This is a genomic window from Streptomyces sp. NPDC048639, from assembly GCF_043199075.1.
Lineage (GTDB): Bacteria > Actinomycetota > Actinomycetes > Streptomycetales > Streptomycetaceae > Streptomyces.
In genome coordinates, this window is record NZ_JBICVP010000019.1 from 1 (window position 1) to 44,321 (window position 44,321).

Below are 44,321 nucleotides of genomic sequence, written 5' to 3' on the forward strand. Positions count from 1 at the left end.
AGCGGTGGCGTGATCCGTACGCGGGTCAACGAGGTCAGGGAGACCGGCCGTGACACCATGGGTGTCCAACTGATCAACCTGGGCAAGCGCGATGCCGTGATCGGGATCGCCAGGAACGCCGAAGCCGGGCGCGAAGCCGAGGAAGTCGACGCAGCGCCGGACGTAACGGAAGCCGACTGAGCCGTCGAACGATGCCGGGGCTGACAGGCGGAGTGCCGGTGATCCCGTGGCAAGGCCACCGCTCTGAGACACAATCTCAAGAGCGGTGGCCCACATTGCGTGATGTACGAGGACGTTCTTCTACAGCAGGCTGAAGAAGGTCTCCATCGCCGCGTTGTCGCCGGCCGCCCCGACTCTCCCTATCGAGCTGGCCATCCGGTGGCTGTCGAGCGCCCGGACGAACTTCCGAGACCGGAACTGCGATCCGCGACCGCTGTGCAGGATCATCCGTCGACCTGCCCCCGCCGGGCGACGGCGTCTCCAGGGCGATCACGCCCAGGCGGACTTCATCCGAGCATCGTGTAGTAGCTCAGGAATCTGTACAGCACACGGCAGTACGGCGATGTATCGGTGACCCGCCACGCACGCAAACGAGGGTCCAGATGAAGGGGTGATCTTCAAAGTCGCCCTGCTCAACCGGAGCTTCGATGTGCCGTCATTCTGCACGTGTCTGTCTGATCAAGTCGCCTTCGCGTCAGGACCGCGTATTCGTCGGCTTGCCGACACGGCTTGGGACGCGGGTGGATCCGCGGTTGCCGACGCGGGAAGCGTCAACCGTTCGTGAGCGTGCTGCTAGTTGGCCGGATCAGCTCCCACGCCGCATCAACAGATCCCGCGGGTACGGCTGCCGCCGGTCGTGTCCCGCGACGTGGTGTAGGGGATCAAGTGTTTCGCATTCCGGTACGAGGCCCCTGACGATCTCCGCAGAGGCGGTTCGCCCACGAGGCGCCCTGCTGAGGCCAGTTGAGCCCCCGGTCCGGCGAGAGCGATGCCCTCGACCTGCGGACTCCGGCGCCTTGATCGACTCCCCATTACCTTCTTGGTGGCCCCGCAATGGGGCGCCCGGCCTCTGGAGTTGGCATGACTTTCTCCCCCTGTCGAACGCATGGCCTGGGGGGTGGTGTCACCGGCTGCGGAGGCATCGACTGACCGCTGATTAGGGGCATGACCACCGGCTTCTTCGCAGGTCGGGAGGCTCTTTGTAATGTGGATGTGGCGATCGGTGCCGTGGGACGGCCGGGCGGGGACGACCGAAGTACGCACGTGATCGACGTCAGTGAGATCGGCGTCTTCCTCGGCCTGGACGTCGGCAAGGGCGAACACCACGCCACTGCCGTCACCCCGGCCGGGAAGAAGGCGTTCGACAAACGGCTGCCCAACAGCGAACCCAAGCTCCGCGAGGTCTTCGGCAAGCTACAGGCCAAGCACGGGACCGTGCTGGTTGCCGTGGACCAGCCCGCCTCCATCGGCGCTCTGCCACTGGCGGTGGCGAGGGACATGGGCTGTCCCGTCGCCTACCTGCCCGGGCTGACGATGCGGCGGATCGCCGACCTCTATCCCGGCGAGGCCAAGACCGACGCCCGCGACGCGTTCGTCATCGCCGACGCGGCTCGCCTCATGCCCCACACACTCCGCTCGGTCGACCTCGAAGACGAGACCATCGCCGAGCTGGAGATGATCGTCGACTTCGACGACGACCTGGCAGGTGAGGCCACACGCGTCAGTAACCGTCTTCGCGGCCTGCTCACCCAGATCCACCCGCACCTGGAGCGCGTCCTGGGCCCGCGCGTCCAGCACCCGGCCGTGCTCACGCTGCTGGAGCGGTTCGGGTCCCCAGCCCAGATCCGCAGGCCGGACGCCGCCGGCTGGTGACCTTGCTGCGGCCGAAGGCACCGCGGATGGCCGAGCGACTGGTCGAGGAGATCTTCACCGCGCTGGACGAGCAGACCGTGGTCGTCCCGGGAACGGACGCGGCCGCGCTGATCGTCCCGAGCCTGGCCGGCTCCCTGACCGCCGTCCTTGACCAGCGGAAACTGTTGGCCGGACGGATCGAGGAACTGCTGGAGGCCCACCCTCTTTTCAAGGTCCTGACCTCGATGCCGGGGATCGGCGTCAGGACCGGAGCCAGGATCTTGATCGACGTGGGCGACGGCAGCAGCTTTCCATCCGCCGCCCACCTCGCCGCCTATGCCGGCCTCGCCCCGGTGACCCGCAGCTCGGGCTCGTCGATCCGTGGCGAGCAACCGTCTCGGAGAGGAAACAAACAGCTCAAACGGGCCTTCTTCCTCTCCGCGTTCGCAGCCCTGGCCGACCCGGCCTCCCGAACCTACTACGCCAAGAAAATCAGCCAGGGCAAGCACCACACCCAAGCCCTCCTCTGCCTCGCACGACGCAGAACCGACGTGCTCTTCGCGATGCTCCGTGACGGCACGTTCTACAAACCCCAACCAGTCCCAACAGCTTGACCAAACCCATAGGGGCACCCCCCGGCGGGACACGACCCTGCCGGCTGCCCACGTTTACCAGCGGACCGCAGGCACGCCCGACCGCAAGCCCTGAAAATCGGACACCCACCGGCGACTCACACAACGCCCCACTGAGGACACTCCGAGCACCGGGTGGGCAGACTCAGGGTTATGTCAGCGATCTCGTGAAAGATCAGGTTGAACCGCCGCTCAGTCGGGGCCCCTGACCATTGGGGCTGCGTGCATATCGCCCGTTGAGGCAGAGAGCGGAACTCGGCGTCATAGATGCGTTTCCTGGAAGCCATAGCCCCAACTATCCCTTCGATCACGGTCTTCACAGTAGGAGGGGAACCGCACACGGCATCGTCATCCACAACAAGATCGAAACCAAGTGTTAGAGATCTGTAAGCCCTTAGCCTCGATGACATGACGAACTCCGCTCAACCCTCCCGCACCGTGACCGTCGCCGTGGTCCAGGCGGCCGCTCCGCTGTTCGACACACCAGTCGCGCTGGTCCGCGCCAAGAAACTGATCCGCGAGGCCGCCGTCCGCCACGGAGCGAAAGTTGTCGTACTTCCCGAGGCGTTCTTTGGCGGCTATCCCAAGGGACTGGACTTCGACATGACGGTCGGCAGCCGCACCCCGGCCGGCCGCGACCTGTTCCGCCGTTACCACGCCTCCGCCATCGAGATCCCCGGCCCGGAGGTCGCGGCCCTCGCCACCGTCACTCGGGAGCTCGGATGCCACGCCGTAGTGGGCGCGGTCGAACGCCAGGGCGGCACGCTGTACTGCGCCGCGCTCTTCTTCGGCCCCGACGGTTACCTGGGTCTGCACCGCAAACTGATGCCCACCGCCGCCGAGCGATACCTGTGGGGCCAGGGCGACGGCTCCACCCTCCAAGTCATCGACACAGGCAGCGCCCGCATAGGCGCAGCCATCTGCTGGGAAAACTACATGCCGCTCTTCCGCACGGCGATGTACGCCAAAGGCGTCGACCTGTGGTGTGCGCCGACGGTGGACGACCGCGATGCTTGGCAGGCCACCATGCGGCACATCGCGCTGGAGGGCCGCTGCTTCGTTCTCAGCGCCAACCAGTACCTGCGTCGCGACGCCCTGCCGGACGACCTTCACCCCGTCCAGGGCAATGAGCCCGATACGGTTCTGATCGGCGGCGGCTCCGTCATCGTCTCCCCGCTCGGAGAGGTCCTGGCCGGGCCGCTGCGCGACGGCGAGGGCATCTTGACCGCCGACCTCGACCTTGACGACCTCGCTCGCGCCCGTTTCGATCTCGACAGCACCGGCCACTACGCTCGCCCCGATGTCTTCACCCTCCACGTAGACGAGTCGCCCAACATCACCGTCACGAGCAGCTGACTGGCAACGGCAGGGCCACGAAGTGGCCGCCCGCCGTGCCTGGCCGCCGGGCGGTCCACACCACAGTTCGGGCCGAGGCCTGAGGGGTGGTGTCAGCGACGTCTGCAGATCGGTGGGGCATCAGGGTGAGCAGGTCTGGGACGCCTCCGTGCACAGGGTGGGGTGATTCAGGGTTCTGTCAGTGATCTCGTGAAAGCCGAGTTCAAGCCGCTCCGGACTCGGGAATGACCTGGTCGTGGGTGACGTGCGCTTGTCGCCCGAGGGTGTGTCTTTCCCGGGGCTGCGAGGGTGAGGGTGGAGCCACTGGATGCGTTCGTGGACGGGCTATTGGCCCAGGTGTCCTGCGCAGACTCATCGAGATCATGCCCGGCCTGCGCTACTTCGTCGCACCGGATGCACAGTCGCTACGACCGGCGGTTGAACGACCGGCCCGTCGCCCCGTGCTGGTCCGGCTGACCGTACGCCAATTCTTCTGCGATACCCCAACCTACCTCTGGCGGACGCTCGTTGAGCAAGGCCCCGCTCGGAACAACGGGCCTTGCAGCGGTCCACCGTCAGCGGCGCCACACCAAACTCGGCGATGCCCTTGCGCTGTTCCCCCTCGCCCGACCACAACACGATCCGTTCACGAAGCGCCACATCAGCCGGAACATCCCGCGAGCCGGCTAACTTCCGTGGTTCTGCCATCTGTTCAGAGGAGAGATCCATGTTGAACTCAACGAGCCAACCAGCCTCAGGTTCCACGAACAGGATCACGAGGCACTAGAGATCAGCTGTGCCATACGCCAATCGACTCGACGGCGAACCCGTGCTTGAACTGCAGGCCGTCCTCCTCAGTCAGGTGCCTCGGCGCACCGGTCTTTACTCATATTGATGTTGGTATAGCTGAGGTGAGTTCCGGATCGTCCTGCAGAGTCCGAACGCTGGGAACAGCCAGCGTGACAAGGGCGGTCAGAACAATCAGGCAGGCCGCGCCAGCGAAGGCGGTGCCGATGCCGATGTGGTCTGCTATCGGTGCTGCCACTGCCAGGCCGATCGGGTTGAAGACGAAGGAGCCGAACGCATCGTAGGACATCACACGGGATATCGATTCCTCCGGCAGATGCTTCTGCAGGGCCGTGAGGAAGGTGACGTCATTGAGGCTGACACACATACCGGTGACGAACATCGCGGCAGCGGTGATTGCGACCGGCGCGACGCAGGCCAGACTTACCAGGGTCGGAACAATGCCCAAGGTAAAGAGCACCGCCGCCCGCAAAGGTCGCTTGGGTCGGGTTCGTATGGCTAGCAGGCTGCCCGCCACGAACCCGGCAGCTTGGGCGGTAAGGATGGCGCTCCACCCGGATGCGCCGCTGAGATGCTCCTCGGCCACGACCGGCCCAAGAATCATGAAGCAGCCACCGATGCACAGATTTACCAGTGCAAGTTGGGCGACGCCGGTCCACACCCAGGTCCGTGCAGTGAACTCCCGCCAGCCATCCCTGAGCTGGTGAAAGATGCCTTCCTGTGTGGACGAGTGTCCATCCGTCGTACCCGTAGGTCGAAGGCCGGCCAACAGCGCCGCGGATACCAGGAAGGTCACCGCATCCACCGCTAGCGCCCATCCGGCGCCGAGCAGCGCAATCAGCACGCCCGCGAGCGCTGCGCCACCGATGCCGCCGGCATTCATCGACAATTGGACCAATGCGTTGGCCGACTGGATCTTCTCAACAGGCACTAGCTGCACCATCACGGACCGGGACGCCGGGGTGAACAGCGCGCTGGCGGCGCCGCTCACCAGTGACAGGACAACTAGGTTCGCCGTGGAGGCTGTCCCGGTCAGCACAAGGGCTGCGATTACGCCTTGGGCCAGGCCTGCGGCCAGATCTGCCCAAATCATGACCTGGTGCCGCGGGAGTCGGTCTGCCAGCACGCCACCGTACAACAGGAACACAACCTGCGAGGTTAGGCGGGCGGCGATGACAATCCCGAGGGTTGAGCCTGAGCCACCCGGCATACCGAGGATGGCAAAGGCCAGACCGACAGTGGCGATGGTGTTGCCGAGTAGAGAGACGGAGCGGGCGGAGAACAGCAGTAGAAACGAGCTTTCTCGGAGGAGGGATAGATCGGTACGCAAAGTGATGCCTCCACGAGGACGCTCGGTCAATCTGATGGCTAGTCATGCTTAGTGCGAATGCTGTTGTTTTCCTCGAACCAGCGTGAGGCGGTCGCGGGTCGTTGCGAGCTGCTCCAGCGGCATCGGATCGGCCTTCCAGGGGCGTTGGAGATGGTCGCCAGCCGTACGAGGTACCAAGTGGACGTGCAGATGAAACACGTCCTGCCATCCCGCGCCCTTGTTCGCCTGAAACAGTGTCAGCCCGTCTGGCACCAGTACATCGTGGATTCGAGCCGCCATACGGTGGACGGTGGCCATCACCGCGGCGGCGTCCTCCGCCGTGATCTGCCAGATGTCGGCGGCATGGCGTTTGGGAATGACCAGGGTGTGACCGTCCATGACTGCGGTGATATCGAGGAACGCGACTGTCAGGTCATCCTCGTAGACGATGGCGGCGGGCTGAACTCTCTGGACAATGGCGCAGAATACGCAGTCGCCTTGTGGCAGGCTGTCACTCATAGTCGGCTCCAACAGATGTCATCTCAGGACGTGGTGGGACAAGTTGACAAGCTCACGGGCTGTCCGAGATAGCGGGAAGCGCCTGCTATTGACCAGGCCTGCAGCGGCTAGGTCGTCGAGCTGACCCAGTGAACCGGCGAGTTCTTTGAGGCGGACGGCGAGTGTTCCGAGATCCCTGAAGTCGATCGGGAGGGCCGAGTCGCCGAGCACTTCCGTTAGGCCCGGCACGGGTTGGTAGGCGACCGGCAGGCCGCAAGCCTGCGCCTCAATAGTCACCAGCCCGAACGCCTCCAGCTTGAGCGAGGGGACGATTAGCAGGTCGTGCTGGCTGAACTCGCCCCAGAGCTCCGCCCGGGAAAGCCAACCGCGGTATCGCGTTTTCGACAGGTCGGACCGCGCAGCCAGCGCGGCAAACTCCGCGCGGGGTGCCGCCACCGAGAGCTCGACCCCGTCGAGTCCGGCCACTGCTGAGATGAGATGGGAGGTGGCCTTCTCGGCCGTCAACCGACCAGCGTAGAGCACCCGCAGCTCGCCCGGTTGGCGGTCGGCATGCAGGTGTGGCTGACCGAGCTGTCCATTGAGCAGCTGATCGGGCACGCCCCAGGGGATGTGCACGATTCGATCCGAGGAGTCTAGGGTGAGTTGCTGCAGCCGGTCCGCCATTGCCCTGGTAGGCACAACTATCGCGTCAGCCGACGCTGCGGTCTCTCGGAGCACGTCGGTCTGAGTCGGGTGGTCTGCAGCGAAGAGCAAGTCAGTGCCATGAACCAGCGCGATCCTCGGCTGGTCCGGACAGACTCGCTGCAAGGCAGCCGTTGCCCCAAAGGTCAGGTGCTGAAGGTGCAATACGTCGTAGTCGGTGGTGGCGAATCGGTCCCGAACGGCAGCGCCGAGCCGGTCAACGTAGGCCCAGAATTCGGTCCCTGATACCGCCTTGCCTTTCACTGGGAGCAGCGCCGGCGAGCTCCTTGCGTAACTTGGCTCCACGTTCTCGCGGGCGAGCATGAACACATCTGCTCGGACAAGCGGGTCTGGCGCGCCGTAAAGATCGTGCAATAGCTCCACGCTGCCACCGGGGCTGCCCGGCGGAAGGTCAATTCCAGTGAGGATCTTCACATGAGCTCCTCGTGTAGACGCGATGTGTCGATGCCGCTCGTTCGGGTATATTTCTGGCCCATGTCCTGGTAACTGGCCGCTGCGCCCCGCGTCTTCAGAAATATAATCTTCCCAAAGGTCATTCCTGGGTAGATCCGCACCGGGCGGGCGACTTGAATTTCAAGGGTCCACCTGATGGCGTGGCCGACATGTCCGAGCGGTGCCGAAACATGCACCCAAACACCGAGCGCGCCCACGGTGCGGTCGCCATTTATCATCTGCGCGAATCGTTCGGAGTGGGTGCGCTCATACGTGACTCCAAGATAGAGCTTTCCCGGTACGATTACCATGCCCTCCGGAGGGAGGGTGTGCTCGATGAATTCAGAGGAACCCGCCGCGTCAAGATCGGAGTCGCAGACACGAATGGTCTCGCCGAGCCGCCAGTCGTAGGCATTCGGCGAAAGTCGGCGAGGGTCAAACGGCTCGATCGCAATGTCCCCGCTCTCAACCGCCTTGGCGATTTCCGCCCGTGTGAGGATCACAGCTGCCCCAACTTGTCCTGCCAGTAACGCGATTCCTGAGGTCCGACCGCACCCTGGTACTTTCCGGAATAAGGTTGAATCTCGCCCAATGTATCGAAAAACATGATCTGGCCAATCCTCATACCTGGGTACACGCGCAACGGCCGGATAGGCGACAGCATCAGTGTCCACTGACCGTGGAAGCCTATGTCGCCGATTGGCGCGGTGATTTCCACGAAAAGCCCGAGCCGGCCGACCGAGGAGCGGCCGAAGAGCAGGGGCACGAAGACATCGGAGCCGACTTCCTCCACCGTATGCCCCAGATACAGTTCCCCAGGCTGCAGCACAAAGCCATCGGAGTCCATTTTAATGGCCTCCGTCGGGTTCGGCTGATATGCATCAATGATGGGACTCGTATAGGTGACGAGCGTCTCCCCGAGGCAAACGTTGTAACTGTTCGGATTTACTTGATCTCGATTGAACGGCGCTACAGAGATCCTTCCATCGCGGGCTGAATCGATAATTTCAGGTCCTGTCAGAATCACAAGAGACTCCCCCTCTTTTGGTGCGAATATATGGACAGAGGCGTCAAACGAGCCCTACCAGCCCAGTGCAACTGTGCATTTGCCAGCCGGTCAACAATATGTCACGCTGACTCGCGTGAAACATGTCATAGCCCTCGATGTGGGCGGCACCAGACTAAAGGCCGCACTGGTCGGAATTAACGGCGAGTTGCTGTGCGAGGACCAGCGAGACACCATTCGTGAACTCGGCCCCAAAGTCGTCATGGAATCGATCCTCGAATTCGCCGCCGAATTGCGTGCCCATGGCGAACGCCGTTTCGGCGAGGCCGCTTCAGCAGCTGGCGTAGCCGTACCCGGCATCATTGACGTCGGTACCGGTACCGCGGTGTACGCGGCTAACCTTGGCTGGCGTGACGTCCCTCTAAGGTCGCTGCTCGTCGAGCGCCTAGGCGGCATACCGGTCGCCCTCGGACACGACGTCCGCACGGGTGGGCTCGCCGAGCGCCGGATTGGTGCGGGTCAAGGCATCGACCGGTTCCTGTTCCTGGCTCTCGGCACCGGCATTTCCGGCGCAATCGGCCTTGGTGACCACATTGAGGCCGGAGCAGGCGGTCTCGCTGGCGAGATCGGCCATATCGTGATAAGGGAGGGGGGACTCCAGTGCGCCTGCGGTCAGCAAGGGTGCCTGGAGCAGTACGCATCGGCCTCGGCCGTAGGGCGAGCCTGGGCCGCCGTTTCGGGCGGGCCAGACGCGAGGGACTGCGTAAGGGCGCTCGAAGCGCGTGACGACCGTGCCAGTGCAGTCTGGGAGGACGCCGTTACCGCGCTCGCTGACGGATTGGTCACTGCCATCACCCTGCTCAACCCGCGCACCGTGATCATAGGGGGCGGGCTGGCCGAGGCAGGGGAGACACTGTTTACACCGCTGCGCACCGCCGTCCAGAGCCGTCTCACGTTCCAGCAACTCCCGGACATCGTGCCAGCGCTGCTCGGGGGAAAGGCGGGCTGCCTGGGCGCCGGGCTGATGGCCTGGGACCTCCTCAACACCCTCGCTGGGTAACAGCCTTCGCCCTCTCGCTGTTGGCCTGCCGGTGCGTCGGCAGGCCAACGGGACACCGCTGACATGAAATTGACGCTCCATCAGGCATCCGTTACGGCGGAGAGCTCCGACTGAACCGACAGATGCTCCCAAGCTTCCCTGTCACGGAGGTAGACCGGCCTATCTGCCTCGAAGGAGCGACTTTCAGCGCCTCCCGGAGTGAGCCTCCAGCGGATGATCCCGGTCACCGGGCCGGCACAGAAGTCCATGAACGACTGGGTGGCCAAACGCAGTTCGCCGAACCAGCGGCCCTCCAGCGCTTCCCGCACCCAAAGCTGTTCCAGGTGCATCTTCTCACGAATAGTCTCGGCTGAGAGCACCGCCGACTCCAAGTGCCGGTAGCTGCGGAGAAGGAGCCAGGCGGCTGGCATCTCACGGATCTCCAGGACTTTCTGGCCGCCACTGAGGTGCTCCAGACCACTGTACCGGCCAAGGCCGAAGGCGCCGGCCCGCTGGTTCAGCTCTTCGATCAGCCGCACCATCGGCAACCGGACACCGTCGATGGCCACAGGGATGCCGCTCTCGAACCGCAGATCGACGCTGTCTTGGGCAGCTTCTGGCCGTCGGGCGCTCCAGCGGAACAAATGCTCTGGCACCGCGTGCTCCTCGGGGTCATCGAGGATGCCGGATTCGAACTCGCGGCACCAGAGATTCGAGTCACCGCTGACTACCCGTTCGCTCATCTGAGCCAGCCCGAACTCCTTCAGCTCCTGTATTTTGACCTGGCGGTCCACCGGTTCGAGGTCATATGGGCTGCCGTAAGCGCCGTCAAAGTTGAGAAGTTCCAGCGCGCCGTTGAGCCGACGCAGGGTGTTCTGCGACCGGTTCGCGGTATGTAGGACGGCTACCGCGTTGAGTCGCTGTGCCAGCTCGAGCGCGAACTGTGCGATCAGCGGACGGCTCAGGGTGGAACTCACCGGGTGGGTACCCAGGTACACCGCCTGACTGACGATGGCGGCCCGCACGAAGTCGTTGGCGAAGATTTCCCGGCCGTCCACGATGTGCAGCTGGACGCCGAGCTCGTCTGCGATCTCCTGCTTCTGTTCGCTGGTCTCGTCCTCGCCGAGGTCCACACTCAGAGCGTGGATGTCCCGGAGCCCGGCTTTCACCAGCCGCAGCAGGAGGTAGCTGCTGTCGAGCCCACCGCTAAAGAGCGTGACGACAGGCGCCTGCGCTGGTAAGGCATCGGTCGTGAGCTGGTGGAAAGAGCGGATTCGGCTGTTGCGGCGTTGCATGGTGGTCCTTCGAAACGAGGTAGGGAAATTGAGTCGAAGAGGCACGTCCGGTTCACAGGTGAGCACGGCGCTCGTGGAGCCCGAGGTAGGTTCACCTCAGCCGCAGAAGACCCCACGCGGACTGGGACGTGCTGCAGACCGAGAGTTCACAGCGTTCCGGCGGCCGAGCTTGCGGACGGCTGCGCCAGCGCTCCACTCGTCACCCAGCGAGAACACTTCCCGAATGACTATTCGGTAGGGCAGGACGGAACGCCGGTACGCAGCGATCCATCCCTCGCGGCAGGACGCTTCCGAGCGTCACCACTGCAGCCCGCATGTATTCGTCGACGGCGTAGATGCCATTCAGACTCCGTTCGGTGGTAGCAACCCGATGCAGACCGTAGAGCACGCTCTCCATACTCGTGGTGTCCGTGACGAACAGCATCTGCCTCATCCGCTATCCCGATGATTAGGTCCGCGGGCTGACTCTGCGCGATAGCACTTCTTTTACACTTCCTTTACGTTGAGATGCCCCAGACCGTGAAGCTCACGCACTCAGCAATTGCAAGCTGCAGCGAGACGCAGCACGCGAGCCATAATTCATGATCGGGGTCACTTATGCAATGACGTATTTGACGCCGCAACTGCGCTGAGACGGTATGCACCGGTTCCACCCGGTTCGCAACCGCAGATCCCAAATTCAGCCTATGGGTCGGCCGACCAGGCTCTTGACTGCAGCAAGTTGAGCGTTGTATTTGACATAGAACGGTAATTATATCCGGAATGTGCAGACGCTTCCAACTTTTGGACATAACGGTAATCAGGGGCAGGTCACCCAAAGAGCATCATTGCAAGCGTCCATCGGAGACTGTTGCGAAATGCTGCTTGATTGTTTAGTTTTCTGGAGGTTCTGGCGCCGGGTGTCCGGCTGCGGGGACGTGAAAATTCCGCCGATGCCTACTTGCACTCACAGATTCGATAGTTTCGGGTGGCATCGGACGGTCCCGAGCGCCATGTCCGAAACCTTGTTGGGGGAATATCGGACCGGCCTTCGGCAATCAGCCAAGACTCATCGGCACAGATTCTGTGGTGCCCTGTCGACCGATCCGGTCGCTGCGCGAGAGGACGGATCAGCCAGTGATTCAGCAAAACGACGGGCCTGCCGGGGCCGGGCCGGCAACCACCCTGCACGCCCTATACGAGTCCTGCGCGGAGCTGTATCCGGACAAGACGGCTGTGGTTACAGCCGACGAGACGCTGACATACGGTGCATTGAACGCTCAAGCGAACCGGCTGGCCTGGCGCCTTCAAGAGCTGGGCGTCGGGCCCAATACGCTGGTGGGGATCTGTGTCGAGCGATCAGCCAGGATGATCGTCGGACTGCTAGGCATTCTGAAGGCTGGCGGCGCATACGTCCCATTTGATCCCGGATATCCTGCGGAGCGACTGGAGTTCATGCTGCGGGACAGCGCTGTCCCCGTGATGGTCACTCAGAGTCGGCTGGTCGCCTCGCTCCCGGATCACGAGGCGGCCATTGTTCTGCTCGATGAAGACTCGACATACCCCACTGAAAATCCACCCACCATCGGCGTGTCAGATCTCGCCTATGTCATTTACACGTCCGGGTCCACGGGGACGCCCAAGGGCGTGCTTGTCCCGCACGAAGGCGTAGTGAACCTGGTTACCGAACAGACCTACGTGTCGATTACGCCAGAGGACCGAGTCGCTGCGCTGGCCACGCTGTCCTTCGACGCCTCCACCTTCGAAATCTGGGGGCCGCTGGTCAACGGAGCGGCCTGCGTCGTCTACACGTTCGATGGCATCGATCTATCCAACTTGTGCGACCAAGTTCGGCAGGATGCCGTTTCCATCCTGCATCTGACCAGCCCAGTGTTCCGGCTACTGGATCACAAGCACTTCGAGTCACTTGCTGGCGTCCACACGCTGCTGTTCGGCGGGGACTCCATCCGCGCGCAGCTGGTTGAAACTGCCAAAGAGTCCTTCGCGGGGCGGCTGATACACCTATACGGGCCAACCGAGACGACTGGCTTCGCCACCTTCCAGGACGTTCGAGCGGACGCTCAGGGAGAGTCGACGACCCCAATTGGCGGGCCAATCGCCCGCGTCCACGTCCGGGTGCTGGGGCCGGACGGAGAGCAGGTAGCTGAGGGCCAACCGGGTGAACTGTTCATCGGTGGAAGGGGCATGACGCGCGGATACCTGAACCGCCCCGAGCTCACTGCCGAGCGCTTCGTCCCAGACACCCATGGCACCCCTGGCACCCTGCTCTACCGGAGCGGTGACCTCGTCCTGTGCCGTCCCGACGGGGCCATTCGGTTCCTAGGTCGCTCCGACCGCCAGGTCAAAGTCCGCGGCTACCGGATCGAACCGGGCGAGATCGAGGCCGCACTCATCAAGCACCCCATGGTGAACGATGCGGTGGTGGTAGCCCGGGAGGACGGGTCAGGTGACAAGCGCCTGGACGCCTATGTCGTCGCATCGCATGTTTCGGTCGACTCTGCCGGTGACTCCGCCCGGGAAGGCTCCAATCACGTGGAGGCCCGGAGGCTGGTGACTGAGCTGCGCCAGCTGATCGTTGAGGCGCTTCCGCGGCATCATCACCCCGCCTCCATCACAGTAATCTCAGCCATCCCCCTCACCGCCAACCTTAAGCTGGACCTGTCGAAGCTGCCGGCACCCGCCGAGGAGCGTGGCCTCACACAAGAGGCCGTGGTGAACCCCCGCAGCGAGCTGGAGGCAGCGCTCGCCCTCATGTGGGGGACGACGCTTGGGCTGGCTGAGGTCGGGATCGATGACAGCTTCTTTGAGATCGGCGGCGACTCCATCTCGGCCGTACAGATGGCCGCTGCGACGACGCAGAGGGCGGCTGTTCCGGTCACGGTGCGGGACATCCTCAAATTCCCGACGATCCGTCAACTGTCCGCCCTGGTCAGCGAGCGAGTGAATTGCCCGGAAGGCAATCCACTCACAGATCCGATCAAGGCGAGGAGTGCCAGGTGAGCGTTAGCGTAGCAGTGACCGGATCTATGACCAGGGCGCAGAAGTTCCAGTGGTACCTCGAAAAGGGACTAGCCGAAGGGCTCCGGCCGCTCCCGCTGGCGACTGACGAGTCCGCTGCCCAACGGCTGGTGCACGCGCTGGAGGAGCGCTTCGAGATTCTACGCACCTCTCTCGCTGTCGTAGACGGCGAACTGCAGCAGCAGGTGCACAGCTCGGGCCAACCGGTACAGAAAGTCGACGTCGAGCCTGACACCACTCCTCAGCAGTGCGTGGCCTGCCTGGTAAAGAAGTTCAGGGGTCAGGAGCACGGGCGAATAGGCAGCTTCCTGGTGCAGTTCCATCTGCTGCAGGAGGAGGATCAGCGCTGGCTTGCCGTGGTCGCCGACAACGTGGCCATGGATGCCGGATTCCACAGCGTGGTGGACCAGGCGATTGATGACATCCTGGCTGGTCGGCAGCGTGATCCGGCGGCCGACGTCCTGAACGGGCAGCGGGGGATCCAGCCAACCGAGATGGCTCAGCGCGAGTCCGGACCACACGGGGACGCCGAGCGCCACCAAGCACTCGAGTACCTGCGAGAACACTTCTCAGCGGCGCCGGCACGGATGCACCGCCACAGCCCGTCCAGCGGTACAAACGAGGGCCGCTACTACCGGAGTACGCTCACACTGCGTGGCGCGGACAGCGTCTTCGCACGCGTGATGTCCGGCACCGGACTGCTGCCCTCGGCAGTGATCCTGGCGGCGTTTACCCAACTACTCTGCTGGCGCGCCGCGTCCGACGCCTGCTCAATCAACGTGTCCCTGGACAACCGGCATAACGCCGAGCTCCGCCGCGTGCTGTGTTCCACCGCGCAACGTGCCCCGCTAACTCTTCCGCGCCAGGACCAGGGCCTGCTTGCAGCCTCCGCCGACGTCCAGCAGGCGCTCGCCATGGGGCATCCTACCTACGGACGGTACGACCCCTTCGACCTGATTAGTGAAAGGGTCCTAGCCCAGCATCGTCGGGGTGTCTGTCTATCCACCGATCTGGCCTTCAACTTTATTCCACCACCGCAAGGTTGGGCGGTACTGCTCGAGTCCGAGCAAGGCCCCTCAAGCGGGACTGACGCTGAGATCACCTGGTCAGTTACGGACGAGCTCTCTTACGAGTACGGAGCCAGCCTGTCGGTACGCTGGTCCGACCCGCGAACCGCCCGGCTGTCAATCCATGGCGACTCTCAGGTGCTGGCGCCCGAGCAGTGCGCGGCGCTGCTGCACGGCATCGAGCTCGTCCTGGCACGGGTCGCAGGGGGCCAGAACTGCACTGCCGACAACATTGCGGCGGAGGTGGGGCTGATCCGGCTGCCACGCGCACCTCACGAGCAGCGGGTCAACGGACAGTGGGTCGACCTTCGGGCCATCGAAGACCGGCTGCTCACCCTGAACGGTGTAGAGAAGGCCGAGCTGACCATTAGCCCTGATGCCCAGTCAGGTATTGCCAGGCTGACCGCCCGGGTCGCAGGGGCTGACGGGATCACGCTGGTTCCACTCGCCCTCCGGGATGAATTGCTCAGGGCCGTAGAGACCGGTGAGCTCCTAGCTATCCCGGACCGATTCGAGATCATCGGCGCCGCGCCCACCGAGTACCACACAACTATTCGTCGGCCCGCGGTCACCGCTGAGGAGGTTACTGTCGAAAGCGTCCTAGCAGAGTCAGGGCTCATACCGGAGCCAAACCTCGACCTCTGCTACGTGCGTGCGGGCGGGCAGCTAGCGAACTACCCGGAGTTTGCTGACCTACTGCGGCGGCGTGAGTACCTCCCACCCAGCTTCTCCCTCGTCAGCGGTATGACCACCTTGCGGACCCTGGCCCAGGAACTGCGCCGGTCCGTCCCCTAGTGGCGCCACCCCACAGCACCGCCTCAACAGGTCAGTCACTGAACGCGCCCAACCTGCCCACGTGGAATCCATACATCATCGGAGCAACCATGACGACCACCAATCGGGACCGATGCCGTTCGAAAAGTCGACACCTTCTGACGGGGCGGCTACTTGCTGGTCCGCGGAGTCCTGACGAAGCAGGAAGATCGACACTTCGCAGGCTTTATTCTCGACGTGTTCCCACGTGATCTGCGTATTCTCGACCAATGGAAAGTGTATGACGGCCCGTCAAACCCCTTCAACACGCCCGGTAACCAGTCCTTAGACGGACCTGAGTTCGTTCCGCTTTCTCAGAACGAGCGGCTCTATCAAGTGGAGGCGCAGCTGCTGTGCCACCACCGGCTGCTCGTGCGGGATGGCTCGCTCGCCATCACTATGCGCCATGACACCCCGCACGAGAGCGACCTCAGCCAGGACCTGCACAGGGAGGATGGGTTCCTCCTCACTCCTGAGGAGATAGAGCTCGTAGGTTGCTACTACTTCACGGATGTGGCGCCGGGCGGTGGCGGGATCCATGTCGTGCCCGGCGGCCATTGCATCGTCGAAGAGGAGTCCCGGGCTGCCCACGCGGACGGCAACTGCACGACGAATGGCGGAACATCCCACACCTCAAGACCATCGAGTGACGGGCGCGGATGGCGACTTCGTGCTGACCCACCACTTGATGCCGCACGCTGCCGCGCACAACAGACGGCCCGAAGCACGGGTGGCCCAGTTCTTCCGCTATGCGAGGGACGACCAGCCCTGGGGTTCCGGCGACCGCCCGGCCGGCCAGCAATACAACGAACTGCAGACTGCGGCGATGACCCCCTAGGCGCAGGCTGACCGGCCTCGAACCCTGGTAGCGCCCGCAGCCCCGGCAATTGCCCAACAGGCCACCAAGTTCAGGAGATCAGCACCGTGCCTGTAGATGAAAAGAGCGCCCTGCATGACTTGTCGATCGACCACGTCGAGCTGTATGTAGAAGATCTCGACGCCACCGTACGTCACTTCGCCCTTAACTATGGGTTCGCGACGTACGGGACCTCCGACCAGCCGGGAGAGGCGACCTCCGCCGCCGTCGGCCGTGACGGAATACGTCTCGTCATCACTCAGGCCCGCGCAGAGGACCACCCCGCAGCCAGCTACACCCGGCAGCACGGTGATGGTGTCACCGATATCGCCTTGGCAGTGCCCGACGCGGCGGCCGCTTTCAATGAGGCCGTCCGACGCGGTGCCCGTCCGGTGACAGAGGTCACTGAGGCTGAGGGCGTGATTACGGCGAGCATCGCCGGCGTCGGCGACGTCCGGCACACCTTCGTCCAACGCAGCGAGGACATCGACAGCCGACAACTCCCCGGCTTCACCCTAGCGCGCCAATCTGAGCCAGAGGTGGATACCGGCCTGCTCGAGATCGACCACTTCGCGGTGTGCGTCGAAGCCGAACTGCTTCGAGCCACTGTCAAGTTCTACGAGGAGGTCCTGGGCTTCCGGAATACCTTCACCGAGAAGATCGCCGTCGGCGCACAGGCAATGGACTCAGAGGTGGTGCAGTCCTCGACCGGCACCGTCACGCTGACCCTCATCGAGCCCGACACCAGCCGCGAGCCGGGCCAGATCGATCACTTCATCAAGAACCACGGCGGCTCCGGCGTTCAGCACATCGCATTCCGCACCGAGGACGTAGTACGGTCCGTCGGCACGATGAGCGAGCGGGGGGTGGAGTTCCTGACTACCCCGCCTGCCTACTACCGGATGCTCGGAGACCGCCTGCGGCTGGTTCGACACTCCACCCAGTCGCTCGGCGCCCTGAACATCCTCGCCGACGAGGACTACGACGGCCAGCTCTTCCAAATCTTCACCCGCTCGATACACCCGAAGCGGACGCTGTTCTTCGAGGTCATCGAACGCTCCGGGGCGACCACGTTCGGCAGCGGCAACATCAAGGCGCTGTACGAAGCGGTGGAAGCGGAGCCGCTAGGGTGACAGCCACAGACGACCGCCCCGCCGCAGCCGCGGTGAGCCTGGAGGACGTCCGTGCCACGGCCCGGACCGCACTCGACCCTGGTGTGTGGGATTTCGTCGACGGCGGCAGCGGCACCGAGTCCACGCTCGCCGCCAACCGGGCCGCCTTCGCCGAACTTGCCTTAGTCCCCCGGGTACTGACTGGCGTCACCGCCGCGGACACCACCGTACAGCTGGCAGGAACCACAGCGGCGATGCCCGTCGCCATTGCGCCTATGGCTTACCAGCGTCTGCTGCACGACGAGGGCGAACTCGCCGCAGCCCGTGCTGCCCGGACAAGTGGCGTCCCCTACATTGTCAGCACGCTCAGCAGCCACCGCTTGGAGGACATCGCCGCTATTGGCGCCGACACCTGGTTCCAGCTCTACTGCCTGCGCGACCAGGCGAAGAACGACGAACTGGTCGACCGGGCCGAAACGGTGGGCTGTCGGGCGCTGATGGTCACCGTGGACGTGCCGCTAATGGCCCGCCGACAGCGCGATATTCGCAACAGTTTCGCTCTGCCCGAGCACATCCGCGCCGTCAACCTCGATAGCGGCCCCGGCGGCCAGGTCCAGCGCCGAGTCGACGGTGCCTCGGCACTCGCAGTACACACCGCAGCCGCATTCGCCCCTGGCCTGTCCTGGACGGATCTCGAACGGCTCCGCCGTCGGACCTCGCTCCCCCTTGTGGTTAAAGGCGTCCTCGACCCACGCGACGCCCGCATGGCGGCTGACCTCGGCGTCGACTCAATCGTGGTCTCCAGCCACGGAGGTCGCCAACTGGACGGCGTCCAGCCCAGTCTGCGCGCCCTGCCGGGGGTGGTGGCCGCGTCCGGGGAATGCGAGGTTCTGCTGGACAGCGGGGTCCGCAACGGCACCGACGTACTCAAGGCGCTTGCCCTCGGAGCCCGCGGCGTGCTGCTTGGCCGCCCCGTCTTGTGGGGCCTGGCCGCTGGCGGCGAAACCGGGGTCGCTGAGGTACTCGGTCTGCTGCGCACCGAGCTGGCCGAGGCTATGACGCTGGCCGGTTGCGGCGATCCCGCGGCGGCGACTCGACTTCGTACTGAAAGGCTGTGACCGTATGTCTGAAGTGCCCCCAGTAGACCTGGTGACCGCCGAGTTGCATGGCTCACTGGAGGACCCTGCCCTCACCTCGATGAACCTCCTCAACGAGGTGGCCTCGCGTTTCCCAGGGGCGCTCTCTTTCGCCGCTGGACGCCCCACCGAGCGCTTCTTCGACCCGGAGGTGGTGCACAGTTGGCTGCGCACCTTCAGCCGCCACCTCACCGAGGAGCGAGGGCTGCCGGAGGAGGAGGTGCGCCGCACCCTGTGCCAGTACGGTCGAACCAAGGGCATCGTCCACGATCTGATCGCCCAGAACCTGGCCCGCGACAGCGGCATCGAGGCCGACCCGGAAGCCGTGGTGGTCACTGTCGGCTGCCAGGAGGCAATGTTCTTGGTCCTACGCGCGCTACGGGCGGATGAGCGTGATGTCTTGCTGTCGGTCTCACCGATGTACGTGGGTCTCACCGGGGCTGCACGACTGGTCGACCTGCCCGTCCTGCCAGTCATCTCCGGGCCGACGGGCATCGACTTGGACAACCTAGTGGCGCAGATCCGGAAAGCCCGGCAGCAGGGCCTGCGCCCTCGGGCCTGCTACGTGATGCCCGACTATGCAAACCCCTCGGGCCTCAGTCTCAATCTCGCCCAGCGGCACGAACTCCTCGCACTGGCAGAGCAGGAGAACATCCTGCTCTTGGAAGACAACCCATACGGTCTGTTTCACAGCGGCCAGGGGACACCCCCCACGCTCAAGGCTCTGGACAGCGGCCGCCGTGTGGTCTACCTCGGCTCCTTCGCCAAGACGGTGCTACCCGGCGCCCGAGTCGGCTACGTCGTGGCCGACCAGCGCGTCGCCACGGCCGATGGGGAAGTCGGGCTGTTCGCCGACCAGCTCTCCAAGATCAAGAGCATGGTGACTGTGAATACCTCACCAATCGCTCAGGCCATTGTGGGCGGTGCCCTGCTGGAGAACGACTTCAGCCTAGAACAGGCCAACACCCGGGAGCGCGGGATCTACCGCGACAGCCTCAACCGACTCCTGACCGGACTTCACAGCCGCTTCGGCCAGCATCCCGGCATCAGCTGGAGCGCGCCTGCCGGCGGCTTCTTTGTCTGCGTGACCGTCCCGTTTACGGTCGACGACGCACTGCTGGAACACTCAGCGCGTGAGCACGGCGTCCTGTGGACCCCAATGAGTCACTTCTACAGCGGCGCGGGAGGGACCAAAACTCTCCGGCTGTCGGTTAGTTCGCTTACCGCCGAGGCGATCGATGAGGGTCTTGACCGAATCGCCGAGCTTTTCACTGAACAGATGGCCGTGAAGGTAGCGTCTTGAGTAAGAACCTCACCGATCGCGTCCAATTCATCTCGGCAAACGAGACGCCGAATACCTCGATCTATCGGCATTGGAGGTAAGGTGAATCGCAATTCGAATCCCTTCAAATCAACCATCGACGTCCTGTCATTCAACATCCGTCACGGCGATGGCCTCGACGGCGTTCTAGACCTAGAACGGATCGCCCGCGTAATCCAGGTTAGCGGCGCCGAGATTGTTGGGCTTCAGGAGGTAGACCGTCACTTCGGAGAGCGTAGTGACTGGGCAGACCAGGCAACTGAGTTGGCGCGGCTACTCGGCTACCACCTGGCCTATGGGGCGAACATCGACCTGGATCCGCCCGCTCCCGGAAGGCCGAGGGTCCAGTACGGCACGGCAATACTGTCCCTTCATCCGATCACCCGCTGGGTTAATACGCATCTGTTCTGCTCTCCGAGCGAGGAGCAGAGAGGCCTGCTGCATGCCGAGATCGACGTGCACGGACTTCTGCTGCAGGTCTTCAACACACACCTTGAGCTGTTCTCGGAGAGCGACAGGCTTCAGCAGGCGAAGGAGATTGTCGAGCTGATCGGAGACACCGATCCGGCAATCTTGCTCGGCGACTTCAACGCTTCCTCGAAATCCCTGGAGATCAGCACGATCAAGGACGGATTCACCGATTCCTGGACGGCTTTCGAGGGCCAAGAGATTGCGACCTTCCCGTCCGACGCGCCAAAGCAGTGCATTGACTACATCTTCGCGGGCAGGAGGGTGACGCCAGTCAAAATCGGTCTCGTCACAGACGATCCGGCAGCCTCGGACCATCTGCCGGTACTGGCCAGGCTGACTGTGAGTTACAAGAGTAGGACACAGACAGATGAATCGGGTCGGCCTGCCGACTGAAAGTTTCACCTTCTAATCATTTAGCCACGCTACCCAACCTGACGTTTTCGTTCTGCTTCTTGCTCACACCAGAACTGCGAGCTGATCGCTGGTGTGACCGCGCTCCGACGCCGATGTCGCGTCTAAAGCGACGCAAGTCCAGACTTAAACGTCCATACGCAGCTAGGAGCCCTGTGAGAACCGCCGCCGTCTACGGAACCGGCCTGATCGGTACCTCCGTAGCCCTGGCACTCGTGGCGCGCGGTGTCACCGTGCATCTGGTCGACCACGACCTCAAGCAGGCCCGCATAGCCGCCGCTCTCGGCGCCGGCACGGACGCCGCCCCCAAGGGCCGGGTCGACCTCGCCGTGGTCGCCGTGCCGCCCGCGCATGTAGCGGCGACCCTCGCCGAGGTGATGGAGCGCGGCGCGGCTCGCGGGTACATCGACGTGGCCAGCGTGAAGGGCGGACCGCACCATGAGCTGGAGGCGCTCGGCATAGACCTGACCGCCTACGTCGGTACGCATCCCATGTCCGGCCGCGAACGCTCGGGCCCGCTGGCCGCGACCGCCGACCTCTTCGAGGGCCGGCCCTGGGTGCTCACCCCGACCCGAGACACCGACACCGAGGTGCTTAACCTGGCGCTCGAGCTGGTCGCGCTGTGCCAGGCCGTGCCGGTCGTCATGGACGCGGACGCCCACGACCGTGCCGTCGCCCTCGTCTCACACATGCCGCGCCTCGTCTCCAGTATGGTCGCGGCCCGCCTGGAGGACGCTGAGGAGGCGGCGGTACGTCTCTGCGGCCAGGGCATACGGGATGTCACACGGATCGCCGCCTCCAACCCCCGGATGTGGATCGACATCCTCTCGGCCAACCCAGGCCCGGTCGCCGAGCTGCTTTCCGCACTCGCCGCCGACCTAGACGAGACCGTGGGGGCGCTGCATGCGCTGCAGTCCGCAGACGAGGACAAACACAGGCTGGGCGCCGCGGGGATCGAGGAAGTGTTGCGGCGGGGCAGCGCCGGGCAGGTACGGGTGCCCGGCAAGCACGGCTCGGCCTCGACAACGTTCGAGACCGTCGCCGTCCTTATCGACGACCAGCCCGGGCAGCTGGCCCGGATCTTCGTCGACGCGGACCGGGCCGGTATCAACATCGAGGACGTACGCATCGAGCACGCCACCGGGCAGCAGGCGGGGCTTGTGCAGTTGATGGTGTGGCCCAAGTCGGCGCCGTTGCTCAGCGCTTCGCTGCGGGAGCGGGGATGGTCCATCAGGGAGGTAGTGAAGCACTGAAAGCCTAACGGCCGGTGAGCGAGCGCATGTTCGACGAATGTCTCCTATGACCGCGAGACGCGGCTCCGCCGGAGCTCGCACCTGCCGCACGCTGATCACCAGCCGCCGCAGCCTATTAGTAACGGAGTCCTACTATGCGGGCTAAACGGAACTGCTGTCACAACCCTGAATCTGGTTCTGTCAGCGATCTAGTGAAACCCAATGTCACCTATGTGCCGCACGGCACCAGGAACCTGTTCGCCGCGCTGAACGTCACGACCGGTGAGTGCTGGGCGAGTGCAGGCCGAACCGGAACGGCACGAACTTCCTGGCGTTCATGAAGGCCGTCAATCCGCATACGGGGAAGGAAATCCATGTCGTCCTGGGCAATCTCTCTACGCATGCCACCCCAGGCATGAAGGCATGGCGGGCGAAGAACGGCACATCCACTTCCAGTTCACCCCCGTCAGGTCCTCGTGATTGAACCAGATCGAGATCTCGTTCGGCGTCATCACCCGGCAGTCCATCCGCTGCGGCGCGTTCGCAAGTGTCAACGTCCTGGTCAAACAAATCCGCGCCTACATCAACTCCTTGAAAGGGAACGCGAACCCTTCACTTGGACCGCCACCGTCAGCGAAATCTTCGCCAAGGTCCGGCTTCGTCCAGACCAGGTGAAGAAACTCATCAATAACGACTCGAACTAACACGAGACACTAGGCTGCGGTCGTTCAAATCCGGCCGGCCACCCCACTGCAAAAGAGGGAGACATCATGTCCCGAGACGAAACCAAGGCCCTACTTATCGGTACGGATCCGTACGCAATACGCGCCTGCCTCAGAAACGGCATCGCGCCGTACGTGGTGCACGGCCCGCACCTTCATGATTGGGGCTACATGCAGCTCCCAGAAGGAGCCGTGGGTATCTTCGTCGAGGATCAACCGAGCATAGAGAGTATCCTCTCCAGCCTGTACCGCACCGGCGCCACCGAATGCCAGTTCCGCTTCCTGCAGACTTCGGATGAGGAGGCGCTAGTCACGGCTGCGGCGCTCGCCCAGCTCCTTAACCTTCCGACGGCCGTAGAGGCGGACGTAGCCCTGAACTTTCGGGATAAGTGGCTACAGAAACGGACTGTTGCGGCGGCAGGCGTCGAGGTCGGCGGATCGTGGGTCATCGAGGACATCCACCACCTGGACCTGTCCGACCTTCCAGAGTTCGACAAGGCGGTCCTCAAGCCTGTCGCCGGCGCTGGTACCCAAAACACTTCGATCGTCCGGGGGCAGGCAGAGCTTGTCGCCACCTGCGAGGCGTATCGCCGCCGCGGAGTGCCGCAACGCACTTTCGTTCTGGAAGAGTTCACTCCAGGAGACGAGTGGATGGTCGACGGTGTGGTTTTCGACGGAGAACTCCGATTCCTCAGCGTAGGCGCTTATGTGGAGCCCTGCCTAACCGCAGTAGACGCGAATCGAGTGCTTCAGTTGGAGCGCTTCGACCCGACGGAGGATACGCACGCCTTTGCACTGGCGCAGCCTGTCGTGGAAACGGCACTGCGGTCGCTTGGCCTGCGGCGCGGCGTCTTCCATATGGAGCTCTTCTACCAGCAGGAAAGCGGTCGTCTCGTGTTTGGTGAGTGTGCTGCCCGCACCGGCGGCGGGCTGATCTCGGAATCGGTGCAGTTCAAGTTCGGTGTTGACCTGGGCGAGGCAGCTATCCGATGCGCGGAGGGAATCGATCCGCAGGTCAAACCGTCCATCCGGCCTCGGAGCGTCAGCACCATCTTCCTAGCCAACCGGCCGGGTATCCTGGTTGGTCATCCCTCGCTTGCCGAAGTCCGGGCCCTGCCAGGAGTCGAGCACGTGAAGCTGGACCTGCCGTATGGCTTTCGGATGGGTGACTCGGTAGAGGACACCACCCAGAGTGTCGGGCAAGTCATGCTGAGTGGGCACACGCGTGAAGAAGTGCGCAACCGACGTGAGTTCGTAACCCAGTGGTTTGACTCGCGCCTGGTAGTCGTCCCGGCCCACGCGACGTACCCGGAGTTGCGGCGCTGGCAGCAGGAAAACTGGCCGGCAAGCGCGTCGCTCTTCGGTACGTATTCGGCACCCGAGAAGTAGCGAGGGCGTCCAGAGGGTTGCCACGCAAAGACGCCGTCCGGGAAGCGGTCAACGTGCCGATGCGGGTCGAGTTTGGCGTCGCGCTCGGGAGCCGGGGAACTCTTTCCACGCCTTGGTGCGCTGGAAGGTGATGCCGGGGTGGGCGACCAGGCAGCGTAACGCCTCACGGCTGATGTGGATGACGCGACCGTGGACTCTCCGCAGGTAGGCGACGAGTTTGCGCAGTGACCAGCGAGTGTAGGGCTAGCCGAACCTAACTGGTCGGGTGGTGGCCGTCTGGATGACGAACTCCTCGTCGTCAGTGCTGAGCAGGCGGGGACGGCCTCCCGCCCACTGAGGGGCAAGGCAGTCCAAGCCGATCTCGTTGAACCGGTGGATGACGTCGCGGACGGTGTCCTCGTCGGCCTGCACCAACTGGGCGATCACAGGCACCCTGTTCCCGCCGGCCGGGGCCAGCAGCTTCATCGCCCGCCGGTAGCGCACCGAACTCGTGCTGCCCCGGCGCGCGATCTGCGGTGGCGTCCCGCCGGGTGGTGTAGCCGATCAAGGCGCCGGAATCCGCAGGTCGAGGGCATCGGTCTCGCCGGACCGGGGGCTCAACTGGCCTCAGCAGGGCGCCTCGTGGGCGAATGCCTCTGCGGAGATCGTCAGGAGCCTCGTACCGGGATGCGCAACCCTTGATCCCCTACACCACGTCGCGGGACACGACCCGATCTGCTGCAGCCGCCGTCATTCCTGGTCTGTCAGTCTGCGCACCCGGACAGGCTCAGCCACCGTGCCTCCAGCGGTCGGACGGACGTCATCGCACATCCAACTGCCGCGACATGGCCCGGTCGCTCACCTGGGATCAAGGCAGCGAGATGGGCCGGCACCACGAGTTCACCCTCTCCGCCGACACTCCGGTCTACTTCTGTGACCCAGCAAGCCCTGGCAGCGCGGCTCGAACGAAACACAAACGGTCTGCTCCGGCAGTACTTTCCCGACGGGCACGGACCCGTCCGTCCACACTCCTGAACATCTCCGCGCGGTCGCCGACCAGGTTAACCGTCGCCCACACAGAACGCTCGGCTGGGAGACCCCAACCGAGCGCCTGCACAAACTATTCGCCGCCTGATCGAACCGACCGTGTGTTGCGACGACTCCTTGAATCCGCTGGCGGTCGTCCGGCGCCGCGGAAGCCTCTGTTCCGGTCCGTGGTCGACCCCGGCTGGCCGGTCCACCCGCTTGGTTCAACTGCGCATAAATCTCGGTTGAACGCACCGGTACCCGGGGACGCGGCACCGTCACCGCGCTGCGGCCCCGGATGGAGGTTCCCGAACGGGATGAGAGCACCGTTCATGACCGCGACCCAGGGCATGGGGGGTCAGGACCTTCGCGGGGGGCCTCTATGTCCTTCGTCAAGCGAGGCGTGGGGTTCTGGGTTCGTAGAAGGTGCCGTCGCGGAGCATCGCGAACAGCACACTGATGCGGTGGCGGGCTAGGCGGAGAATAGCCTGTGTGTGGGTCTTTCCGCGGGCCCGGCATCGGTCGTAGTACGTGTGGGAGGCGGGGGCATGCAGGGCAGCGAACGGGGACAGGAACATCGCCCGTTTGAGCTGCCGGTTGCCGCCTCTGGGTGCGTGTTCGCCGTGGATCGAGGTCCCCGAGGACTTCGTCGTCGGGGCGAGGCCGGCGTAGGACGCCAGGTGGGCGGCGGTGGGGAAGCTGGTGCCGTCGCCGACGGTGACAGCAAGGTGGCGGCAGTCCTGACCGCGCCCCTCGGAGGTGAGGTCAGGACTGCGGAAAGAGGGTGCTCCTCCAGCAGGGTCTGGATCTGGGCCTCCACGGCCCGGCGTTGGTCGAAGACCTCGTCGATCAGCCGCTGTGCCATGCGCGGGGCTTTGGGCCATATCACCTCAACGAGCCTGCGACGACCGGCCTTTCGGGGAACCGTAGCGTTCCAGCAGCCAGTGGGCCAGCCGTGGCCCGAGCACGCGTTCCAGGCTGGGGTGGACCTGGGTGAGCAGGCCGCGTATCCGGTTGGAGGTTCGGGTGGCCTCGGCCGCCAGATCTTGGTCGAAGCCCACCAGGATGGTCAGCTCGGCGGTGATCTCGTCGGTCAGCTGAAGCGGGCGCAGGGTGTGCGGCATCGTGCGGGCGGCGTCCGCGATCACCGCGGCGTCCTTGCGTCGGTCTTCGCCTCGCCCGGATACAGGTTAGCGATCCGGCGCATCGTGAGTCCGGGCAGGTAGGCGACCTTGCAGCCCGCGTCCCGGGCGACCGTGAGCGGAAGAGCTCCGATGGAGGCGGGCTGGTCCACGATCACCAGGACGGTGCCGAACTTCGCCGCGAGCTTGTCGAAAACCGCCCGCAGCTTGGGCTCGCTGTTGGGGCAGCTGCTTGTCGAAGACCTCTTGCCGGCCGGAGTCAGCCCGTGCCCGTGATGGGCACTCTTGCCGATGTCCAGGCCGAGGAAGACGCCCACGTCGTCGATGTCGTACAACCCGTCCTCCCGACCAGGGCTCGTGCGGTGCTGGCCAGGGCGATGGCGCCGTACGCGCGCATCCACGTTATGCAGACCTGCCGCCCGCGGGATGCCAGGCATTGCGCCCGGCCGGGCGGTAGTCGGACTTCTCATCAGCGTCTCCAACGGCACCTGCCGGCCCGGTGACACCCCCCCAGGTCATGCCTTAGACAGGGGGGAACAGCCATGCCGGGCCCGGAGGCCAGCGGCCCTTTTGCAGGACCGCGGACAACATGACGGGGGCCTCCAGCAGGGCGGCGACCCGGGTCTCCAGCATTTCCCGGTGCTTGAGGAGGACCGCGAGGGCCTCGGCCAGGCCGGAGACGATCTCCCCGGCCGAGGCGGGCCGGGGACCTGCACGGTCTGCTCGGCCGGGGCGATGGGATCACGCCGCCCCGGCGAGCGCCATGAAGCTCCGTCCTGGAGCCGGGAACCCTGAGGGCCTTCCTCCCCTAGCACCGGGGGCGGCACCTCGGGTGCGCCGGTCCAACCGGTGCTACGGGAGGAAGTTTGCGACATGGTGCCGATGAACCGGGCCCGGATGAGGATCAAGGACAAGCGGGTTCTGGCGCTGGTGAAGGCGCTCTTGAAGGCTGGTCTCCTGACGGAGCTCGGCGAGTATCAGGACACCTTCACTGGCACGCTGCGAGGGGCATCCTCAGTAAGGTCATGCGCAGGCCGGAGAGCCGGGGCCGCCCGATCTCTGAGGGTGCGCGACAGGACGGCCAGTCAATGGCGCCCTTGGGGCGTCGCTGCGTGATGGGGTGTCGCCCCACCCTGGACAGTCCGCCCTGTCACGAGGCTGGCTGGCTATCGGCCGGCCTCGCCCTGTAGCGACCACGCAGTTGGCCACGTTCGTGGATACCTGGTCGGGGAGAAAACGCCGTACTCCGATAACCATCTGACGGCAAAGACTATGGAGACCCCCTAGTAATAGGCACGGCGCGTTGGAGAGGTCCGGGGAAACGGGCCGGGAGCAGTCCCGACTCCGCGCCCCGGGCCTCCCCAGCGACGAAGCTGGCCAGGAGCTGAGGCCGCCCAAAGGCCGCACCTGGGGCCGACGAGGCCACACACCCGTCGTGCGGGTCACCGCCGCGGGTACCAAACGCGTGTCCATGGCGGCGCGGATCTGGACCAAGCCCGGCCACCGGCTCCGGCTGGTCTACCGCATCCAGCTCGACCGCTGACCCGCCAAAGGCCGGCGAAATTGCTTCACCGAGACCGACTACGCCCGCCTGCTGGATGCCGCACACCGGCCGCTCGGCGGACCGATCGTTCTGATCTCGGGCAACTTGAACACACGTCAGCCGCATCGTACGCCAGCGTGTCGACGCCCGATTATGGCTGACTGCCTACCAGCTGCCGCCCTACGCACCCAAGTTCAACCCGGTGGAGGGCGTCTGGTCGGATCTGAAACGGTCACTGGCCAATCTCACCAAACACAGACTCGACTAGCTCACCGCTCTCGTGAAGACCCGGTTCAATCGGATGCAGTACCGGACCGGCCTCATGGACGGCCTCATCGCCAAGACCGGCCTCGACTTTCAACCACCGTAACCTCAGCCAATGAAGATATCTCGCGCATCACTCACATTTCCAGTTCAACTGCTGGAATACGGCTGAAAAAACGAAACAGATTCCGGCCAATGCGCATTCTGCCATTTCCGTAGATCCTGATTTGTCGCCTGAGCCGGCACAACCACCAGGCGCTCATCGAACCATTGGGTAACGAAACTGCGACGGCTACGGAACTCGTCTCGTGTCCCCCCACTCAGCATGACCTGCCCTACACCCTCGGTTGTACCCGCCAAGATATCCACCATGCGGAATCCATAGGGAAGCTCTAGGCGAAAGTGTTCGACGCCGGGCAATCCTCCAATTTCCTCCGGCGACGGGTAGGAGATCAGGACACCTGGCCGATTAGACAGAAACGTTGTGCCCACCACCTCCGATCGCACTGAGGGATCGATCCGCGGGTTGATTCCCATTGCGCAACGAGCAGCAGCTAGACTCAGGTCCACCCCGAACTTGAATTTCATTACTTCGTGCGTGAGTCCCCCACCAGCTCTGGCCGCACACTCGCCGAACACAAGCTTCCCGGTCTGCTCCTGATAGAAAAGCTCCATGTGGAAGACGCCGCTACTCAGGCCGAGGGACCTGAGCGCCCCCTCTACCACGGGCCTCACACGCTTATAGATGTCTGAATCAGTAACAGGATCGAATACTTCCGCTTGCACTGCCGCATTTGAAGAAACGGCACTCAGGCACGGCTCCGTATAGGAGCGCACACTAAAGAACTGCAGCTCTCCGTCGAACACGACACCGTCTACGACCCATTCGGAGCCCGCTATAAATTCCTCAAGCACGAACGTGCGTTGCGATATTCCAGCCTGGCGATATTCTGCACATATGTCGATAAGCTCTCGGCGGCCCTCGGTCAAGGAAGTTTTATGAGTACCCGCACCCATGATGGGCTTAAGAACCGCCTTGTCGAAATTCGCAATTTCTTCAGGATTCAGAGTGTATATATCCTCGATCACTTGCGACATTGCAACTTCAATTCCTGCATTCGCCACAATGTTCTTCTGTAGCCACTTGTCTCGAAACCGGATTGCAACGTCAGGGGTCAAAGCAGATGGGATGTCCAACACCCTCGCAATCGTTGCTGCGGTAAGTAGTGCCATTTCGTCTGACGTATAAATGTACGAGAATTCTCCATTTGTAAGCCCTGCTCGCTGGAGGCTACAGAGAACGCTCTCGATACTCGACGTATCCTCGGCGAATACAGCTTCAACCTCGCTCGGCAGCTGTATATAACCCCAGTCATTCAACCCTGGGGCATATACCACAACGGGTTTAATGCCCGCCTCCAGGCAGGCGAGAATCGGATATGGGTCCGCGCCGATGAGTAGAGCCGAGGACTGTTTCGATGTCATTAAATATCCTCTAGTTTCAACCTGACTCGGATCGCAGATTGGCTCTGCATGTTCATGCCTGACCAGCAAAGTTTTGCACCGATGCCAGTAGGGCGAAACTCGTGAATGAGAGCGACCGCGCTGGATATTAACCCTATTATTCAAAACCAACGCCACGCAACTGCGCTGCCTACAACTTCAACGCAATCCAACCCAGATTCTTTGATCTCATCTCGCAGTGCTTGAGACGACGGCGGCGACTTTATACTCTCTCTTGAACCTGTGGTCACTACCCACAAATCCATGATCCACCAGATGAGTCTATTGCGCAACGGTGCGATTCGAGCCGGGCCGATAATGGCTAACCGTTTCGGGAGATATGACCAATATGTAATGACATAGAGGTTGATACTCGGGAGGAGGCTCGCGCTTGGCCGTTCCAGCCGAGCGTGAAGCTCGTTCGCGTTGCTCGAGTCCCAACCTGTTGGGTGGGCCCCTTGAACTGCATGAATGAGTTTCTCTGCACGCGGGCCAGGTGTGATGAGGCCAGATGGGAACGCTTGCCGTCGGGAGCTGGCCTGGGCGGTAGGACGCGCAGTCTGACACTGGACAAGATGATCAATCGCCGGTAGACAGAAACGCGAAGCCCAAGATCGCTGCCAGCGCTCCATTATTTCCGAAAGAGCTGATCCATGGCAAAACTCATCATTAGCAATCAGCGGACCGAGGAAATGGTCGGCGACCTGCAAATACTCTCACCTGAATATCGCACATATGTCGGAAATCAGGCTCAGAGAATGGCGTGGTGCCTCCAGGAAGGGGATGTGCTAGTACTCCCCGTGATGCCGGACGAACACTTTATAGATTACGTTATTGGATCCCTTCGCATCGCCCGTGAAGAGATTGACATAATTGTGCCTCCCTCTGGAAAATGCGGTGACGGAATCCTCTCCCGAGACCGTCTCATGGACCCGCAGTTCGTAGCACAGCTGCAGGAATCTGTGAGGGAGCACGATGTGGGCGAGGTGCTTCCCTTCCACTTCGACAGTACCGTTGTCGCTTTGAGTAAGATACTGAAACTGGATGGTCTGACGCCTGGCTTCGCATTCCTGGATCAGGGTGGTGGCAGACTTCTGAACAGCAAGGCTACTTTCCGCGCCCTGGCTGGCGGGACGGGGGTTCCCGTACCGCATGGGAAAGTCTGTTCAAGCCAAGAGGAAGCCAACGAGTTCTTGTGGGAGGAACTGCTTTCCCGCGGGTATCCCGCCATCGTCAAACGGGACTTTCACGTTGCGGGCTTCGGTAACGAGGTAGTCAGCCCCATGCCCGGCGTTGATCCGATCGGAGCACTGCGGACCGTCGTCACGGCCGACCGTAACGCGTTGGCGAATTATCTCGCCGAGCGGTGGCATTGGCTCACGGACTTAAACCGTAGCCCGGTCGTCCTCGAGCGCTACTTCCCCGACTCGCTGCCTTTGTGCGCCGAGCTCCACATCAGCGACGGAGGGACCGAACTTACCGGCCACGGTGCGATGCGCATGGATCCGGTACTCAATGGCCACGTATGGCCGGCCCCGGCTGCTGAACTCCCCGGTTTTGAGGTCTTCTTGGCGGTCGCGCGGCGGATGTGTGAACCGATCCATGCGATGGGTTACCGCGGTGTCGTGAGTGTTGACGCAATCGTGACGTCGGATCAAGGCATCTTGGTCAACGAATTCAACTGCCGCGTCAGCGGTTCCACCCACGCCTATAGCATCGGGGAACACATCGTGGGCGGAAACTTCCTTGCCGAGCGCGTCCTGGTCGAACAGCGTCGGTGCACTTTCCCGCCATCCGCCACAATGGTCAAAGCCTTGACGTCGAGCGGTCTGGCATACGACCACGCCACTCGTGTAGGCGTGCTCATGACTGTTGAAGACAACAGCACATCTGGTGAATTCGGCGAGTACTGCATCGTGGCTGAGAACGCCGAGCATGCCGAACGACTTGAGGCCGCACTTGCGGAAGTTCTTGCTTCCATCCAGAAGTAGCCCCCAATGGGTGGTACCCGTATAAAGCCCGGGTTGGTTTGGCGTGCCATCTATCCGTCCCGGCTTACCATCAGAGGGTCTCATGACTGTTTCCGGCTACCAGGCACACGACCGTCTAACGGACGCTGAAGTATTCGCCACTCATGAAGGGGGACAACTTTCCGTTTCGGGCACAATCCCAATCCACGACATGCACTCTCTCTCTGTGGCATACACACCTGGAGTCGCCAGGGTGAGTCGGGCCATTGCTGATACCCCTTCATTGGCAGCGGACTACACCTGGGCGAACCGGCTCGTCGCGGTTGTCACCAACGGAACTGCGGTGTTAGGTCTAGGAAACGTCGGGCCTGTTGCCGCTCTGCCTGTCATGGAGGGGAAGTCTGCACTGTTCAAACATTTGGCAGGGCTCAACGCGATCCCTGTTGTCCTCGACGCGCCGAAGATCGATGACATAGTCGACGTACTGATCCGCCTCAGGCCGTCATTTGGGGCGGTATGCCTGGAAGACGTTGCTGCACCCGACTGCTTCGAATTGGAGAAGCGGCTCAAGGAGGTACTCGATTGCCCTGTTATGCACGATGACCAACACGGCACGGCAGTGGCTGTCCTTGCCGGGCTCCACGGTGCTTGCAGGGTTCTTGATCGCCGTGTCGAATTGAATCGTGTCGTCGTCCTTGGCGCGGGAGCGGCGGGGATAGCAACCGCGCAGCTCCTGTTGGCGGCTGGCGTCCATGACATTACGGTGCTCGATTCGCAAGGAACACTCTTCACTGGCCGAAGCGGTTTAACGCCGACCAAAGCGGCGTTGGCCGCACGAACCAACCCTCGAGATCTGCAAGGTGGCCTCGTGGAGGCCCTATCCAATGCCGACGTGCTCATCGGTCTGTCCTCGTCGACCGTTCCGGAAGCCCTGATCTCTACAATGGCGCCCCAGGCGATCGTATTCGCCCTATCTAATCCGGTCCCCGAAATTTTGCCCCACCTTGCTGCCCATCACGCTGCGGTAGTGGGAACTGGGGGCAGCGACTCTCCGAACCAGATCATCAACACGCTGGCATCGCCCGGTATTTTTCGCGGTGTTCTGGATGCTGGAGCCCGGTTTGTCACTACCGAGATGAAGCTCGCGGCAGCGCAAGCAATCGCTGAGGTGTCCGAGGGCACACTGTCCGTGGACCGGATCGTTCCAGACACCTTGGACCCCCGCGTAGCGCCAGCTGTCGCTGAGGCTGTCATTCGAGCGGCGCGCGCGAGCTACTGAGCGTAGGCAGGAGTGCTCGTGAATGCATGTGTGGCGTAGGAGCGTGCGCAGGTGCCCAGGGGCGACCTTGCAGTGTTCAAAGTGAGCAGCCGGACTAGCTTCCAACTCGGACTCCAGCAGCCGTAGTTGCGCCGGATTGAGTCTGCTGCGCGCCCGCCCGCACCCTTGGAAACCAGAGCCAGCTGGTCACCCGCGGCCAGGGCCTGGCGCCAACGATTCACCCGGACAGGCCCGGCCACCTCCCGGTCACCGGCCCCGGCCTCAATCAACTCCGCCGCAGCGAAACGCACTTGCTCACGGCGGGCCCGCGCCTCAGCCGTCAGCCCACCGCCGTCGAGATACCTCATACCTCCCGCCACAGCGAAGAACGCGCTACCCGTCAGAGAACCCCCACCAATTAATGATCTCTAGCTGTCCCAGACCGATACGAGATCGTGAGTGCCGTCTCCGCCGAGGGCACCTCCCCCGGCGGACTATTAGCAGCATCAGATGGTCAGCGTACGAGTTCTATCCCGCACGTATCCAATCGATATCTCGGAGTAACTGTGAGCACCACTAGCCCAGGGCAAGTATTGTCCCAGGAAGAGATCGACCGATTCTGGAAGGACGGCTATCTGCTCATTCGCGGTGTCCTGACCAAGTCGGAGGCCCGGCACTACGCGGGCCTCATTATCGACATGCTCCCTCGCGATCTGCGTATTCCAGATCATTGGTGGGCGTACGACGGCCGATTTAAGCCCTTCAACACGCCCGGCAATGAGACCTTTGACAGTCCGGAATTCATTCCGCTCTACCAGAACGAGCGACTTTACCAAATTATGGTACAACTGCTGGGCAGTCCGAGGCTGCTAGTAGGGGACGGGTCAGTCGCCATTACCATGCGAAATAACTCCGTCCACGATGGCGACCTCAGTCAGAAGCTGCATGCCGATGTTGCAGTGCCCGAAGACGTAGACGAGTTCCTATTCACGCCCGAGGAAGTCGAGCTTGGAGGCTGCTACTACTTCACGGACGTTGCACCAGGCGGGGGCGGAATCCATGTCGTGCCTGGCGGCCATCGCATCGTCGAGGAGGAGGCCCGAGCTGTCCCCTGCGGACGTCAGCTGCACGATAAGTGGCGGGACATCCCACACCTCAAGACCGTCGAAGTGACGGGGGAGGCCGGTGACTTCGTGCTGACCCACCACCTGATGCCGCACGCCGCCTCGCATAACCGGCTGGCCGAGGCGCGAGTTGCCCAGTTCTTTCGCTACATGAGGGACGACCAGCCATGGGACTCTGGAGATCGTCCCGGCGATCGACCGGCTGATCACTGCTTCAACAACCTGCAGATTTCAGCGATGACTTCTCTCGGTCGCAGGTTGCTCGGAGTCGACCCCTGGTAAGCACTTGCCTGTGCCGTGGCCCCGGAGCAGACCCAACAGGGAGGAGATCAACACAGTAATGACATACCCCAACGTTCTGGCGTGTCTCGACTGCCCTCACTCCGGTGATCATCCTTAACGAGGCAGCGTAATCGCTTGCTGAAAGTGCAGTGAAACAACTCAGCGGAATTCGGTGAATCTGAAATGGCAAACAAGGTAATCCACAGCACTCCCGTGCGGACCCGATCGTGGCCGTCCTGGCCGGTCTTCGGGAATGCCGAGTCGGACCTGCTGCGTGCTGCGGTCGAGGCTGGGATCGGTTCGGACGCAGATGCTCCTCTGAAGACGGAATTCCAGCAGCGCTGGGCAGAATTCACCGGGGCTCGACACGCACTTGCCGTCACCAACGGAACGATCAGCCTGCAGATCGCGTTGCAGGCTCTTGGGGTTGGGGCTGGTGACGAGGTGATTGTGCCGCCGTACACCTTCGCTGCCACGGCGACTGCCCCCCTGGCTTTGGGCGCTCTGCCGGTCTTCGCTGACATCCAGCCCGACACGTACAACATCGACCCGGTCGCCGTGGAGGCAGCCGTCACCGACCGCACCAAAGCGGTCATCGCTGTGCACTTGGCCGGCGCGCCAGCGGACATGGACGCGCTTTCCGCGTTGTGTGGGGCGCGGGGTATTGCCCTGATTGAGGACGCAGCGCACGCCCATGGCGCGCGGTGGAACGGACGGCCTGTCGGCACATTCGGCGATTTCGGATCTTGGTCCTTCCAAGCATCGAAGAACCTATCCTCCGGCGAAGGCGGCGCACTAGTCACCAACGATGCCGAACTGGCCGAGGCGGCTTGGGGTCTGCACAACTGCGGACGCCGTCGGAACGGACCGTGGTACGCGCATTACGATCTGGGTGGAAACTATCGGCTCACAGAGTGGCAGTCGGCCGTACTTCTGACTGGTCTGGAGCGGCTACCGAAGGAGATAGCCCGTCGCGAGGAGTGCGCCGCAATCCTTGACCGGGAGCTGTCCGAGGTAGACGGTATCCGACCATTGGTTCGAGATTCCCGCGTCGATACCCATGCTCAGCACATATACATTCTGCGCTACGACCCGTCAGCCTTCGGGGGGATGGACCGCGATACTTTCGTCGCAGGCCTGCAACACCACGGAATTCCGGCCATGGCCGGATATCCTTTCCCGCTCTACCGCCAGCCGTTGTTCGCTGAGGCTCGCTTCGATCAGAAGGCCACTGGCTGGGACTCCAGTAACCCAGCCACTAAGTACGGCGACCTGAAGCTACCGGTCTGCGAGCAAGCCTGTGCAGATGCGGTCTGGCTGCCGCAGGAGTTGCTCCTAGCGGAGCCAGACGAGATGGTGGATGTGGTCGAAGCCGTGACCGCAGTTCAACGGGCTGGCCGGGGCGGTGTGGGATGAGAAGCCGTATCTCGACCGAAAATGATCGCTTGATTCCTGCTGGTCAGGCATGGTTCCGGTCGAGGTGAGGGCGGTATCGGGCGTTCTGCTTCCGCTGGCTCGTCGAGGGGGTGGGACGTATCCGTACTCGGGGCGCTTGCGGAGCTTGGTGCTGTTGTACTCGATCTCGATGAAGCGGAAGACGTCGGCCCGGGCGGCTTCGTGGGTTTCCCAGCCGGCGGTGCCGATCGGCTTTTTGTAATCCGAAAATACGATCGGCTGCCGCGTTATCGGCATGCGCCTGTTCGTCCCATGCTCTACCTCAGGGGCAACGCCCGTATCAGCTTGCGGCATTCGGTCGAGGTGTACTCCTTGGGTTCAAGGAGTCGTCGCAACACTTCCGTTTCGTGTTGAGTAGGTGCCTGTCGAGGGTCTCGTCGGGTGTTCTCCAGTCAAGGGTCTGCGGGGCCTACGGTTGAGGGCACCGGCGACGGCAGCGAGGTCGCAGGCATCCCTGCTGAGGTCGGTGCCCTCCGGGAAGTACTGCCGGAGCAGGCCGTTGGTGTTCTCGTTCCGCGCAGTCAGGGGCTGTGCGGGTCGTCGAAGTAGATCTCCAGACCTGTATCGATGCGGAGCTGGGCGTGCTGCGCCATCTCCGAATCCTGGTCCCAGGTCAGGGGCTCGCGGAGCTGGGTGGGCAGGTCGGTGATCGCTTCCGTGAGGGCATCGCGTACGGCCTCGGCTCCGTGGCCGGCCAGCGCGGTCCCGTTCTTGGCCTGTGTGCCAGCGTGGCCGGGCATGGCTGGCAGGTGCAGCAGCATGGTGAACCGGCTTGGTGCGATCACAGAACTGTTCAGGCCGGTCGTTGATGTTCGCCAGGTCGTAGACCCCGTCGCCGTCGATCAACGGGGCGTCGGTCAGCCGCCGCGAGTTCCAGCAGCTGGGCGAAGTCGGCCGAGGAACGCGCCGGCCGGGAGACCTGCAAACCGAAGGTCGCTCCGACCTCGCCCAGGCAGACCTTGGCCACCAGTTCCGGGAAGCCCTCGCGGACCTGCCGGAACTTCCCCGACACGTCCAGGTCCACATCCATGACCAGCACGTCCTCGCGGTCCCAGCCCAGCGCGACCGCCTCGTCCACCAACGCGTACGACCGCAGCGTGGAATCGGTGTTGTCCCTGACCTGGATTAGCGTGGTCTGGCGCAAGAAGACCGCCGCCGCCGTCGAGCGATGCGACGCGGTGATCTTCGAGGTCCCGTTCACGATTGCCGCCTCCCCACGCGGACTCGACCATGTTGGCCATCACCATCTCGGCGCGGCACTAGCGGTGATGACGGCACGGCCCCTCACTTCCGCCCGCGTTGCGGCTGGTCCGCGACACAGCTGTCGTAGCATCAGGATCCGCCCCCGCCCCTGTCGGCACTACGGCTCACCAGGGCATTCACCAGCTCACGAAGAGCACCTAGCGCCTCGACCGCGAGGCAGACCCCGCCCGGCTTCTCGGCCTGTCGGACTGCCAGGCGGCCGAGGCGGTCCGCTGCCGCATCGATTTCAAGTACGCCCTGGCCATGGAGTTGGACGATCCCGTCTTCTACCACAGTTTGCGTATCCCTGTGGGACGCCTTGCCCCGGCGTGAAAATTGGGTCGGCGGCTGTCCGTCGACGTCGGCAGCACCTTTAGGGTGGATCCCGCACCACAGTCTGACGCCGGATCTGGCCTGAGGGGCCGTGCACTGTTGCCTCGAGCACGCCATTCAGCTTTTCGATGTCCCCTCCCGCTCCACGGGCAGCCGCCGTCTGGCCGGCATTCAAGTGGAAGTGAGGTGAGGACGGTGCCGGAGACACAAGAGCTCGGCACGGCCGAAGACTTAGTGGAGAGGGTCGCGGCGATTGATGTCGCGAAGGCGTCGGGGATGGTGTGTGTGCGCCTGCCCCACGAGACCCGGACGGGGACGTCGGGTCCAGGAGGTGTGGAACGCTCCAGCGACTACCACTGCGATTCTGGAGCTGGGCGACCGTCTCGTCTGCCAGGGCATCGCCCGGGTGGTGATGTAGGCCACCGGCGCGTACTGGGAGTCGTACTTCTTCCTGCTGGAAGCCCCGGCCTGGAATGCTGGCTGGTCAACGTCCGTGACGTGAAGAACGTCCCGGGACGGCCCAAGACGGACAAGCTGGTTGCGGTCTGGCTGGCCAATCTCTCCGAGCGGGGCATGCTCCGCCCCTCGTTCGTGCCGCCGAAGCCGGTGCGGTAACTGCGTGACCTGACCCGCCTGCGCCGCGGTTCTCAACCAAGAACGCTGTCGGCACAAGCAGCGGGTGGAGAAGATCCTGGAAGATGCGCAGATCAAGGTGACCCAGCGTGCTCACCGACCTGTTCGGCGCCTCCGGCCGGGACATGCTCGCCGCCCTCATCGCCAGCGAACGCAACCCTCACCTCCTCGCCGATCTGGCCCGCGGCAAGCTGGTCCGCAAGAGGGTCGCCCTGACCGAAGCTCTGACCGGGCAGTTCGAGGACCACCACAGCTTCCTCTGCCAGACGCTGCTGGACAGCGTCGACCACCTCACCGGGCAGATCGCGCGGCTGACCGAGCAGATCACCACCGCTGTTCAGGACCTGCCCGGACCGGAGGAACACACACGCCCCGGGCCCTCGCGCGTCGAGCGGCTCGATGCCATTCCCGGCGTTGGACCCACCACCGCCCACATCCTGCTGGCCGAACTCGGCCCGAACATGGCCGTGTTCCCCACCGCGGATCACCTGGCCAGCTGGGCCAAACTCACCCCGCGGACCACGCAGTCCGGCACCAAACGCGGCTCCAGCCCGACCGGCCGGGGCAACCCCTGGCTCAAGAGCGCCCTCGGTGAAGCCGCCAGCGCCGCCGCCCGAACCGACACCTACCTCGGCGCGCGATACAGACGCATCGTCAAACCGCGGGCGCAAGAAGGCCCTGGTCGCCGTCGCCCGCTCAATCCTGATCATCGCCTGGCACCTGATCAATGATCCCGACACCACGTTCCATGACCTCGGCTCCGACTAACACCAACGCCTGATCGACCCGAAACGCCGCACCCGCGACCTTGTACGCCAGCTCAACGCGCTTGGCCACGACGTCACCCTCGCCCCCGCAAGCTGACCGCCATCTCAAGCTGGCCAACGAACGTGCCCGCATGCCCGTGACCTGGGGAATTTTCCATTCAGCGTGTTGGCCGACTTCCGCGAACACATCGCCCAGGACGCCCGCGCCGACCGGCTTCTCGATCTGGCGCTCGGCCGCCTGAAGGAAGCCGGCCTCGTGCCCGATCGCACCACGCAGCGCACCGATCCACCCATATCCTGGCCGCGGTGCCTGACCTGAGGCGGCTGGAACTGGTCACCGAGGCTGTGCGTGCCGTGCTGGAGGAAGTGGCCGCGTCGCTTCGCATCTGCTGGACGGCCTGGTTGACGAGGACTGGGGTCGCCGGCTACGGCCGTCCGGTCCACCTGGGCAAGAACCCCGCCCGGCCCAAGACCGGGATCCTCGCCGCCGGCGGCTACGCCTGCCAACTGCTCACCCTAATTCAGCTAGTTTACCCAGCCCCACAGGCCCTCGGCGCTCACGCCCAGGTCGTGAGCGACCTGGTCGTGAGCGACCTGGGCCACCGTCTTGTCCGACGAAAGCAACAGTTCGATGCCGTTCCGCTTGAGCCCCGCCGAGTACCGCTTGAGCGTAGTGCTTCTTCTTACACCACCTGGCACTGTTTCCTTCGGGACCCATCCGGCCCAGCATGAAGCCGTCCCGATCAGAGGCGGAACAGAGATGTGCCCCAGCCTTTTCGTCAACCCGGCTGGACATAGACGACTGCGAGGCGTTCACGGATCTGAGCCGGATCTTGCTGCCCGAGTGCAACCTCGGTATCACTGAATTCCTGGCTGGTTGCCCCGTAGCTCCGGGCACTTCGTGGTCCTGCGGGCTTCGGCGGGACACAAGTGCCGATCAGTGCTCCGCAGTCCTTCGGCGCGTCCGCGGTATCGGCTCCCACACATGCCCCTCTGGGGCCCGTTGTCTTCCTTCACCCGCAAGGGAACGCCTTTTCGCGCACAGATCCATCCTCAACTTACTGGCACCGGTTGGCCTGTGCGGACCGACTCGTACCCGGCCAGAGCGACCTTGAGCGAACGCAGACCCGCTTCACCGTCGGCGACCCGTATCCCGCCGCTCCCTTCACTGAAGATGAAGGCACGCAGCATCGCTGTGTCCAGGTCAGTCCCCCACGGAATCAGCACCCCGCTACGCCGCTTGTCGTCAAAGCCGAGGACCACCTGTCCGAACGCGTCCATTTCTACAGTGGCCTTCTCACCGACCAGCTGGAGTTGGAGCTCACCCCGTGTGGGGTGGTGCGCCGGCTGGCTCCAGCTGCAGTCAATGGTGGCGACCGCGCCGTTGTCATACGTGACGGTCACCAGGCCTGCAGTGTCCGAGGTGACCTCGTCCACGTACATGAGGTTGTTGGTCTGAGCGTAGACCTCCACCACACGTACATCCTCACCGAAGAGGTCATCAAGGAGGTCGGCGATGTGCACAGTGTGGTCCATCAGTGCGCCGCCACCGGCAAGTTCAGGGTCGCCGAACCATCGCCGCGCCCCTATCGGGAGCTGACCATTGTTGGCGCCGGCCACCGAGAGCGTCGTGCCCGCGATGCCACTGTGCACAACCTTGCGTAGCTGTGCGTACGCAGGGCTGAACCGCATTGGATAAGCGACGCAGAGTCGGACTCCCGCCTCCCCACAGGCCCGAATGATCGCCTCGCCGTCCTCCAGCGAGGTGGCAAGCGGCTTCTCGCACAGCACATCCGCACCGTGACTTGCGGCGAGTTCAACGAGTTGGCGGTGGCGTGCGTTCTCTGTTGCGACGACGACGGCGTCGGGGCCCCAGGCAAATAGCTCCTCATACGTGTCCGCGTAGGCGACGCCGAGCTGGTCAGCCAAGGCCCGACCACGTACCTCTCCGGGGCCGGCGAGTTCGACGTCCGGGTCGCTTGTGAGCACCTCGACGCCTTCCATGCCGTGCAGTAGCGACGCATACCTTCCCGCATGCACGTGGGCGAACGACAGCACGCCGACCTTCGTCATCGGGGCCTCCATCTCCTTGTTCGCTTCGCTGCCCGCGCAGCGCCCCGGCGCGGGCATTGTGGTCGTGTGCGGTCTGGCGGCTGATCGTGGGTCGGTCACCGGACTCCCTCGTGCTCTATCTCAACTGCCTGGCCCGTACGGGCCGATTCCGTCGCTGCAAGCCCGATCTGAACCGCGGCCAGCCCGTCGCGTGCAGTCACCCGGGGAGTGGGCCCGCCCTGTACGGCAGACGCGAAATCCCGAAGCTCGGTCAGGAACGGGCTCTCGGTCAGGATGGTGTCGGGGATCCCCGTGGCGCCGTCCTGCGCAACGATCCGGAACGCCTCGGTCTGCGTGGAGTCATGGGTCAGCACGCCGCCCCGCCCAGCGATGCGGAAGGTCGTGCGAAAGTCCGAGTCCGGCAGACCCCACACCCCGTGCACGTGGCTGATCGCGCCGGATGCGTGGGTCAGCACAGCTGTCGCCGCAGCCACCGCTCCCGCCTCCGCGGGGGGCCGCAGGTGACCGCGCGACTGCGCGTAGACGCGGACGACGTCTCCAGCCAGTAGGCGCGCGATGTCGAAGTCGTGAATCATCTGGTCTACTAGGATTCCGCCTGACAGCTCCGCATCGGCGAACCACGGTGCCCACCACGGGTAGGCGCAGGTGCGGGTGAACCGAAGCACCGCAGGCTGGCCGACGGCGCCTGCGGCTACGGCCTGCGTCATGGCGGTGTATTCGGGGAAGTACCGTACGACGTGGCAGGGGAAAAGCAGCACCCCAGCGTCTTCGGCTGCGGTGATCATCTCCTCCGCGTCCTTGACCGAGAGCGCGAGTGGCTTTTCGCACGCCACGTGCTTGCCCGCTCGGATCGCCGCCAGGGCGAGCTCCTTGTGGGTGTGCGTCGGTGTGCACACGTCGACGACTGTGGACCGCTCCAGCAGCTCGTCGAGACTGTCTACAACCTCAACGCCGTGCTCGGCGTACTGCGCAGCGAGCTTCTCCGCATTTCCGTCAGTGGAGAACACAGTAACTCGCGCTCCCAACTCGACCCAGGCGGGTAGATGGAAACAGGCGATGCCACCCGCGCCGATCAGTCCCACGTCGAGATCAGGCATATGACTTCCTTTCAATGAGGTGAGCTCGTTAGGCCTTGGATTCGCTCAGCCGCGCCGCGGAGCGGTGGGTAAAAGGGGCCTCGGCGCGAAAGTCCCTTCCCGAGAGTGGGGGACCGCAACGTATGTTTGTGGCGTACGCGTTCGCGCAGCCGCATGGAGCTAGCGGCTGCGCGCCGGGGCGTAAGTGCCCGTCAGGTCGGCTTGCTGCGGTTCTCTATGGTCTCTGCCAGGTTCTGCCAGACGACGGAACAGTTCCTGGCCAGCAGGGAAATTCTTTCCGCAAGGTGGGGAGGCAGTGAATAGGCAAAGTCGTCATCAAGGCTGAACGTCCTCATGAGTATGAGCAGGGTGCGCCCGCGCTCATTCATGTGTAGCGACGGGTCTTTGCTCAGCTGTTGCCACATCAGCTTGAGTTCCTCGGTGGAGAGGACCTGGCTCCGGCCCACCGCCGGACCGACGTCCCTGCGCTGCGCGGCCCGCCCCGGCGCTGCGGGGACTACGGTGTCCTCGCCCTGCCGGAGGCGTCGCCGGACGTCGCTCACAGTGCCCAGCGACAGGCCGACCTGGCTGGCGATCTCGCGAAGCGGTGCGTCTGGCCGGGCGGTCATCAGCTCACCAGCCCGCCGCCGCCCGTCCGTCGTGCTCAGCGGACGGCTCCGTCCGTCCCTTCCCACCCGGACGGCCAGGTGACCGGAACCCCCGGCGGCATCCCGGAGTTTGGCCACCGTGTGAGCGGAGATCCCGAGGGTTGAGGCTATCGCCCGATCCGACCACGAAGGGTGCGCCCGCAGTACGCGTGAGGCCGCTGCGCGGCGGTCGGCGGCTGTCAGCGGGAGTCCGTGGGCAATGTTGGCCTCGACGGCGTGGACGAAGGCCTCGTCCTCGGTTCCGGTGAACAGAATTGCCTTTATCGTCCTGTCGCCCCGTTCCCTTGCTGCATTCAGTCGGTGCATTCCGTCGATGACTCGGCGAGTGACGCTGTGGATCGTAATGGGTGGCAGCTCTTCTTCAGTCTCCGCAATGAGCCGCACGTACTCCTCGTTCACCCCGTCCAGGCGTGGCGAGTCTGCTGGTAAGATATCCTTGATTTCTAGAATTATAACGCTGCTGTCGTCATCGGATTCGAGTGCTGGATCACTCTGACCCTTACGGGCACGGCTGGATTTCTCTCTCTGCAGCACCATGGCGGCACTCTCCCCCTCTCGGCTATGGCCGTTCAGCGAGTACCTGGACGAGTGTACGTCGTATAATCCCTGACGTGGCCATGACTTATGCACTGTGGCTGATCTTACTTTACCTGAGGATAATTATGCTCTTCTGGCATCTGCATATTTGGTCAGATGGGGGGATCATTTACTGGCATCCCATCGCAAGAGGCGGTTTGTATGATTCGCCTGCGGTCTGGGGGAAGTTACGTGCGCGTGAATTGATGATGCCCGGCGGAATCGAAAGTGCATTCCCGGGCCGGGATGTGACTCAGCTATACCCCCGTTTACCTGTCCCCCGTTAGAGCATCCCGCAAATCGAAGATCTTCAAGCGAGCCTGCACTGTGCACACAGCATCCACCAGCCTTGGAAGATCTTTGTGATGCGAATCACATCTGCAGAGATGTGGGGCGCAGCGGGGTTTAATGTCCGTTTGCATCTTTAGAGGTCATCTCATTTGGCTGACTCGGTAGGCTATCGGTCGTGAAGGGGATCGTTGAGCGGCTGGTGCCGGACGAGTTGTGGGAGTTGTTCCAGCGGGTGGTGCCTGAGGCGCCGTCGCGGCCGCAGGGTGGCGGGCGCCGTCGGCATGGTGACCGGGAGGTGCTTGCCGCGATCGTGTTCGTGGCCACGTCGGGCTGTACGTGGCAGCAGTTGCCGTCCGCTTCGTTCGGGCCGTCGGGAGCGGACGGCTCATCGGCGCTTTGCCGAGTGGACGAAGGCGAGAGTGTGGGCCAAGCTCCACCGCCTGGTCCTCGACGAGCTCGGCGCGCGGCGAGTTGGACTGGTCCCGGTGTGCGATCGACTCGGTGAACATGCGGGCCCTGAAGAGGGGGACCTGACAGGTCCGAATCCCTGCGGCGATGGTTACGCCAGCGGGGCATCACCCACCGCATCGCCCGCAAGGGCATCGAGAGCTCCCAGCGGCTGGGCCGTCACCGCTGGACCA

The 44,321-nt window shown here is 63.6% G+C and carries 31 protein-coding genes and 8 pseudogenes; 24 read left to right on the plus strand and 15 right to left on the minus strand.

Annotation, left to right across the window (positions count from 1 at the left end):
* The coding region (locus ACGFNH_RS32260; protein ID WP_393659887.1) for a DNA gyrase C-terminal beta-propeller domain-containing protein at positions 1 to 180 on the plus strand (180 nt) is incomplete at its 5' end.
* Positions 181 to 303: 123 nt separating this feature from the next.
* On the opposite strand, the pseudogene ACGFNH_RS32265 reads toward ACGFNH_RS32260, so the two are convergent.
* Positions 304 to 444, minus strand: a pseudogene (locus ACGFNH_RS32265) (IS3 family transposase); the annotation flags it as partial.
* Between the two features lie 819 nt (positions 445 to 1,263).
* Between ACGFNH_RS32265 and ACGFNH_RS32270 the strand changes: the two are divergent.
* Both ACGFNH_RS32270 and ACGFNH_RS32275 read left to right on the plus strand, forming a co-directional pair.
* Positions 1,264 to 2,465, plus strand: a pseudogene (locus ACGFNH_RS32270) (IS110 family transposase).
* 426 nt (positions 2,466 to 2,891) lie between these two features.
* Entirely contained in the window at positions 2,892 to 3,839 is a 948-nt protein-coding gene (locus tag ACGFNH_RS32275) for a nitrilase-related carbon-nitrogen hydrolase (RefSeq protein WP_393659889.1), read from the plus strand.
* Positions 3,840 to 4,704: 865 nt separating this feature from the next.
* On the opposite strand, the gene ACGFNH_RS32280 is transcribed toward ACGFNH_RS32275, so the two are convergent.
* The 5 genes from ACGFNH_RS32280 to dcd are packed head-to-tail and all read right to left on the minus strand — an operon-like array spanning position 4,705 to position 8,614.
* The gene (locus ACGFNH_RS32280; RefSeq protein ID WP_393659891.1) at positions 4,705 to 5,955 is read right to left on the minus strand and encodes an MFS transporter; all 1,251 of its coding nucleotides are present in this window, start codon (positions 5,953 to 5,955) and stop codon (positions 4,705 to 4,707) included.
* A gap of 48 nt (positions 5,956 to 6,003) precedes the next feature.
* The gene (locus tag ACGFNH_RS32285; RefSeq protein WP_393659893.1) at positions 6,004 to 6,453 is read right to left on the minus strand and encodes an HIT family protein; all 450 of its coding nucleotides are present in this window, start codon (positions 6,451 to 6,453) and stop codon (positions 6,004 to 6,006) included.
* A gap of 18 nt (positions 6,454 to 6,471) precedes the next feature.
* Entirely contained in the window at positions 6,472 to 7,569 is a 1,098-nt protein-coding gene (locus ACGFNH_RS32290; RefSeq protein ID WP_393659894.1) for a glycosyltransferase family 4 protein, read from the minus strand.
* The gene (locus tag ACGFNH_RS32295) at positions 7,566 to 8,090 is read right to left on the minus strand and encodes a deoxycytidine triphosphate deaminase (RefSeq protein WP_393659896.1); all 525 of its coding nucleotides are present in this window, start codon (positions 8,088 to 8,090) and stop codon (positions 7,566 to 7,568) included. The genes ACGFNH_RS32290 and ACGFNH_RS32295 overlap by 4 nt, the downstream gene beginning before the upstream one ends.
* A complete protein-coding gene (gene dcd, locus ACGFNH_RS32300; protein ID WP_393659898.1) occupies positions 8,087 to 8,614 on the minus strand; it encodes a dCTP deaminase in 528 nt (175 codons plus the stop codon). Before dcd ends, ACGFNH_RS32295 begins: the two co-directional genes overlap by 4 nt.
* A gap of 115 nt (positions 8,615 to 8,729) precedes the next feature.
* Between dcd and ACGFNH_RS32305 the strand changes: the two genes are divergently transcribed.
* On the plus strand, positions 8,730 to 9,653 hold the full coding sequence (locus tag ACGFNH_RS32305) for an ROK family protein (protein ID WP_393659900.1): 924 nt from the start codon (positions 8,730 to 8,732) through the stop codon (positions 9,651 to 9,653).
* An 80-nt stretch (positions 9,654 to 9,733) separates the two neighbouring features.
* On the opposite strand, the gene ACGFNH_RS32310 is transcribed toward ACGFNH_RS32305, so the two are convergent.
* On the minus strand, positions 9,734 to 10,927 hold the full coding sequence (locus ACGFNH_RS32310; RefSeq protein WP_393659902.1) for an argininosuccinate synthase-related protein: 1,194 nt from the start codon (positions 10,925 to 10,927) through the stop codon (positions 9,734 to 9,736).
* 1,116 nt (positions 10,928 to 12,043) lie between these two features.
* On the opposite strand from ACGFNH_RS32310, the gene ACGFNH_RS32315 reads away from it, so the two are divergent.
* From ACGFNH_RS32315 to ACGFNH_RS32355, 9 genes are all read left to right on the plus strand, one after another.
* Positions 12,044 to 13,927, plus strand: a complete 1,884-nt coding sequence (locus ACGFNH_RS32315) for an amino acid adenylation domain-containing protein (RefSeq protein ID WP_393659904.1) — start codon at positions 12,044 to 12,046, stop codon at positions 13,925 to 13,927.
* A 26-nt stretch (positions 13,928 to 13,953) separates the two neighbouring features.
* Entirely contained in the window at positions 13,954 to 15,807 is a 1,854-nt protein-coding gene (locus ACGFNH_RS32320) for a hypothetical protein (RefSeq protein ID WP_393659906.1), read from the plus strand.
* Between the two features lie 153 nt (positions 15,808 to 15,960).
* The gene (locus ACGFNH_RS32325; protein ID WP_393659908.1) at positions 15,961 to 16,674 is read left to right on the plus strand and encodes a hypothetical protein; all 714 of its coding nucleotides are present in this window, start codon (positions 15,961 to 15,963) and stop codon (positions 16,672 to 16,674) included.
* Between the two features lie 75 nt (positions 16,675 to 16,749).
* Complete coding sequence (hppD, locus tag ACGFNH_RS32330) at positions 16,750 to 17,814, plus strand: 4-hydroxyphenylpyruvate dioxygenase (RefSeq protein WP_393659910.1); 1,065 nt, start codon at positions 16,750 to 16,752, stop codon at positions 17,812 to 17,814.
* A complete protein-coding gene (locus ACGFNH_RS32335; protein WP_393659912.1) occupies positions 17,811 to 18,911 on the plus strand; it encodes an alpha-hydroxy acid oxidase in 1,101 nt (366 codons plus the stop codon). Before hppD ends, ACGFNH_RS32335 begins: the two co-directional genes overlap by 4 nt.
* Positions 18,912 to 18,915: 4 nt before the next feature.
* Positions 18,916 to 20,232, plus strand: coding sequence for a PLP-dependent aminotransferase family protein (locus tag ACGFNH_RS32340; protein WP_393659914.1), 1,317 nt, complete (start codon positions 18,916 to 18,918; stop codon positions 20,230 to 20,232).
* A gap of 81 nt (positions 20,233 to 20,313) precedes the next feature.
* Positions 20,314 to 21,114, plus strand: coding sequence for an endonuclease/exonuclease/phosphatase family protein (locus ACGFNH_RS32345; RefSeq protein ID WP_393659916.1), 801 nt, complete (start codon positions 20,314 to 20,316; stop codon positions 21,112 to 21,114).
* Between the two features lie 173 nt (positions 21,115 to 21,287).
* Entirely contained in the window at positions 21,288 to 22,385 is a 1,098-nt protein-coding gene (locus ACGFNH_RS32350; RefSeq protein WP_393659918.1) for a prephenate dehydrogenase, read from the plus strand.
* 749 nt (positions 22,386 to 23,134) lie between these two features.
* On the plus strand, positions 23,135 to 24,475 hold the full coding sequence (locus tag ACGFNH_RS32355) for a hypothetical protein (RefSeq protein ID WP_393659944.1): 1,341 nt from the start codon (positions 23,135 to 23,137) through the stop codon (positions 24,473 to 24,475).
* Between the two features lie 16 nt (positions 24,476 to 24,491).
* Here ACGFNH_RS32355 and ACGFNH_RS32360 read toward each other — a convergent pair.
* A pseudogene (locus ACGFNH_RS32360) lies at positions 24,492 to 24,940 on the minus strand (transposase); the annotation flags it as partial.
* 353 nt (positions 24,941 to 25,293) lie between these two features.
* Here ACGFNH_RS32360 and ACGFNH_RS32365 point away from each other — a divergent pair.
* Positions 25,294 to 25,589: pseudogene (locus ACGFNH_RS32365) on the plus strand (IS30 family transposase); the annotation flags it as partial.
* A gap of 283 nt (positions 25,590 to 25,872) precedes the next feature.
* Here ACGFNH_RS32365 and ACGFNH_RS32370 read toward each other — a convergent pair.
* A pseudogene (locus ACGFNH_RS32370) lies at positions 25,873 to 26,957 on the minus strand (IS110 family transposase).
* Positions 26,958 to 28,322: 1,365 nt separating this feature from the next.
* Between ACGFNH_RS32370 and ACGFNH_RS32375 the strand changes: the two are divergent.
* On the plus strand, positions 28,323 to 28,433 hold the full coding sequence (locus ACGFNH_RS32375) for a transposase (RefSeq protein WP_393659942.1): 111 nt from the start codon (positions 28,323 to 28,325) through the stop codon (positions 28,431 to 28,433).
* Positions 28,434 to 28,579: 146 nt separating this feature from the next.
* Here the strand turns inward: ACGFNH_RS32375 and ACGFNH_RS32380 are convergent, their stop codons facing one another.
* Positions 28,580 to 29,914 carry an acetyl-CoA carboxylase biotin carboxylase subunit family protein gene (locus tag ACGFNH_RS32380; protein WP_393659919.1) on the minus strand — a complete coding sequence of 445 codons (1,335 nt, stop codon included), beginning with the start codon at positions 29,912 to 29,914 and terminating at the stop codon, positions 28,580 to 28,582.
* A gap of 671 nt (positions 29,915 to 30,585) precedes the next feature.
* Here ACGFNH_RS32380 and ACGFNH_RS32385 point away from each other — a divergent pair.
* The 4 genes from ACGFNH_RS32385 to ACGFNH_RS32400 all read left to right on the plus strand — a co-directional run bounded on the left by ACGFNH_RS32385 (position 30,586) and on the right by ACGFNH_RS32400 (position 35,982).
* A complete protein-coding gene (locus ACGFNH_RS32385; RefSeq protein ID WP_393659921.1) occupies positions 30,586 to 31,923 on the plus strand; it encodes a peptide ligase PGM1-related protein in 1,338 nt (445 codons plus the stop codon).
* 82 nt (positions 31,924 to 32,005) lie between these two features.
* Complete coding sequence (locus ACGFNH_RS32390; RefSeq protein WP_393659923.1) at positions 32,006 to 33,181, plus strand: NADP-dependent malic enzyme; 1,176 nt, start codon at positions 32,006 to 32,008, stop codon at positions 33,179 to 33,181.
* Positions 33,182 to 33,726: 545 nt separating this feature from the next.
* Positions 33,727 to 34,566 (plus strand): phytanoyl-CoA dioxygenase family protein, encoded by an 840-nt coding sequence (locus ACGFNH_RS32395; protein WP_393659925.1) that lies wholly within the window; start codon positions 33,727 to 33,729, stop codon positions 34,564 to 34,566.
* Between the two features lie 183 nt (positions 34,567 to 34,749).
* Entirely contained in the window at positions 34,750 to 35,982 is a 1,233-nt protein-coding gene (locus ACGFNH_RS32400) for a DegT/DnrJ/EryC1/StrS family aminotransferase (protein WP_393659927.1), read from the plus strand.
* Between the two features lie 319 nt (positions 35,983 to 36,301).
* Here the strand turns inward: ACGFNH_RS32400 and ACGFNH_RS32405 are convergent.
* Positions 36,302 to 36,821: pseudogene (locus ACGFNH_RS32405) on the minus strand (IS30 family transposase); the annotation flags it as partial.
* Positions 36,815 to 37,222: a hypothetical protein gene (locus ACGFNH_RS32410; RefSeq protein ID WP_393659929.1), complete on the minus strand. Its 408-nt coding sequence runs from the start codon at positions 37,220 to 37,222 to the stop codon at positions 36,815 to 36,817. The gene ACGFNH_RS32410 and the pseudogene ACGFNH_RS32405, both read right to left, overlap by 7 nt.
* 239 nt (positions 37,223 to 37,461) lie before the next feature.
* Here ACGFNH_RS32410 and ACGFNH_RS32415 point away from each other — a divergent pair.
* The 4 genes and pseudogenes from ACGFNH_RS32415 to ACGFNH_RS32430 form a co-directional block, all read left to right on the plus strand.
* Positions 37,462 to 37,563 (plus strand): annotated as a pseudogene (locus ACGFNH_RS32415) (transposase); the annotation flags it as partial.
* Between the two features lie 755 nt (positions 37,564 to 38,318).
* Positions 38,319 to 38,960, plus strand: a complete 642-nt coding sequence (locus ACGFNH_RS32420; RefSeq protein WP_393659931.1) for a transposase — start codon at positions 38,319 to 38,321, stop codon at positions 38,958 to 38,960.
* A gap of 202 nt (positions 38,961 to 39,162) precedes the next feature.
* Positions 39,163 to 39,315: a hypothetical protein gene (locus tag ACGFNH_RS32425; RefSeq protein WP_393659933.1), complete on the plus strand. Its 153-nt coding sequence runs from the start codon at positions 39,163 to 39,165 to the stop codon at positions 39,313 to 39,315.
* Complete coding sequence (locus ACGFNH_RS32430; protein WP_393659934.1) at positions 39,303 to 39,728, plus strand: hypothetical protein; 426 nt, start codon at positions 39,303 to 39,305, stop codon at positions 39,726 to 39,728. The genes ACGFNH_RS32425 and ACGFNH_RS32430 overlap by 13 nt, the downstream gene beginning before the upstream one ends.
* A 321-nt stretch (positions 39,729 to 40,049) precedes the next feature.
* On the opposite strand, the gene ACGFNH_RS32435 is transcribed toward ACGFNH_RS32430, so the two are convergent.
* The 3 genes from ACGFNH_RS32435 to ACGFNH_RS32445 all read right to left on the minus strand — a co-directional run bounded on the left by ACGFNH_RS32435 (position 40,050) and on the right by ACGFNH_RS32445 (position 43,350).
* Positions 40,050 to 41,069 carry a Gfo/Idh/MocA family protein gene (locus ACGFNH_RS32435; RefSeq protein WP_393659936.1) on the minus strand — a complete coding sequence of 340 codons (1,020 nt, stop codon included), beginning with the start codon at positions 41,067 to 41,069 and terminating at the stop codon, positions 40,050 to 40,052.
* A 95-nt stretch (positions 41,070 to 41,164) separates the two neighbouring features.
* A complete protein-coding gene (locus ACGFNH_RS32440; RefSeq protein WP_393659938.1) occupies positions 41,165 to 42,166 on the minus strand; it encodes a Gfo/Idh/MocA family protein in 1,002 nt (333 codons plus the stop codon).
* A gap of 191 nt (positions 42,167 to 42,357) precedes the next feature.
* Positions 42,358 to 43,350 (minus strand): streptomycin biosynthesis protein, encoded by a 993-nt coding sequence (locus tag ACGFNH_RS32445; protein ID WP_393659940.1) that lies wholly within the window; start codon positions 43,348 to 43,350, stop codon positions 42,358 to 42,360.
* Between the two features lie 505 nt (positions 43,351 to 43,855).
* Here ACGFNH_RS32445 and ACGFNH_RS32450 point away from each other — a divergent pair.
* A pseudogene (locus ACGFNH_RS32450) lies at positions 43,856 to 44,321 on the plus strand (transposase); the annotation flags it as partial.

Coding starts and splice junctions, on each gene's coding strand:
- ACGFNH_RS32275 (WP_393659889.1), top strand. CDS start 2,892: ATGACGAACTCCGCTCAACCCTCCCGCACCGTGACCGTCGCCGTGGTC.
- ACGFNH_RS32285 (WP_393659893.1), bottom strand. CDS start 6,453: ATGAGTGACAGCCTGCCACAAGGCGACTGCGTATTCTGCGCCATTGTC.
- ACGFNH_RS32310 (WP_393659902.1), bottom strand. CDS start 10,927: ATGCAACGCCGCAACAGCCGAATCCGCTCTTTCCACCAGCTCACGACC.
- ACGFNH_RS32320 (WP_393659906.1), top strand. CDS start 13,954: ATGACCAGGGCGCAGAAGTTCCAGTGGTACCTCGAAAAGGGACTAGCC.
- ACGFNH_RS32340 (WP_393659914.1), top strand. CDS start 18,916: ATGTCTGAAGTGCCCCCAGTAGACCTGGTGACCGCCGAGTTGCATGGC.
- ACGFNH_RS32355 (WP_393659944.1), top strand. CDS start 23,135: ATGTCCCGAGACGAAACCAAGGCCCTACTTATCGGTACGGATCCGTAC.
- ACGFNH_RS32380 (WP_393659919.1), bottom strand. CDS start 29,914: ATGACATCGAAACAGTCCTCGGCTCTACTCATCGGCGCGGACCCATAT.
- ACGFNH_RS32385 (WP_393659921.1), top strand. CDS start 30,586: ATGGCAAAACTCATCATTAGCAATCAGCGGACCGAGGAAATGGTCGGC.
- ACGFNH_RS32390 (WP_393659923.1), top strand. CDS start 32,006: ATGACTGTTTCCGGCTACCAGGCACACGACCGTCTAACGGACGCTGAA.
- ACGFNH_RS32400 (WP_393659927.1), top strand. CDS start 34,750: ATGGCAAACAAGGTAATCCACAGCACTCCCGTGCGGACCCGATCGTGG.
- ACGFNH_RS32435 (WP_393659936.1), bottom strand. CDS start 41,069: ATGACGAAGGTCGGCGTGCTGTCGTTCGCCCACGTGCATGCGGGAAGG.
- ACGFNH_RS32440 (WP_393659938.1), bottom strand. CDS start 42,166: ATGCCTGATCTCGACGTGGGACTGATCGGCGCGGGTGGCATCGCCTGT.
- ACGFNH_RS32445 (WP_393659940.1), bottom strand. CDS start 43,350: ATGGTGCTGCAGAGAGAGAAATCCAGCCGTGCCCGTAAGGGTCAGAGT.